Annotated in this window: 66 protein-coding genes and 1 pseudogene (1 of these 67 running past the window's edge); 35 read left to right on the top strand and 32 right to left on the bottom strand. The window is 68.2% G+C overall.

Features of this window, described 5'->3' with window-relative positions:
* Both AB0H36_RS31730 and AB0H36_RS31725 read right to left on the bottom strand, forming a co-directional pair.
* Nucleotides 1-95 carry the 5' end (the start) of a response regulator transcription factor gene (locus AB0H36_RS31730; protein WP_360531860.1) on the bottom strand. 598 nt of this gene lie to the left of the window's left edge, so the window shows 95 of its 693 coding nt (coding positions 1-95); the start codon lies at nucleotides 93-95; the stop codon falls past the left edge of the window.
* Nucleotides 92-1,273, bottom strand: a complete 1,182-nt coding sequence (locus AB0H36_RS31725; protein WP_360531857.1) for a histidine kinase — start codon at nucleotides 1,271-1,273, stop codon at nucleotides 92-94. Before AB0H36_RS31725 ends, AB0H36_RS31730 begins: the two co-directional genes overlap by 4 nt.
* A gap of 162 nt (nucleotides 1,274-1,435) precedes the next feature.
* Here AB0H36_RS31725 and AB0H36_RS31720 point away from each other — a divergent pair, with 162 nt between their 5' ends.
* From AB0H36_RS31720 to AB0H36_RS31705, 4 genes are all read left to right on the top strand, one after another.
* Complete coding sequence (locus tag AB0H36_RS31720; protein WP_360531854.1) at nucleotides 1,436-1,636, top strand: hypothetical protein; 201 nt, start codon at nucleotides 1,436-1,438, stop codon at nucleotides 1,634-1,636.
* Nucleotides 1,633-2,340, top strand: a complete 708-nt coding sequence (locus AB0H36_RS31715) for an ABC transporter ATP-binding protein (RefSeq protein WP_360531851.1) — start codon at nucleotides 1,633-1,635, stop codon at nucleotides 2,338-2,340. The genes AB0H36_RS31720 and AB0H36_RS31715 overlap by 4 nt, the downstream gene beginning before the upstream one ends.
* Nucleotides 2,337-4,769 (top strand): ABC transporter permease, encoded by a 2,433-nt coding sequence (locus AB0H36_RS31710; RefSeq protein WP_360531848.1) that lies wholly within the window; start codon nucleotides 2,337-2,339, stop codon nucleotides 4,767-4,769. Before AB0H36_RS31715 ends, AB0H36_RS31710 begins: the two co-directional genes overlap by 4 nt.
* Nucleotides 4,770-4,840: 71 nt before the next feature.
* A complete protein-coding gene (locus AB0H36_RS31705; protein WP_360531845.1) occupies nucleotides 4,841-5,452 on the top strand; it encodes a class I SAM-dependent methyltransferase in 612 nt (203 codons plus the stop codon).
* Nucleotides 5,453-5,506: 54 nt separating this feature from the next.
* Here AB0H36_RS31705 and AB0H36_RS31700 read toward each other — a convergent pair whose 3' ends face one another.
* From AB0H36_RS31700 to AB0H36_RS31680, 5 genes are all read right to left on the bottom strand, one after another.
* Complete coding sequence (locus tag AB0H36_RS31700) at nucleotides 5,507-6,421, bottom strand: cation diffusion facilitator family transporter (RefSeq protein WP_360531842.1); 915 nt, start codon at nucleotides 6,419-6,421, stop codon at nucleotides 5,507-5,509.
* A gap of 218 nt (nucleotides 6,422-6,639) precedes the next feature.
* Entirely contained in the window at nucleotides 6,640-7,260 is a 621-nt protein-coding gene (locus tag AB0H36_RS31695) for a DUF3618 domain-containing protein (RefSeq protein WP_360531839.1), read from the bottom strand.
* The gene (locus AB0H36_RS31690) at nucleotides 7,236-7,661 is read right to left on the bottom strand and encodes a phage holin family protein (RefSeq protein WP_360531836.1); all 426 of its coding nucleotides are present in this window, start codon (nucleotides 7,659-7,661) and stop codon (nucleotides 7,236-7,238) included. The genes AB0H36_RS31695 and AB0H36_RS31690 overlap by 25 nt, the downstream gene beginning before the upstream one ends.
* Nucleotide 7,662: 1 nt before the next feature.
* Complete coding sequence (locus AB0H36_RS31685; protein ID WP_360531833.1) at nucleotides 7,663-8,373, bottom strand: hypothetical protein; 711 nt, start codon at nucleotides 8,371-8,373, stop codon at nucleotides 7,663-7,665.
* Between the two features lie 724 nt (nucleotides 8,374-9,097).
* On the bottom strand, nucleotides 9,098-9,631 hold the full coding sequence (locus AB0H36_RS31680; protein ID WP_360531831.1) for a hypothetical protein: 534 nt from the start codon (nucleotides 9,629-9,631) through the stop codon (nucleotides 9,098-9,100).
* Nucleotides 9,632-9,799: 168 nt separating this feature from the next.
* Here AB0H36_RS31680 and AB0H36_RS31675 point away from each other — a divergent pair, with 168 nt between their 5' ends.
* The 6 genes and pseudogenes from AB0H36_RS31675 to AB0H36_RS31650 all read left to right on the top strand — a co-directional run bounded on the left by AB0H36_RS31675 (nucleotide 9,800) and on the right by AB0H36_RS31650 (nucleotide 13,012).
* On the top strand, nucleotides 9,800-10,126 hold the full coding sequence (locus tag AB0H36_RS31675; protein WP_360531828.1) for a metalloregulator ArsR/SmtB family transcription factor: 327 nt from the start codon (nucleotides 9,800-9,802) through the stop codon (nucleotides 10,124-10,126).
* A gap of 77 nt (nucleotides 10,127-10,203) precedes the next feature.
* A pseudogene (locus AB0H36_RS31670) lies at nucleotides 10,204-10,569 on the top strand (SRPBCC domain-containing protein); the annotation flags it as partial.
* Nucleotides 10,569-10,973, top strand: a complete 405-nt coding sequence (locus AB0H36_RS31665; RefSeq protein WP_360531825.1) for a DUF6855 family protein — start codon at nucleotides 10,569-10,571, stop codon at nucleotides 10,971-10,973. The pseudogene AB0H36_RS31670 and the gene AB0H36_RS31665, both read left to right, overlap by 1 nt.
* 296 nt (nucleotides 10,974-11,269) lie before the next feature.
* Entirely contained in the window at nucleotides 11,270-11,398 is a 129-nt protein-coding gene (locus tag AB0H36_RS31660; protein WP_360531822.1) for a hypothetical protein, read from the top strand.
* A gap of 96 nt (nucleotides 11,399-11,494) precedes the next feature.
* The gene (locus tag AB0H36_RS31655) at nucleotides 11,495-11,959 is read left to right on the top strand and encodes a hypothetical protein (RefSeq protein WP_360531819.1); all 465 of its coding nucleotides are present in this window, start codon (nucleotides 11,495-11,497) and stop codon (nucleotides 11,957-11,959) included.
* A gap of 318 nt (nucleotides 11,960-12,277) precedes the next feature.
* Complete coding sequence (locus AB0H36_RS31650; RefSeq protein WP_360531816.1) at nucleotides 12,278-13,012, top strand: SDR family oxidoreductase; 735 nt, start codon at nucleotides 12,278-12,280, stop codon at nucleotides 13,010-13,012.
* A 328-nt stretch (nucleotides 13,013-13,340) separates the two neighbouring features.
* Here the strand turns inward: AB0H36_RS31650 and AB0H36_RS31645 are convergent, their stop codons facing one another.
* Nucleotides 13,341-13,664, bottom strand: a complete 324-nt coding sequence (locus tag AB0H36_RS31645) for a hypothetical protein (RefSeq protein WP_360531813.1) — start codon at nucleotides 13,662-13,664, stop codon at nucleotides 13,341-13,343.
* A 26-nt stretch (nucleotides 13,665-13,690) separates the two neighbouring features.
* The gene (locus tag AB0H36_RS31640; RefSeq protein WP_360531810.1) at nucleotides 13,691-14,035 is read right to left on the bottom strand and encodes a hypothetical protein; all 345 of its coding nucleotides are present in this window, start codon (nucleotides 14,033-14,035) and stop codon (nucleotides 13,691-13,693) included.
* A gap of 286 nt (nucleotides 14,036-14,321) precedes the next feature.
* On the opposite strand from AB0H36_RS31640, the gene AB0H36_RS31635 reads away from it, so the two are divergent.
* The 3 genes from AB0H36_RS31635 to AB0H36_RS31625 are packed head-to-tail and all read left to right on the top strand — an operon-like array spanning nucleotide 14,322 to nucleotide 17,101.
* Nucleotides 14,322-15,707 carry a helix-turn-helix transcriptional regulator gene (locus AB0H36_RS31635; protein ID WP_360531807.1) on the top strand — a complete coding sequence of 462 codons (1,386 nt, stop codon included), beginning with the start codon at nucleotides 14,322-14,324 and terminating at the stop codon, nucleotides 15,705-15,707.
* Complete coding sequence (locus tag AB0H36_RS31630) at nucleotides 15,704-16,594, top strand: aminoglycoside phosphotransferase family protein (RefSeq protein ID WP_360531804.1); 891 nt, start codon at nucleotides 15,704-15,706, stop codon at nucleotides 16,592-16,594. Before AB0H36_RS31635 ends, AB0H36_RS31630 begins: the two co-directional genes overlap by 4 nt.
* Before the next feature lie 30 nt (nucleotides 16,595-16,624).
* On the top strand, nucleotides 16,625-17,101 hold the full coding sequence (locus AB0H36_RS31625; RefSeq protein WP_360531801.1) for a hypothetical protein: 477 nt from the start codon (nucleotides 16,625-16,627) through the stop codon (nucleotides 17,099-17,101).
* A 602-nt stretch (nucleotides 17,102-17,703) separates the two neighbouring features.
* Here AB0H36_RS31625 and AB0H36_RS31620 read toward each other — a convergent pair.
* Both AB0H36_RS31620 and AB0H36_RS31615 read right to left on the bottom strand, forming a co-directional pair.
* Nucleotides 17,704-17,901, bottom strand: a complete 198-nt coding sequence (locus AB0H36_RS31620; protein ID WP_360531798.1) for a hypothetical protein — start codon at nucleotides 17,899-17,901, stop codon at nucleotides 17,704-17,706.
* Nucleotides 17,902-17,973: 72 nt separating this feature from the next.
* A complete protein-coding gene (locus AB0H36_RS31615; protein ID WP_360531795.1) occupies nucleotides 17,974-19,275 on the bottom strand; it encodes an ABC transporter ATP-binding protein in 1,302 nt (433 codons plus the stop codon).
* Between the two features lie 388 nt (nucleotides 19,276-19,663).
* Between AB0H36_RS31615 and AB0H36_RS31610 the strand changes: the two genes are divergently transcribed.
* On the top strand, nucleotides 19,664-20,224 hold the full coding sequence (locus AB0H36_RS31610; protein ID WP_360531792.1) for a DJ-1/PfpI family protein: 561 nt from the start codon (nucleotides 19,664-19,666) through the stop codon (nucleotides 20,222-20,224).
* Between the two features lie 222 nt (nucleotides 20,225-20,446).
* Nucleotides 20,447-21,232 carry an arginase family protein gene (locus tag AB0H36_RS31605; protein WP_360531789.1) on the top strand — a complete coding sequence of 262 codons (786 nt, stop codon included), beginning with the start codon at nucleotides 20,447-20,449 and terminating at the stop codon, nucleotides 21,230-21,232.
* A gap of 42 nt (nucleotides 21,233-21,274) precedes the next feature.
* On the opposite strand, the gene AB0H36_RS31600 is transcribed toward AB0H36_RS31605, so the two are convergent.
* The 3 genes from AB0H36_RS31600 to AB0H36_RS31590 are packed head-to-tail and all read right to left on the bottom strand — an operon-like array spanning nucleotide 21,275 to nucleotide 23,974.
* Nucleotides 21,275-22,090 (bottom strand): DUF3152 domain-containing protein, encoded by an 816-nt coding sequence (locus AB0H36_RS31600; protein ID WP_360531786.1) that lies wholly within the window; start codon nucleotides 22,088-22,090, stop codon nucleotides 21,275-21,277.
* 9 nt (nucleotides 22,091-22,099) lie between these two features.
* The gene (locus AB0H36_RS31595) at nucleotides 22,100-22,498 is read right to left on the bottom strand and encodes a DUF6632 domain-containing protein (protein WP_360531783.1); all 399 of its coding nucleotides are present in this window, start codon (nucleotides 22,496-22,498) and stop codon (nucleotides 22,100-22,102) included.
* Between the two features lie 39 nt (nucleotides 22,499-22,537).
* A complete protein-coding gene (locus AB0H36_RS31590; protein ID WP_360531780.1) occupies nucleotides 22,538-23,974 on the bottom strand; it encodes an MFS transporter in 1,437 nt (478 codons plus the stop codon).
* A gap of 136 nt (nucleotides 23,975-24,110) precedes the next feature.
* Here AB0H36_RS31590 and AB0H36_RS31585 point away from each other — a divergent pair, with 136 nt between their 5' ends.
* Both AB0H36_RS31585 and AB0H36_RS31580 read left to right on the top strand, forming a co-directional pair.
* The gene (locus tag AB0H36_RS31585; protein ID WP_360531777.1) at nucleotides 24,111-24,662 is read left to right on the top strand and encodes a class I SAM-dependent methyltransferase; all 552 of its coding nucleotides are present in this window, start codon (nucleotides 24,111-24,113) and stop codon (nucleotides 24,660-24,662) included.
* A gap of 20 nt (nucleotides 24,663-24,682) precedes the next feature.
* The gene (locus AB0H36_RS31580) at nucleotides 24,683-25,894 is read left to right on the top strand and encodes an adenylate/guanylate cyclase domain-containing protein (protein WP_360531774.1); all 1,212 of its coding nucleotides are present in this window, start codon (nucleotides 24,683-24,685) and stop codon (nucleotides 25,892-25,894) included.
* Here the strand turns inward: AB0H36_RS31580 and smpB are convergent, their stop codons facing one another.
* A complete protein-coding gene (gene smpB, locus AB0H36_RS31575) occupies nucleotides 25,895-26,374 on the bottom strand; it encodes an SsrA-binding protein SmpB (RefSeq protein WP_360531771.1) in 480 nt (159 codons plus the stop codon). It lies immediately after the preceding gene.
* 117 nt (nucleotides 26,375-26,491) lie between these two features.
* Here smpB and AB0H36_RS31570 point away from each other — a divergent pair, with 117 nt between their 5' ends.
* Entirely contained in the window at nucleotides 26,492-27,613 is a 1,122-nt protein-coding gene (locus tag AB0H36_RS31570; protein ID WP_360531768.1) for a YbdK family carboxylate-amine ligase, read from the top strand.
* Nucleotides 27,610-28,251 carry a HemK2/MTQ2 family protein methyltransferase gene (locus AB0H36_RS31565; protein WP_360531765.1) on the top strand — a complete coding sequence of 214 codons (642 nt, stop codon included), beginning with the start codon at nucleotides 27,610-27,612 and terminating at the stop codon, nucleotides 28,249-28,251. Before AB0H36_RS31570 ends, AB0H36_RS31565 begins: the two co-directional genes overlap by 4 nt.
* Here the strand turns inward: AB0H36_RS31565 and AB0H36_RS31560 are convergent, their stop codons facing one another.
* Nucleotides 28,252-29,034, bottom strand: coding sequence for a LysR substrate-binding domain-containing protein (locus AB0H36_RS31560; RefSeq protein WP_360531762.1), 783 nt, complete (start codon nucleotides 29,032-29,034; stop codon nucleotides 28,252-28,254).
* Here AB0H36_RS31560 and AB0H36_RS31555 point away from each other — a divergent pair.
* Genes AB0H36_RS31555 through AB0H36_RS31545 form a run of 3 tightly spaced genes read left to right on the top strand, consistent with a single transcriptional unit; the run spans nucleotide 29,005 to nucleotide 31,283 of the window.
* Entirely contained in the window at nucleotides 29,005-29,583 is a 579-nt protein-coding gene (locus tag AB0H36_RS31555; protein WP_360531759.1) for an MFS transporter, read from the top strand. The genes AB0H36_RS31560 and AB0H36_RS31555 overlap by 30 nt on opposite strands.
* Before the next feature lie 21 nt (nucleotides 29,584-29,604).
* On the top strand, nucleotides 29,605-30,495 hold the full coding sequence (locus tag AB0H36_RS31550) for an alpha/beta hydrolase (protein ID WP_360531755.1): 891 nt from the start codon (nucleotides 29,605-29,607) through the stop codon (nucleotides 30,493-30,495).
* The gene (locus tag AB0H36_RS31545) at nucleotides 30,495-31,283 is read left to right on the top strand and encodes an endonuclease/exonuclease/phosphatase family protein (RefSeq protein WP_360531750.1); all 789 of its coding nucleotides are present in this window, start codon (nucleotides 30,495-30,497) and stop codon (nucleotides 31,281-31,283) included. The genes AB0H36_RS31550 and AB0H36_RS31545 overlap by 1 nt, the downstream gene beginning before the upstream one ends.
* 31 nt (nucleotides 31,284-31,314) lie before the next feature.
* Here the strand turns inward: AB0H36_RS31545 and AB0H36_RS31540 are convergent, their stop codons facing one another.
* Nucleotides 31,315-31,779, bottom strand: a complete 465-nt coding sequence (locus AB0H36_RS31540) for a hypothetical protein (RefSeq protein WP_360531747.1) — start codon at nucleotides 31,777-31,779, stop codon at nucleotides 31,315-31,317.
* Nucleotides 31,780-32,057: 278 nt separating this feature from the next.
* Between AB0H36_RS31540 and AB0H36_RS31535 the strand changes: the two genes are divergently transcribed.
* A complete protein-coding gene (locus AB0H36_RS31535; RefSeq protein ID WP_360531744.1) occupies nucleotides 32,058-32,645 on the top strand; it encodes a hypothetical protein in 588 nt (195 codons plus the stop codon).
* A gap of 45 nt (nucleotides 32,646-32,690) precedes the next feature.
* Here AB0H36_RS31535 and AB0H36_RS31530 read toward each other — a convergent pair whose 3' ends face one another.
* Together AB0H36_RS31530 and AB0H36_RS31525 are read right to left on the bottom strand one after the other, a co-directional pair.
* Nucleotides 32,691-32,990: a hypothetical protein gene (locus AB0H36_RS31530; protein WP_360531741.1), complete on the bottom strand. Its 300-nt coding sequence runs from the start codon at nucleotides 32,988-32,990 to the stop codon at nucleotides 32,691-32,693.
* A 938-nt stretch (nucleotides 32,991-33,928) separates the two neighbouring features.
* On the bottom strand, nucleotides 33,929-34,057 hold the full coding sequence (locus tag AB0H36_RS31525; RefSeq protein WP_360531738.1) for a hypothetical protein: 129 nt from the start codon (nucleotides 34,055-34,057) through the stop codon (nucleotides 33,929-33,931).
* A 132-nt stretch (nucleotides 34,058-34,189) separates the two neighbouring features.
* Between AB0H36_RS31525 and AB0H36_RS31520 the strand changes: the two genes are divergently transcribed.
* On the top strand, nucleotides 34,190-34,924 hold the full coding sequence (locus tag AB0H36_RS31520; protein ID WP_360531735.1) for a GAF and ANTAR domain-containing protein: 735 nt from the start codon (nucleotides 34,190-34,192) through the stop codon (nucleotides 34,922-34,924).
* Between the two features lie 50 nt (nucleotides 34,925-34,974).
* Here AB0H36_RS31520 and AB0H36_RS31515 read toward each other — a convergent pair whose 3' ends face one another.
* Nucleotides 34,975-35,763: an SDR family NAD(P)-dependent oxidoreductase gene (locus tag AB0H36_RS31515; RefSeq protein ID WP_360531732.1), complete on the bottom strand. Its 789-nt coding sequence runs from the start codon at nucleotides 35,761-35,763 to the stop codon at nucleotides 34,975-34,977.
* A 13-nt stretch (nucleotides 35,764-35,776) separates the two neighbouring features.
* A complete protein-coding gene (locus AB0H36_RS31510) occupies nucleotides 35,777-36,802 on the bottom strand; it encodes a Ppx/GppA phosphatase family protein (RefSeq protein ID WP_360531729.1) in 1,026 nt (341 codons plus the stop codon).
* 292 nt (nucleotides 36,803-37,094) lie between these two features.
* On the opposite strand from AB0H36_RS31510, the gene AB0H36_RS31505 reads away from it, so the two are divergent.
* Entirely contained in the window at nucleotides 37,095-37,376 is a 282-nt protein-coding gene (locus tag AB0H36_RS31505) for a hypothetical protein (protein ID WP_360531726.1), read from the top strand.
* On the opposite strand, the gene AB0H36_RS31500 is transcribed toward AB0H36_RS31505, so the two are convergent.
* Nucleotides 37,373-37,618, bottom strand: coding sequence for an ANTAR domain-containing protein (locus tag AB0H36_RS31500; RefSeq protein WP_360531723.1), 246 nt, complete (start codon nucleotides 37,616-37,618; stop codon nucleotides 37,373-37,375). The two genes, AB0H36_RS31505 and AB0H36_RS31500, sit on opposite strands and share 4 nt — an antisense overlap.
* Nucleotides 37,619-37,812: 194 nt before the next feature.
* On the opposite strand from AB0H36_RS31500, the gene AB0H36_RS31495 reads away from it, so the two are divergent.
* From AB0H36_RS31495 to AB0H36_RS31485, 3 genes are read left to right on the top strand one after another with little or no spacing between them, the layout of a single operon-like run.
* A complete protein-coding gene (locus AB0H36_RS31495) occupies nucleotides 37,813-38,085 on the top strand; it encodes a hypothetical protein (RefSeq protein WP_360531720.1) in 273 nt (90 codons plus the stop codon).
* Between the two features lie 30 nt (nucleotides 38,086-38,115).
* Entirely contained in the window at nucleotides 38,116-38,376 is a 261-nt protein-coding gene (locus tag AB0H36_RS31490; RefSeq protein WP_360531717.1) for a DUF6855 family protein, read from the top strand.
* A gap of 36 nt (nucleotides 38,377-38,412) precedes the next feature.
* Entirely contained in the window at nucleotides 38,413-39,042 is a 630-nt protein-coding gene (locus tag AB0H36_RS31485; RefSeq protein ID WP_360531714.1) for a DUF1684 domain-containing protein, read from the top strand.
* Between the two features lie 2 nt (nucleotides 39,043-39,044).
* On the opposite strand, the gene AB0H36_RS31480 is transcribed toward AB0H36_RS31485, so the two are convergent.
* The 4 genes from AB0H36_RS31480 to AB0H36_RS31465 all read right to left on the bottom strand — a co-directional run bounded on the left by AB0H36_RS31480 (nucleotide 39,045) and on the right by AB0H36_RS31465 (nucleotide 40,911).
* A complete protein-coding gene (locus tag AB0H36_RS31480) occupies nucleotides 39,045-39,578 on the bottom strand; it encodes a hypothetical protein (protein WP_360531711.1) in 534 nt (177 codons plus the stop codon).
* A gap of 86 nt (nucleotides 39,579-39,664) precedes the next feature.
* The gene (locus AB0H36_RS31475; RefSeq protein ID WP_360531708.1) at nucleotides 39,665-40,222 is read right to left on the bottom strand and encodes a hemerythrin domain-containing protein; all 558 of its coding nucleotides are present in this window, start codon (nucleotides 40,220-40,222) and stop codon (nucleotides 39,665-39,667) included.
* Between the two features lie 66 nt (nucleotides 40,223-40,288).
* A complete protein-coding gene (locus tag AB0H36_RS31470; RefSeq protein WP_360531705.1) occupies nucleotides 40,289-40,438 on the bottom strand; it encodes a hypothetical protein in 150 nt (49 codons plus the stop codon).
* A gap of 53 nt (nucleotides 40,439-40,491) precedes the next feature.
* The gene (locus AB0H36_RS31465) at nucleotides 40,492-40,911 is read right to left on the bottom strand and encodes a hypothetical protein (RefSeq protein ID WP_360531702.1); all 420 of its coding nucleotides are present in this window, start codon (nucleotides 40,909-40,911) and stop codon (nucleotides 40,492-40,494) included.
* A gap of 102 nt (nucleotides 40,912-41,013) precedes the next feature.
* On the opposite strand from AB0H36_RS31465, the gene AB0H36_RS31460 reads away from it, so the two are divergent.
* The gene (locus AB0H36_RS31460; RefSeq protein WP_360531699.1) at nucleotides 41,014-41,514 is read left to right on the top strand and encodes a DUF2231 domain-containing protein; all 501 of its coding nucleotides are present in this window, start codon (nucleotides 41,014-41,016) and stop codon (nucleotides 41,512-41,514) included.
* Nucleotides 41,515-41,959: 445 nt separating this feature from the next.
* On the top strand, nucleotides 41,960-43,621 hold the full coding sequence (locus AB0H36_RS31455; protein ID WP_360531696.1) for a hypothetical protein: 1,662 nt from the start codon (nucleotides 41,960-41,962) through the stop codon (nucleotides 43,619-43,621).
* Between the two features lie 459 nt (nucleotides 43,622-44,080).
* Here the strand turns inward: AB0H36_RS31455 and AB0H36_RS31450 are convergent, their stop codons facing one another.
* A complete protein-coding gene (locus AB0H36_RS31450) occupies nucleotides 44,081-44,446 on the bottom strand; it encodes a VOC family protein (protein ID WP_360531693.1) in 366 nt (121 codons plus the stop codon).
* A gap of 40 nt (nucleotides 44,447-44,486) precedes the next feature.
* A complete protein-coding gene (locus AB0H36_RS31445; protein ID WP_360531690.1) occupies nucleotides 44,487-45,002 on the bottom strand; it encodes a DinB family protein in 516 nt (171 codons plus the stop codon).
* 91 nt (nucleotides 45,003-45,093) lie between these two features.
* Here AB0H36_RS31445 and AB0H36_RS31440 point away from each other — a divergent pair, with 91 nt between their 5' ends.
* Nucleotides 45,094-45,480: a MerR family DNA-binding protein gene (locus AB0H36_RS31440; protein ID WP_360531687.1), complete on the top strand. Its 387-nt coding sequence runs from the start codon at nucleotides 45,094-45,096 to the stop codon at nucleotides 45,478-45,480.
* A complete protein-coding gene (locus AB0H36_RS31435) occupies nucleotides 45,477-46,418 on the top strand; it encodes an alkylmercury lyase family protein (RefSeq protein WP_360531684.1) in 942 nt (313 codons plus the stop codon). Before AB0H36_RS31440 ends, AB0H36_RS31435 begins: the two co-directional genes overlap by 4 nt.
* On the opposite strand, the gene AB0H36_RS31430 is transcribed toward AB0H36_RS31435, so the two are convergent.
* Complete coding sequence (locus AB0H36_RS31430) at nucleotides 46,404-46,973, bottom strand: sigma-70 family RNA polymerase sigma factor (RefSeq protein ID WP_360531681.1); 570 nt, start codon at nucleotides 46,971-46,973, stop codon at nucleotides 46,404-46,406. The genes AB0H36_RS31435 and AB0H36_RS31430 overlap by 15 nt on opposite strands.
* 139 nt (nucleotides 46,974-47,112) lie before the next feature.
* A complete protein-coding gene (locus tag AB0H36_RS31425; protein WP_360531678.1) occupies nucleotides 47,113-47,739 on the bottom strand; it encodes a hypothetical protein in 627 nt (208 codons plus the stop codon).
* 140 nt (nucleotides 47,740-47,879) lie between these two features.
* Here AB0H36_RS31425 and AB0H36_RS31420 point away from each other — a divergent pair, with 140 nt between their 5' ends.
* Nucleotides 47,880-49,307, top strand: a complete 1,428-nt coding sequence (locus tag AB0H36_RS31420; protein WP_360531675.1) for a PepSY domain-containing protein — start codon at nucleotides 47,880-47,882, stop codon at nucleotides 49,305-49,307.
* 55 nt (nucleotides 49,308-49,362) lie between these two features.
* A complete protein-coding gene (locus AB0H36_RS31415) occupies nucleotides 49,363-50,235 on the top strand; it encodes an alpha/beta hydrolase (RefSeq protein ID WP_360531672.1) in 873 nt (290 codons plus the stop codon).
* A gap of 10 nt (nucleotides 50,236-50,245) precedes the next feature.
* Here the strand turns inward: AB0H36_RS31415 and AB0H36_RS31410 are convergent, their stop codons facing one another.
* Nucleotides 50,246-51,460, bottom strand: coding sequence for a sigma-70 family RNA polymerase sigma factor (locus tag AB0H36_RS31410; RefSeq protein ID WP_360531669.1), 1,215 nt, complete (start codon nucleotides 51,458-51,460; stop codon nucleotides 50,246-50,248).
* A 12-nt stretch (nucleotides 51,461-51,472) separates the two neighbouring features.
* Nucleotides 51,473-51,853: a YciI family protein gene (locus tag AB0H36_RS31405; protein ID WP_360531667.1), complete on the bottom strand. Its 381-nt coding sequence runs from the start codon at nucleotides 51,851-51,853 to the stop codon at nucleotides 51,473-51,475.
* Nucleotides 51,854-52,030: 177 nt separating this feature from the next.
* On the opposite strand from AB0H36_RS31405, the gene AB0H36_RS31400 reads away from it, so the two are divergent.
* Nucleotides 52,031-52,291, top strand: a complete 261-nt coding sequence (locus AB0H36_RS31400; RefSeq protein WP_360531665.1) for a WhiB family transcriptional regulator — start codon at nucleotides 52,031-52,033, stop codon at nucleotides 52,289-52,291.
* Nucleotides 52,292-52,328 lie beyond the last annotated feature (37 nt).

The raw sequence follows: 52,328 nt of genomic DNA, 5'->3' as shown, positions 1-52,328 counted from the left end.
TGCCCGGCGATCTCGATGGCCGGGTCCGCGGTCAGCAGTTCGGCCAGGCCGGCGCGCATCAGGTCCTCGTCGTCGACGATGAGTACGCGTGTCATCCGGCCGGCAGCCTCGCGCGGAGCTCGAACGCTTCCGTCGTACGGCGAGTGACGACGCTCCCTCCGGCCAGGGCGGCCCGCTCCTGCATTCCGACGAGACCGTGCCCGCCGGTGGCGCCGGACGTTCCGGGCTCCGGGCCGATCGGGTTCGTGACGAGCAGTTCCACGACGTCGCCGTCGTACGTCACCAGCACGTCGGCCCGGCCTGCGCCGTACTTCGCCGCGTTCGTGAGTGCTTCCTGGACGATCCGGTACGCCGCCCGGTCTGTGGCCGCAGGCAACGGCCTGGGCTCACCGGTACGGCGCAGGGTCACCGGCCGGCCGGATCGGGCGTGCCGGGAGACGAGCAGTTCGAGTGTCGCCAGGCCGCCGGCCGGCTCGGTGTCGGTGGCCCCCGGCGTCCGGAGGGTTCGAACCGTGTCGTCGATCTCGGCGGCAGTCTGGCGGGCGAGGTCCTCGATGGCCTGGAGTGCGGCGAGGGAGCGATCGGGATCGGCGTGATGCCGTAACCGGGCCGCGCCGGCGCGGACCGCGATCAGGGTGATCGCGTGCCCGGCCGAGTCGTGCAGGTCACGCGCGATCCGGGCGCGCTCCTCGGCCACCGCGAGCAGGCGTTCCCGGGTGGCGTCCCGCTCGATCCGGTCGGCCCGGGCGCGGAGCTCGTCGAGCTGTTCGCGCCGGAGCCGGTGGCGGTCGCCCGCGAACCAGGCCGCGCCCCAGAGGAGACCGGCATGGAGCAGCTCGGTGACTGGTGGTCGCTGTTGCGAGATCCAGGCCGCGATCAAGTAGCTGAGCAGAAGTGCCACTGTGAGCGAGGTGGTCCGGCCGGTCCACGGAGCGGCGCGCGTCCGGGTCGTGGCGACCAGGTAGAGCGCGACGGCTGGTCCGGGGTTGAGCTCGATCGTCTGGCCCGCCGCGGCGAGCAGTGTGTTGAAGACGGCGGTCAGAACGAGCACCGCCACTGGCGAGCGCCGCCAGGCAACCAGAGGCAGGCACGAGCCGAGTGTCAGCGCGACCTGCACGGCTGTCACGTCCGGCGTCGGCTCGGGCTGTGAGCCGATGCTGTGCCAGAGCTGGACGAGGGCGGCGGCCGATGCGAGCAGGGTCACGGCGACGTCGAGCGCCCGCGGAACCGCAGGATTCGCGGGCGACCTGGGGTGCGCCGTGTGGCCGGACATGGTCTGCCGAGCGTATCGGCCGCCGTGCCGGGACTACGTCACCCAGCAGGGTGATCTTCGTGGACTCCGCGGGGACGTCGGAGATCGCCCTGGCGGGAGATTCGCGGGGTGCCGGTGCCGGGGGAGGCTGGGGCCGATGACCGGAGCTGGAAAGGAACAGAGATGGGACCTTGGCCGGAACGGGCCGGCGCAGAGCGTCTGCGCCGGTGGCTGACGATCGCGGCGGTCGCAGTACTGGTGCTGCTTCTGCTCGTCGTGGCGATGATGCTGGCCCGCGGGACCGGCGGGCACGGACCCTCGCGGCACGGGAGCGAGGCGCAGAGTCGTGCGACGGTGGTTCTGCTCGACGGGTTGACGCGATGAGTGGCCCGGACACGATCGCGCTGCAGGCTGTCGGCAAGACCTACCGGACGGCTGCCGGTGACTTCACCGCCTTACGGGGCATCGATCTTCACATCCGCAGCGGGGAGTTCGTCGCGGTGGTAGGCCGGTCCGGGAGCGGGAAGACGACGATGCTGAATCTGCTCGCCGGTATCGACCGGGCCACGTCGGGGACTGTGGAGGTCGCCGGGACCGATCTGGGCGGGCTGTCGGAGTCCGATCTGGCGGCTTGGCGCGGGCGGACAGTGGGCCTGGTCTTCCAGTTCTTCCAGCTGCTGCCGACGTTGACCGTCATCGAGAACGTGCTGCTGCCGATGGACTTCGCGAATCAAGTCGCACCGGGGGACCGGTACGGACGTGCTCGCGACCTCCTGGACCGGATCGGGATCGGCGATCAGGCGGACAAGCTGCCGATGGCGCTGTCCGGCGGTCAGCAGCAGCGCGCGGCGATCGCCCGCGCGCTGGCGAACGACCCGCCGCTGCTGTTGGCCGACGAGCCGACCGGCAACCTCGACTCGGCCACTGCCGACGCAGTCCTCGAGCTGTTCGCCGGCCTGAACGCCGAGGGCCGGACCATCGTCGTGGTCACTCATGAGACCGACATCCGCTCGCTGGTGAGTCGTGAGATCACGATCCAGGACGGCCTGATCCGCAGCGACCTCGATGCGGCCGGGGTCGTGCGATGAGTGGCCTGCTGCGCCGCAAACTGCGGCGGGACGTCCGCACGAACTGGTCTCGGTTCGCGCTGATGGTCGTCGCTCTCGTGGTGAGCCTGACGGTGTTCAGCGGCATGCTGTTCGCGTGGAGCTCGATCGGCCGCGAGACCAGCGCTGCGTACCTGAGGACCGAGCCCGCGTCGGCGACGATCGTGTTCGCGGAGGGGCTCGACGAGCCAGCGATGGCAGCCGCGGTGGCCACCGTGCGCGGCCTGCCGGGAGTGATCGCGGCGACCGGGCGGACCCAGTTCGACACCGAGGTGGAAGTCGCGGGAGCCTCCCGGCCCTATCCGTTGCAGGTCTTCGTGGCCGGCCCGGACGATCCGATGCGGCTGGCGAAGTTCGACCTGACCGGACCGGCCTGGCCACCTGCGGACGGCGAGATCCGGCTCGGAGGTGACTCGCTCGAGCTGGTCGGCGTCGCCGTCGGCGACTCGATCCGGCTGCGCTTGCCGACTGGGCGCACCGTGAGCCTGCGGGTGGGTGGAACGGTGTACGACCCCAGCCTGGCGCCGTCGCCGCAAGAGCAACGCGGTCGCGGATATGTGTCGTCCGGCGCTGTCGGACCGGTGCGCTTCGACCAGCTCAAGTTGCAGGTGGCGGATCCGGGCGGCACGGTCGCGAGCGACGATCGCGACCGGATCGTTGCCGTTGCCAACGAGGTCGGTGAGGCGCTGCAGCAGCGGTACGGCGTACGGGTGGCCGAGATCCAGGTTCCCGAGCCGTATGCGCATCCGCATCAGTGGCAGGCCGACGTACTGCTGCTCACGCTCCTGGTCGGCGCCGGGGCCGCCTTACTGCTGAGCACGATGCTGGTCGCCACAATGCTGAACAACCTGTTCACCCAGCAGATCCCGCAGATCGGCATCCTGAAGGCCGTCGGTGCCCGAGCGGGGGTCATCGGCCGGGGCTACTTGGCGTTGACGGTCGCCGTCTCGTCGGTCGCCACACTGCTCGCCTTCGGGCCGGCGGTGTTGATCGGGCGATCCTTCCTGCGGATGCTGCTGGACATGCTGGGCGTCGTACCGGTCAGTCTCGCCGCGCCCGCCTGGGCGATCGTGGTCGCGGTGGCTGTCGGCGTCGCGCTGCCTCCGCTGGTTGCGTCGGTTCCGCTGGTGAAGGCGAGCAGGACCACGGTCCGTGCCGCGATCGACCACCGTGGCACCGGTCGTGGAGCGGGGCGGGCTTCGGGGATCGTGGCGACATTGAGCCGGAGCCGGAGGATCAACCGAGCGCTGCTGCTGGCGTTGCGGAACACCGTGCGACGCCCGGCGAGGTTCTGGCTGTCGGCGGGCCTCTTGGCCTCTGCGGGCGCGGTCTTCGTCAGCGGCATGTCGTTGACGGCAGGGACCGAGGCGGCTACGCAAGAGCAGGTCGCGCAGCGCGATTGGGATGTCGATGTGCGGCTTGTCCAGCCGGTCGCGACCGATCGGCTGACCGAGCTGATGCGTTCGTTGCCCGGTGTCGCTGGCGTCACGGGAGCGGACGTCGTACAGACCGCGGTCGCGCGTCCAGGTCGCCTTCCGGTGACGCGCACGTATCCCGACCAGGGTCACGGCAGCATCCGGCTGGTCACCGTCCCTGGTGGCGGCGGGGCCGCGCGGAAGCTGCTGGCTGGCCGGTGGCTTCAGCCGGGGGAGAAGGGCGCGGTGGTGCTGAGCCAAGTCACCCTGAAGAACACGGTCCCGGATCTTGCGGTCGGCGACTCGCTGGACCTGGTGACCGAGACCAGGACATCCACCTGGCGGGTCGTCGGGATCGTCGAGGAACGAGGAGATGGCGCGGTGTACGCGACGAGCGAGGGATTCGCGGCGGCCAACGGGCGTCCGGTCGAGGCGAACGAGTTGCGCGTCGTCACCGACGCACACGACGAAGCGTCGCGTACGGCGACCGCGGACGCGATCGGTAAGACACTGACGGCCGCGGGTATCCAGGTCGCCTCGTCCGCGTCCGTCAGCCGCAGCGAAGCCATCAGCGCCGGGCACACAGATCCCATCGTGCTGGTGCTCGTCGGGGTGGCGCTGCCGCTGGGCATCATCGGGATGATCGGCCTCGCCAGTACGACGTCTGCGAACGTGCTCGACCGCACTCGCGAGTTCGGCGTCCTGCAGGCGATCGGGGCGCGGCCGCGGTCGGTCCGGCGGATCGTCCAGACCGAGTCTGTCCTGCTCGCCCTCGCCAGCTGTGTGATCGCGATCGGGCCGGCGCTCGCACTCGTCGCCGTACTCGGGAACGGGTTGGGGAACCTGTTCATGTCGGCTCCGTTGCCGTTCCGGGTGTCGCTGCCGGCAGTCGCACTGTGGACCGCGCTGGCCGTGCTCGGTTCCGTCCTGGCCACTGAGGCGGCCGCGACCCGCTCGTCCCGGATCACGGTCCGGGAGGCCCTCGCCTATCTGTGACACCCACGATCGAGGAGAAGAACACATGGGACTCGGACAGCGATTCCTCGGCAGCCGCCACGGCCACGGCGATGACGGCAGTGGGGGGACACATCGAGCACGCGCGCCGCTACGAGCTCGCCGCCGCGATCGGCTTCGCCGGTCAGCGCGCCCGGGTGTACGACGGACTGGTCCGGCTCGCCGATGTCCGGGCCGGCGACCAGGTCCTCGACATCGGTTGTGGAACCGGATACCTGACCCGCCGGGCTGCCATGGCTGCCGGACCGTCGGGCCGAGTCGTCGGCATCGATCCGTCACCCGATGTCGTTGCCTATGCCAACGAGCATGCGCCCACGAACACGTCGTTCCAGCTGGCCGGCGCGGAGCGGCTGCCGCTCGGGGAGGCGACCTTCGACGTGGTGGTCACGAGCCTGGCGATCCACCACATCCCGCCTGCGGATCGGGGGTCGGCCTTCGCCGAGATGTTCCGCGTGCTGAAGCCGGGCGGGCGGCTGCTCGTCGCGGATTTCCGCCCGCCGCGCGGCCGGGTGCTGAACCATCTGATCGGCGCCCTGAGCGGGCACGCCATGCAACACAACCCGATCGACGAACTTCCCGCCCTGATCACCTCAGCCGGCTTCGACGTCGCCGAAACAGGCGACCGACGCCCGTTCCTCCGCTTCGTCCGAGCCAACCGGCCGTGACCGCCGGAGCCGTGGGCGCGGGCGGCTGAGCCGAGGCCCAGCCGCCCGCGGTGTTCAGCGGTGGTGTGAGACGAGGTCGTGGGCGGGGGTGGAGTCGGGGGCGAGGGGCTCGGCGTGGATGGTGGCGGACGTAAGGCGCCGTACGCCGTGAACCAGCTCTTGCTCGACCTGGTGGCTGAGGTGATGGGCTTCGACGAGTGAGGTGCCGGAGTCGACCGCGATGCGGGCCTCGGCGCGGAGGCTGTGGCCGAGCCAGCGCAGCCGGATGTCGTTGACGTCGATGACCCCGGGGGTGGAGCGGATGACCTGCTCCGTCTGGTCCACCAGTGCGGGATCGACTGCGTCCATCAAGCGGCGGTAGACCTCGCGGGCGGCGTCGCGGAGGACGAACAGGATCGCGATCGTGATCAGCAGGCCGATGATCGGGTCCGCGAGGGAGAAGCCGAGCCAGGCGCCGGCGGCGCTGAGGACGACGGCGAGGCTGGTGAAGCCGTCGGTGCGGGCGTGCAGACCGTCGGCGACCAGGGCGGCCGAGCCGATCTTGCGGCCGGTGCGGATCCGGTACTGCGCGACGATCTCGTTGCCGAGGAACCCGACCACGCCGGCGACCGCGAGGACGCCGAGGTGCTTGACCTCGCCGGGATTGATGAACCGCATGACCGCCTCGTAGCCGGCGTACGCGGCGGAGGCGGCGATCAGCACCACCACGACGATTCCGGCGAGGTCCTCGGCCCGCCCGTACCCGTAGGTGTAGCTACGGGTCGCGAGCCGGCGGCCGACGATGAAGGCGATCGCCAACGGGATCGCGGTGAGCGCGTCGGCGTAGTTGTGCAGGGTGTCGCCGAGCAGCGCGACGGAGTTGGTGAAGTAGACGACCACGGTCTGGATGAGCGCGGTGACGATGAGGCCGGCGAAGCTGATCTTCAGGCAGCGCATCCCTTCCCGGCTGGCCTCCAGCGCAGAGTCCACCTTGTCGGCGCTGTCGTGCGAGTGCGGGACGAAGATCTCCTTGAGCTTGCCCAGAAGACCGTCGTGGTGGTCGTGCCCATGACCATCTCCGTGGCCATGTCCGTGACCATGCCCGTGGCCGTGACCAGCCTGCGCCGGTGCCGCGTGCTTCTTGCAGTTTCCGTGCGTAGATGGCGTCTGGGACGGCCGGGTTCCGGGAACCCGGCCGTCTCGACCTATCAGCCGGGCGAACCGGCTTGCCGGACGTGGTTCGCCGACTGCTTCGCGTCTCCGGCTACGTGCTGGGCGGCCGACTTGCTCTCGTCCGCTAGCTCGCCGGCCGCCTGGGAGGCGGACTGCTTGACCTGCTCGACCGCTTCTTGGGCGGGCTCCTGCAGATGGTCCTTGACCTCCTGCGCCACTTGAGCTGCCTGTTCCTTCACCGGGCCGGCCGCGTCCATCGCCTTGTCCTTGGCCTCCTGCGCGAACTCACGTTCCTTGGTGGACGCCGGCAGTGCGGCGGCCACGACCCAGCCGGCCGCGAAGGCGATGACTCCGGCGGCCAACGGCGTACCCCGTGTTCGTGCCCGGCCGATGTCCGGTGCCGAACCAACCGCGTCGCCGATCTTGGCGCCGGCATCCCGTACCGTCGATGTCACCGAACCGGCCGTGTCGCCGACGGAGTCCACCGACCCCATCACCTGCTCCTTCAGTCGATGTACGCCGGAGCGAGCCCGGTCCACCCGCCGTCCGACGACCCGGCCGGGGCTGACCTTCTCGGTCAAGGCGTCGACGTCGCGGCCGACGTTACGCCGCGTCTCCTCGATGTCTCGCTTCAGCTGTTCCGGGTCTTCAGCCATTTCGCGTCCTCCTTGAGTGATTCGACCGTCTGGTCGGGTTTCGGGTTGACCTCCTGCAGTTCCTTGCGTCCCGTCGACGCCAGTACGGCGGCGACGATCGCCCAGACCGCCGCGACGATCAGCGCCGACCAGACAAGGTGTATGACCTCGCCCAGCGCCCACATCACGCCCAGGGAGACGAACAGCCCGACCATCCAGCCGGCGAAAGCCGCGCCCCCGAGCATGCCCGCTCCCTTGCCGGCCTTCTTCGCTTCCACCTGGAGCTCGGACTTCGCCAGCGCCAGCTCCTGGCGGGTCAGCTGCCCCAGGTCGGTGGTCAGCTGGGACACGAGCTGACCGACCGAGTCGTCCATCGACAGCCGGTTCGGACCGCTGTCGGGTGGTGATCCGCCGACAGTCATTTCACTGGCCCGATCCGGGGCTGAACCTGGGTGTCACCGGCGCCCCGGGATCCGGGTCGGGTGCCACCGGTGTGGGCGCGGGCGGCGGCGCCGAGGTAGGAGCCACTGGAGGGAAGGTCGTCGATGCGGGTGGGACGGGATAGTCGTCACCGACGGAGTTGATTGCCCCGTTGCCGGTAGCCATCGAGTCCGGCGTGGACGCCGTACTGCCGCCCGCCGCGAGGGCGCGGGTCAGCCGGCCGGCGACGATACCGGCTGCTGCGGCGGCCAGCAGGAACGTGCCCGGCTTGCGCCGTGCATATCCGCGGACCTGCTCGAGCAGGTCGCCGGGCTCGTGATTCTGCAGGAATTCCGCCGCCTGATCCGTGAACTCGGCGCCGCGCTGCGCCAGTTGAGCACCCAGGCCGGACTGGCCGTGCTCGGCCATCCCGCGCAGCTCGTCACCGATCGAGCGCAGGCTCTGCGTGGCCCGTTCCTTCTGCTGACTCGTCTGCTGGACGAGCTCGTCGCGTGTCTGACCGGCCATCCGCCGGGCCTCGTGGCCGAGACCCGACTTCACCTCCGATGCCTTGTCCTTGACGGTCCCGGCAACCTGGCGAGCCGCCTCGGTCGAGGTTTCCTTCAGTTGCCCGGCCTCGTCCCGGGCTGTACCCGCCACACCTTCCGCGGGTGGACTGGAGACATCCAGCCGGTGGTTTGTCGTGGGCGTCATGTGACTGCTCCTTCCAGAAGCATGAATGGGTGTTTGGGCAAACGCGCGCGACTGATCCGCCGACGGCGCCGGCGACAGTCGTTGAGTGATGGAGGCGCGGGATCCTTACCGCGCATCAAGGAAGCTCGGCGGCACACTGTCGTACCGCCGCTGAACTGGCCGACCTGTACCCAGGCCCGAACCCACTACCCCTGAACACACCAACAAGTGCTCAACGTCGGCTGGGGATGACTGCCGCCGCAGCATCTGGTCATGTGATAGGTACGGCTGCCTTGCGCCAGGGTCGTGGCATCACCTGGTCCGGTCAGGAACTTCGCGGTCCTCGGGGCGGCCATGGCGGAGGCCAGAGTGACCTCGTAGCGCCCTCCGGAGGCGCCACTGCACCATCACGTCCAATTCTCGTCCCGCCAGGCGCGGAGATCGCGGCGCCTAACTGAGCGTCCTTAGGGCAGGAAGCGGTCGATGGCGCGTAGGAGGCGGCCGACGACGGGCCGGTCGTGCCAGCCGCGGCCAATCACGGCTTCGCGGGTCTGCCGGATGCCGGATCTCAGTCGGCCTGCCCAGGAGGGGTTGAGTAGGTCGTGTCGTTCGGCGGCTCGCACTTGCAGGTCGCGTGCACAGCCAAGACAGATGCCGACCTCAGGCCGTGACCTGAGGCGCACCAGATTCTGTTCGTCGTACTCCGAGTCGCAGCACCAGCACAGCGACCCCTCCGGTACAGCAGTCATGACGGGGTCCTCGATCCTGTCTTGCGGTGGTGGTGCCTGCGTTCCAGGGCGTCGACGGGGGCGAACACCAGGCAACCGATCTGGTCGTCGCGACCGAGCACCAGGTTCGAGACGGCCAACACCTCACAGCTGGCGTAGCGGCGGGCCGCGGCAATCAGCATCGACGCCCCGTAAAAGATCATCGCTGCGTCGCTCGTGGCCGACAACGCCGGCAGGTACCACGGCGTCAGGTACAAGGCGGCGACCACCGCCAGGTTCACCACGCTCGCCACCGGGCCGGTCGCGTGTACCGGTGCCGGATGGCGTCGCGTCCACCACCGTTGCCACGCCAGCAACAGCGCCGGGAACCCGACCAGGCCGAGCACCTCCGAGCCGCCGAAATCGATCGGGTACGGCGGTCCCAGGACCGCCCACAACAAGTACCCGCCGAGCAACAGTCGCGCCGCAACTCCCCACGGCCCGATCTGACTACAAGATCCGCCGGCACCTGCCGTAACGCCATGCCCTGCCGAAGCATCCACAGTGCCCATCACACGCCTCCAGACATCGCTAGCTGACCTGCAGCGTGCAGGCCGTACCCAAGTCCAGGGTCAAGGTGTCGACGCGCCGGTCAGGCCAGGATCAGGGCACGTTCAGGGTTCGATGAGCCGTCTGTAACACGATGGTTACCGTAACTGATGGGTTACGCTTGCGGAGTGATGGCTGAGGCCGAGCGGGATCCGTTTGCGGCGTTGGGGGATCCGACGCGGCGGCGGATTCTCGAGTTGCTGGCTGACGAGCCGCGGTCGGTCGGGGAGTTGGCCGGGGAGTTGCCGGTCAGCCGGCCGGCGGTGTCGCGGCATCTGCGGCTGCTCAAGGAAGCCGGGCTGGTCGAGGAGGTGCCCGAGGGCACCAGACGGATCTATCACCTGCACGAGTCCGGCGCTGAGATCGTGCAGGCGTACCTGCTGCAGGTGTGGGGCGAGGCGGTCGGGCGGCTCAAGTTGCTGGCCGAGAACACGCGGCCGTCCGGGGGAGCGGAATGATCGAGCCGCTGCGCGTCGAGGTCGAGCTGGACTGCTCGGTCGAGCACGCGTTTGCGACGTAGACGGAGCGGTTCTCGTCGTGGTGGCCTCGGGGGCACTCGGTCAGCGGCGACCCGGCCGCGGTGACGTTGGAGCCCAAGGTCGGCGGGCGCATCTACGAACTGACCCGCGATGGCAAGCAGATCGACTGGGGCGAGATCACGGCGTGGGATCCCCCGCACCGACTGAGCTACCGGTGGCACATCCGCCGGCCGGCTGACGAGGCCACGGACGTTGACGTTCGCTTCGTCGCCGTACCGGGAGGCCGAAGCAAGTTGGACATCGTCCACAGCGGTTGGGAGCGACTGGGTGCCGATGCCGAGCGCTGGCGGGATGCGAACGCCGACGGCTGGCGCGGGCTGCTCCGGTACTTCGTTTCCGCGACAACCGAAGGAGGAGACTGATGAGCGACTCTGGAACCAAAGAGGACCCCTGGGTTCTCAAGACGCCACCTGGTACGTCCGAGTACTCCATGTACCGCGACGACACCGCCGACCCGGCCGAGATCGTCTGCCAGGTCGGCTCGACGAAGCTGCGGTACCTGGCGCGCTGTCTCGACGACGTACCCGCGATGCTGAAGGCGCACGGGGACTGGATGGAGTTGGGCAGCGCGGACGAGGGCAAGCCGGCGAAGGACGGGACGCTGGAGGCGTGGGCTCGTGCGGATGAGAACCCGGTCGGCGGGTGGTACGGCCTCCGCAAGGGCTACCGCGGCCGCTTCGCCATGTACGTGCCCCCGCTCCTGGAGCACCTCGGTCTCGTCGAACTGGAGCACAACCCCCGCAACAACCGTCTCCGGGTGCGGTAGCAATCCGGACCAGGTGCATGCAGGTGCGGTCCGGCTGAAAGGACTTGCGGTCGCGGATGATGTGGCGGCGCCCGGGTGCGCTTTCTCGAGGTTGCCGGAGGCCCCGTTCTCGACTTCTGCGTCGTACCGGGCGTGTCGTGAAGGGCAGAAGCGGACCGGCGTCACGACCGAGCGGCGTCGCCTTCGTCATCTGAGTCTGTGGAGCGACCTGAAGCGGCTGCGTTGCCTGCCTCGTGGATGACGGTTGGGAGTTGTTGCCGGGAGGGCATGCCCAGCTTGGTGAAGACCTTGCGGAGGTGCCACGTCGGCGTGCGTCGATTCGCGAGAACCCGTACCAGGGCGAGGATTCCGGCCGTGCCGACCACCTCGACCAGGCTGCCGATCGCCTGAGAGCCGCCCGCCAGAAGCTCGACTCCCTGCAATGACCACCAGGTGATGGACCAGGGACTTTCCCTGGGGTGACGCGTCTGCCACTGACCAACAGTGGAGACAGCGGAAACCCTCCAAGGATTGGAAGACCCATGACCACGATTCACCTCACCGAGGTGACCACCTCGACGCCCGAGCAGTTCATCGCCGGGCTCACGGACTTCGGGCCGGGGCGCTCGAAGATCTTCGGGAACAGCCATGACGACTACCTCGAGGTGCACGACCAGGGGGCGGGCTGGGCCGATGTCACCGAGGGCTCGCCCGGCGTCTGGGAGCGCCTGCGGTACGACTGGTCCGACTCCGACCACGTCGTCCTCACGACGACCGACTCCAACGTCTGGGGCGGAAGGTCCGGCCACACGTACACGTTCAAGCGACGGGCCGACCGTGCGACGGAGATCGACGTCGTCATCGTGCGCGAAGGCAAGAACTTCAAGGGTCACCTGATCGGAGGTGTCTTCGCACTCTTCGGCAAGCAGGTCCTGGGCAAGGCCTTCGACGCGTCCGTCCGGGCCATCGAAGCGCGCAACACCCCCACGACCCGAGTGCAGGGGTGATCATCAGTCATCGTCGAGGCCGATCCGGCCGGAGCATTCACGCTCCGGCCGGCTCGCCTGGTGTCGTCACGCGGAGCGGGCCAGGGCGCTGCGGAGCCGGCGGCGAGAGGTGATGCCGAGTTGGAGAAGGTCTTGCGGAGGACCTCGTTGCGGGCGACTGCCACCCGCGAAAGAGCTTCATCGATTGCCTCCTTGGTCCCCCCACGGTCCCGTCGCCCGCCGCTGGTCACGGGCACTGGTGAATCTCCCTGGTGCGAGACGGTCGACTGAGGGTGAATGTGGATGGTGACACCGCGAGTCGGCACGAGGAGTGGAGGCATGATGACGTCAGCGGACGGCCGTGGGCTGAGCGGGCAGACAGTGGTTGTGATCGGCGGGAGCCAGGGGATCGGCCTCGCTACGGCTCGCCTCGCGCGGGCGGAGGGTGCATCCGTGATCATCACGGCGCGAAACGAGGAACGCCTGCAGCGGGTGGGCAAGGAGCTCGGTGCCGACACGGCGGCGTTCGACGCGACCGACTTCGACATGCTCTGGATGTTCTTCGAGTCGCTGCCGACGCCGATCGATCACGTCCTGGTCACCGGACCGGGGCCGTACTACGCGCCGCTGCAGGATTTCGACTTCGACGAGGCACGCCGCGATATCGAGTCACATCTCTTTCTGCCGCTGCACCTTGCCCGGCTCGCGATCGGCAGGATCCGCCCGGGCGGGTCGCTGACCTTCATCGGTGGCACCGGCGGTCGGCGTACGGCTCCTGGCCTGGTCCTGATCGGCGCGCTCACGGCAGCGATGCCGGCGATGACGCGAAACCTTGCGGTCGAGCTCGCGCCGATCCGGGCGAATCTGATTGCCGCCGGCTTCGTCGACACACCCCTCTCAGCCAGACTGCTGGGCGACCAACTGGAGGCCCGCCGCGAGGAACTCCGTACGACGCTCCCGATCGGCCGCGTTGTCGGACCCGACGACATCGCCACGCTGGCCCTCCACCTGATGACCAACACAGCCATCACCGGCGCCACCCTCGACATCGACGGCGGCCAACAACTCGTCTGAGACCCTCAACGCCTGACTACGGGCGCTAGCCATCAGGTAGTTCTTCCCACGCGCGCTACGCGGGCGCTCATCGTCGCTACGCTCCTCGACGCACCTGCTACGCCCACTCCCACCCACCCTCCGGCTTGCCGCCGGCATTCCTGCTGGCCGCCGCCGGCGGTTGCGGGCTGCCGCCCGCCCTCGACCGCCCCGTGGTCGCGGCCAACCGGAGTCAGTGAGCAGTCACGCGCGCGGTCGCGGAGTGCGCTGGCTGACAAGTCCTCCCGATGGTGGAGCGGCGGAACGGACGTGGGGTGCAGGGGACTTGAGGAGAACGAGGGATGTCCCCTCAGCACGTCCGCTCCGCCGGCTTGGTGGCGATCAGAACCTCGTGGGTGCAGTGGCGGAGGTGGTGTCTGATCTTGGCTGGGTGCCCGAGTACGGCGAGGTGGTGCAAAGTCGGTACGACGAGAGGTTGTCCGTCGGATCGCAGGAGTGATTCGAGGAGGTCGAGGGCCGCGCTGGGTGGTCCGGGCTCCTCGACGTACACCTTGGTCAGCTGAAGTCCGTGTGCGCTCGCGAACGCCTGCAACTGTCGTTGGACAGCGAGCAGCTGGCCTGTGTTCCCTACGAAATGCATCGAGATGAACCCGAGGGCTGGGGTGACGGACATCTGTGCCGCTCCTACGTCCGCCGTGCCTAGCCGCTGACCACGATCGTGATGCCGTTCGACTCGAGGCGCTGCCTTACCGACGATGGGTCGCCGGCAACCCCGAGGTGCTGGATGCCGGGCGTGATGATCATTCGCTCTGCTTCCTGCATCACGACCGCGAGCAAGTCGTGGAACGCCTCAGGCGCTGTCTCGATCTCCTCGACATGAATCGCCACCAGGTGAGTCCCACGACTGTGAGCGGCTTCGACGACGAGCTTTCGAGCGCTCGCCAGCTCGTTCTCGCTCATGAGGAAGTGCTTCCGGATGTAGCCGTAAGCCCGCATGGCGTTGCCCCGCTCGTGGTGATCTGCACCGGCAAGTTTGCTGATCATCTGTCTTGCCGCCATGTCATTCGTTGCGGCCGGACAGATCTCGGAACAGATCGGTGACCATTGCGAGTGTCAGGCCCGCAGCCAGGCAGAACGCGATCAACAGTGGCGTCGTCATGGTGGGCGTCCTTCGTTCGGTGTCGTAACACTCTGTATTCACACCATGGCGCTGGGAGGAGTCTTCTCACTACAGGCTGTGCTCATCGAGGCGACCTATCGGCGGTGCCGATAGACACGCCGGATGCGCTCCGACTAACTTCGCAGAGCCGCCTAGGGACAAGGAGTGACGATGACACCACCGCAGCCGCTGCTCGACTCGTCCTGGTGGGATCGCGCGGAGCTGCGACCGGTGCTCGCGTCACGTGACGTGGCAGGTATCTTCCGCTGGTTGCAGCGGCATGGCTGGAGCCAGACGCAGATTGGCGCCCGCACCTACCCGTCGCAGGGCGAAGTCTCGGAGATCCTCAACGGGCGCCAGGTCAAGGCGTACGACGTCCTTGAACGCATCGCCGACGCGTTCGAGATCCCGCGCGGACAGATGGGGCTCGCATACGCCTCAACCGGCGATGGACAGAGCGACGGCTCGCATGAGCTGACCAGCGACGATCGCCGCAACTTCGCCGGCGCGGTGGCGAGCGTGGCGTTCGGTTCGGTGAATGACCAGGCTCGGAAGTGGTTGCCCGAGCTGCCCACCAGCGTTGCCGCAGTACCGTCGGTGATCACCGGATCTGATGTGGAACAAGTGGCGTCGATGACCGCCGAGTTCCGGAAGCTCGATCAGCAGTACGGCGGGGGAGCAGCGGTCGACGCGGCCCGCGGTTTCTACGGATACGCGCGGCGGATGATCCACTCCACCGCCGACCACCGCACGCACCGCGACCTCAAGGTGTCGCTTGCGGACTTCAGCAGCATGCTCGGCTGGTCGTTCCATGACATCGGCGACCAAGCAGCGGCCCGACGCTTCCTGATGAACGCTCTCGTTCTCGCAAAGGATGCCGATGAGCCCTCGCTCGCTGCCTCGATCCTGTACCGGCTCGGCCGGGTCAGCATGCAAGAAGCCCAACCGGTTGAGGCGCTGAAGATGCTGCAACTCGGCCAACTCGCTGCACAGGACGCGGGCGATCCCGCCGAGGTGGCACGACTGCACGCCAACGAAGCTCTCGCCTACGCGATGCTCGGTAAGCACGATCACGTCCTCGACGCGCTGGCTCGGGCCGAACACGAGATGGGCCGTGCCGATAAGCGCCGGGTCTCACCGTGGACGACGCTGTATTTCACGCCGGGCGACTACACCGGCCACCAGGCGCTCGTCTACAACTCGTTGTCGGGCTACGCAAAAGACGTTGCACAGGCCCGGGAGTACGCCGTACGCGCTGTCGCATTCGCACAGCAGGCGATCAACGAGTCCGGGCCTGACAGGTCGCGTCGAAGCCGGACGTTCGATCGGATAATCCTGTCGACGAACCTGTTGCGTACGAATGAATTGGACCTCGGCATCGACGTGGCTCGTGATGTGATCAACGAAGCTCAACACCTCCGAAGCGGTCGCGGGCTTGGCCGCCTCGCGGAGATCGGCACCGCGGCGTCACAACACTCCGACAACTCCGACGCCGTGGACCTGCTGCATCAGCTCGAGTCCGTCCGCACGACCGCGCCGAAGGCACTCACCGCATGACCAACCTGTCCGCAGAGCTCGACCAGAGGCTCAAGCACGCTCTCAAGGGCATCTGCCAAGAAGCCGGGCTCCTCCCGGACGAAGCCGAGCTCATCAAGTACACGAACAACGCCGTTTTCCGACTTCCAGGCCAAGGCGTTGTCGTCAGGTTCGGTGCCGGCGACTTAGCCAGCCAGCGTGCCGACCACGTCGCGCGTATTGCCACTTGGCTGGGCGAACACGACGCTCCCGCCGTACGGCTCGCTCCGGCGCTCGATCAGCCGGTCCTGTTCGAGAACTACTCGGCGACCATCTGGCAGCTCCTGGAGGGCGGAAATCCCGAGTGGACCGGTGCCGAGCTGGCAGCCCCATTGCTCGGCTGGCACAAACTCGAACCGATGGCCGCCCTGAAGCCCTGGGACCCCTTCAGCAATGCCCGCAGTCGCCTAGCGATGGCCGACGGCATCACACCGGATGATCACGCCTGGCTCACACAGCAATGGGCCAAGATCGAGGCCGACTACCGAGCCCTCACGCCCGATCTCAAGATGGGCTTACTGCACGGCGACGCCTACATCGGCAACCTTTTGCGAGAACGCTCCGGCCGCTTCGTCCTCTGCGACTTCGACGGCACGAGCATCGGCCCTCTCGCCTACGACCTGGTGGTCGCTGCCGTCAGCGCCCGCCGCTTCGGCGCTACCCAGGACCACGAAGCGCTAGCCGCCACCTATGGCCTAGACGTCACCGCCTTGTCCTCCTGGCCGACTCTCAGCCGCATCCGAGAACTGGTCCTGGTCACCAGCGTCATCACCGACCTCCGCAATCGCCCCGGCATCGCCAAGGTCCACGCCCACCGCCTATCCACCCTCAGATCCGGCGCCAACGAACTCTGGCACCGCTACAAATAGTTGGTCGCGCGTGGAGGGGGAGGGGTAGTCGTGTATCTCGCAGTCTCGGGTCATCGTGGCCTGTCTGAAGAGGTGAAGGCTTGGACCGCGGCTGAGCTACGGCACGCGATCGAGTCCAAAGGGGTGACCGAGCTTGTCGGGATCTCGTGTCTGGCTGATGGTGCCGATGCGCTGTTCGCCCAAACAGTCCTCGACCTAGGCGGCCGGCTTATCGCGGTCATCCCAGCGACCACCTACCGCGACGGCCTCCCGGTGTCGCACCACCAGACCTACGACACTTTGCTGTCCAAGGCTTCGGAAGCAGTCGCCCTCGATCGAGAAGTCTCCGACGCGGATGCCCACATGGACGCCAGCCTCCGCATGCTCGACCGCGCCGACGAGCTGATCGCCATCTGGGACGGCCAACCCGCCCGCGGCCCCGGCGGAACCGCCGACGTCGTCCAAGCAGCACGCGACCGGGACCTGCCGGTGACGGTCATCTGGCCGGCCGGCGTCACGCGGGACTGAGTCGCAGTCCTGTCGTTCGATTTGCGCCTGTTATGCGCGCGGCGTCACCGGGGCGCGGCGGGTGCTTTGGGGCGGGGGAGCTCACCAGGGCGTGGGGAGCGCTCCAGGGAGGGTGTGCTGAGGTCATCCGGGTTGGGGGAGGAGGGGGTGGCGGGGGTGCCGTACGGTCGGCGGGTTGGGGGTGGTGTGGGTGATTGGGCATGCGCTGGTTTCTTTGCCGCGGCCGGTGGATCGGGTGGGGTGGGATCGGGCTATTGGCGTGGGGTTTGCGGTGGGGTCGGTGTGCTTCTTTGTGGGGCCGTTTCCTGGGTTTGTGCAGGTGGTGGGGGCGGCGGTGGACGGGGTGGTGTTTTTTGTTGGGTCCGTGTTCTTCACGATTGCTGCCGCTATGGAGTTGCGGGAGGGGACTGTTCGGCGCGGGCAGCGGTGGGGGCGTGATCTGTCGTGGTGGAGTGCTGCGGTTCAGTTCGCTGGGACTCTGCTGTTCAACCTCAGTACGTTTGCCGCGATGCAGGAGAGTCTGTCGACGCAGCAGGAGAATCGGCTGATTTGGGCGCCGGTATGTTCGGCTCGGCGTGCTTTCTCGCATCCGGTGTGCTGGCCTACTGGGTCGCGGCTGGGCGGAGCATCCGCCCGGCGCGGATGGACAGGGCGGCCACGATGGCTGCTGTGAATCTGCTCGGATGCGTGCTGTTCGGCATCTCGGCCGTCGCCTCGTTCGTCGTGCCGGCCACTGGCTCGATACTCAACCTGGCCGCCTCGAACTGGTGCACCTCACTCGGCGCACTGTGCTTCTTCATCGGTGCCCTGCTGGGTTTGCCTCACTCGTCTGACGCCCGCCCGGCTACCGCGAGCTAGGCGTGCCCGAAGGATCAGCGTACGACGCGGTCTATGCGTTGGCCGTGGTTGTCGAAGAGGTGGAGGTGGGCGGGGTCGACGGTCAGGTGGACGTTTGATCCGGACTGGAGGCCGCTGCCGGGGTCGATCTCGAGGACCAGGTCGGCTCGGCGGTGGGTGGGGGAGGCGGCCGGCTCGGGGGCGGGTGGTGGGGCGGACTTGCGGAGTACCGAGCGGGCCATGGTTGTCAGGGTCGACATGCGTGGGGCTGCGTGGCGGTGGTGCGAGTGGCCGTCGGAAGGCTTCGACTTTGGGTGCGGGGCATGCGATCGGACGACGTCGGGGTTGAGCATCTCGATGCCGCACTGGACGAAGGCGATCCACTGGTTGCCGTGGAACTCGAGTGCGCGCAGTGATCCAGAGAGCTGGTTGTTCTGACCGCCGCCGGCGGCCAGCGTGAACGCATCCGAGCGGGCGCCGACGATGACCTGGATGCCGTCGTGCTGGCTGAGGATCATCGATCGGCGGTCGGTCGGTGGCAGGTGGAGGGATTGGCCGCCGAAGTCCAGGCTCACGCGATGATGAGCGGTGACTCGGACGGTGGCGGACATGAGGTTGATGCGTGGCGTTCCGAGGAAGCCGGCAGCGAAGGCTGTGGCGGGGTTGTTGAAGACCTGTTCGGGAGTCCCCACGTCTTCGATCCGGCCGTCGCGCATGATGGCGATCCGGTCGGCCAGGGTGAGAGCCTCGACCTGGTCGTGGGTCACGTAGACCGTTGTCACGTTGATGTCGCGGACCATGGCGCCGATCTCCTGCCGCAACTCGGTGCGCATGGTCGCGTCCAGGTTCGACAACGGCTCGTCCATCAGGAAGATCCGCGGCTGTCTGACGATCGCCCGGCCGATGGCGACGCGCTGCCGCTGGCCGCCGGACAGCGTTCGTGGCAGCCGATCGAGTGCTGCGTCGATGCCGAGAATCCTGGCCAGGCCGGCGGCCTTCGAGCTGGCCTCCTCGGCGTCCTCACCGGCGATCCGCAACGGGAACATGATGTTCTGGCGGGCGGTGCGATTCGGGTACAGGGCGCCGTTCTGGAAGACCAGCGCGACGCCGCGATCCTTGGGCGGGAGGTCCGTTGCGTGGGTGCGTCCTAGCCAGACCTTGCCCGCGGTGAGTTCCTCCAGGCCGGCGATCATCCGGAGCAAGGTGGTCTTGCCGCAGCCGGAGGGCCCGAGCAGCACCATGACCTCGCCGGCCGCGATGTCCAGCGTCACGTTGTCGACGGCAAGGTACCGGCCGCCGTACACCTTGGACACCGAGTCCAGCTTGATTGCGGTCATCAGCACCTCCTCCAGACGAACGAGCCTGAGTACAGCGGCCCGCCGTACACCTTGTCCATAGCTCGCGTCGCAGTCTTCGGGAATCGGCTGGTGCTTGCCTCTGGCAAGCAGACTCGTCGAGGACCGAGGCACGTTCAGATGCCAACTACACTCGGTATACGTTCGGCTACGCGGCCGGGAGCAGGGGGTCCGGATGGTGGGATTTGGACCAGGAACAAGCGTTTCTGGAGGACGCAGGTGAACGAGGAGAGGAAGGCGAAGCCTGGCGGGGCCTGGAGCGGATGAGCTGCTGCGATCGTGCCACGCCCGCTAGTACGAGCTTGACCCGGTTCTGTCGGCGGCGGAGGCTGGCGGGTAAGACGGCGGGTGTGTGAAGGGGATGGCGAACATGGCGAAGGTGCTGATTCTTACCGGGGACGCGGCGGAGGATCTGGAGGTGTTCTACCCGTACCAGAGACTCCTCGAGGAGGGGTACGACGTCGACATCGCGGCGCCGGCGGTGAAGAAGTTGCAGTTCGTGGTGCACGACTTCGTGGACGGCTTCGACACGTACACGGAGAAGCCGGGGCACACCTGGCAGGCAGACGTGGCGTTCGCCGATGTGGACCCGTCCGACTACGTTGCGCTGGTGATTCCGGGTGGGCGGGCTCCGGAGTACATCCGCAACGATGCTGACTGTCAGCGAATCGTTCAGCACTTCTACGGCGAGTCGAAACCCGTGGCCCAGCTCTGTCACGGACCGCTTGTCGCCGCGGCGGCCGGCGTACTGAACGGGCGCAAGACCTCGGCCTACCCGGCGCTGGCCCTCGACATCACGGCCGGGGGAGCGGAGTGGGTCGACGGCGACGCGGTCGTCGACGGCAACGTGGTCTCCGGCCGCGCCTGGCCGGACCACCCGACCTGGATGCGCGCCTTCATGACAATCCTGAAGGAGCACGCCCCGGCCTAGTTACAGCAGCCACAGCGCACGCAGAAGCACCTTGTACAGTCGGCGCTGTGATGTGTACGCGCGGCTCCTCGCGGTTGAGTGATGTGCTCAGCTGTCGGGTTGACGTGCCCGTGCACACGCTCGAGCTGTGGCGCTTGCTCCGGCAGAACCGAGCGGGATGGACCGACCTGACGTCGTACTGACCCAGTCCCGGAAAACATCTACCTGCTCGGAGAAACAGTCATGACGACAGTGCTTTGTGTGCCGCAATGGCAGGGATCAGCCTCGGACAGGGCGCCGCTGCTGGCTGAGGGGGCGCATCGGACCGCTGACCTGCTGCACGCGGACGCCGTGGTGTCGGTGCCGGTTGGCGACGGCGGCGACGACATCACGGACGGGGTTCGCGCCCGCGCGGTCCTGGTCGAGAACCTGAAGCTGATCGGCGAGGCGCTCGCCGAGATCGATGACTTTGTGATCACCGTGGGCGGTGACTGCGGCGTCGACCTCGCGCCGATTGCCGCAGCTCGCCGCCAGTACGGCGACGAGTTAGCCGTGCTGTGGATCGACGCACATCCGGACGTCTACGGGCCGGGCGAGCTCCCGTCCGGGGCGTTCCACGGCATGGTCGTGCGTACGCTGCTGGGTGACGGGCCTGCGCTGCTGACACCGGCACATACCTTGGCGCCGGAGCAGGTGATTCTCGCCGGCGTCAGGGCCGGAGGTGACAGCGAACACGAGTATGTCCGCAGAACCGGCCTTCGTGTGTACGGCGTCGACCAGCTGGAGAGCGCGTTCGACGGGCTGTCCGGTCCGACGTACGTCCATGTCGATCTGGACGTGCTCGAGCCCACCGAATTCGGTTCGGTCTGCTATCCCGAACCAGCCGGCGTCCGGTCATCCGACCTGGTCGAGCTGATCTCACGACTGGACAACGTCGTCGGCGCGGCGATCACCGAACACGCCCCGGCCTACGACAATCCCGCCGAAGCCGACATCCTCCGGCGACTCGGCGCCGCGCTCCGCCGCTGAGCGTCCGGCGGCCTCGACACCCGGGCCGGACGGGGGTTGGTCTCACTTGATGCGGACGCTCGGCCAGGGGTTCGGCAGGCAGGAGGCGAGGCCCTTGGTTTGCTGCATCATGATTGGGGCCGGAGCGCCTGGGGTCTGGCAGGTTGCGTGCTGGTAGCCGAGGGCGTGGCCGACCTCGTGGTTCGCCAGGTACGCGCGGTAGGCGTCCAGCTGGCCGCGGTAGCCGGGAGTTCCTTCGGCCCAGCGTTTCGCGTTCAGTACGACGCGATCGCGCACTCGGCACGAGACCTGCCCGCCGGTGTCGAGCGGTCGGCAGAGCTGATCGGTGGTCGCGGGGGAGGCGACGATGATCCGCAGCTCGGCCGTCTGGTCGATGCGCTGGAACGCGACCTGGCGAATCGGCTGCCAGCCGCGGCTGTCGGTCAGCATCCGGTGGATGGTCGCGGCTACCTGGGCGGGATCGAACGGCATTCCTTGCTCGATCTCGACGCGGTAGGTCAGTCGCCGACCGGGGCTGGTTGCCTGCTCCTCGCCCGGCACGATCCGCAGCCGTCCGCTCCCGGCGGACGGCACGCCAACGTACGGCGTCCGCTCGCCACCGCGGGACGCCCTGGACGGAACAGCGGACGCGGGCGGTCGTGCCGTTCCGGCCACGGTCGCCGGCGCGGAGACCGTCGTACTGGGCGACCTGCCGAAGGAAGCCGCTCGACCACCGTCCGGCCCCGAGTTGTGCGTTGCCGTGACGGCCAGAGTCAGGAGGCCGACCCCGACCGTCGTCGTCGCGATCGTGACAGACCGGCCGCGACCCGAGGACGTGCGACGACCGGCCGCTAGTCGATGTCGTCCGCTCCCGGTCACCCCGACACTCTAGGGGGCCCGTCCTGCCTGCTGGCGGGGGGTGAGTGCGGTGAGGACGCCGGCGGCGATCAGGAGGGCGGGGATGTCGCCGATCAGGTGGACCCACTCGGTCGGACTCATCGCGACGTGGACGGTCATCACGGCGGCATGCGCCAGGCTCGACCACACGGTGAACCAGATCAGGGACAGGTGGTCCAGTGGTGCCCGCGAGGCGCGGATCAGGAACACGCCGAGTACGACGTAAAGGACCGCGATCATCTGTTCGTACTCGTGCTGCTCCGGCTGCCAGGCGAAGCCGGCAGGCCAGAGCAGCATGAGCGGGTACACCGCGACGACGAAGACGCTCCCGATGACGACGAGCGCTATCCGCAGCCGCCGTACGCCGGCGATGCTCAGCTCGGTGCGCATAGGGGGAGTCTCGTCAGGTTCCTTGACGGAAGCAACAGCTCACCGGGTCGTCGAGACGTCCACGACTTGGGGGTCCGACTGCGAGGCAGCAGCTGGGATCCGCAAGGTGACCGCGGCCAGGACTGCGCCGACGGCAGCGATGACCGCGGCGCCGATGAAGGCCGCCGAGTAGCCGTCCGTCAGGGCGCCGGCGTCACCGAGCAGGTCGGCGCCGTTCGCGGCGGCCACCGCGGTCATCGCGGCCAGGCCGAGCGCGGAGCCGATCTGGTAGCTGGTGTTCACGATCCCGGACGCCAGACCGCCCTCCTCGGGACGAGCTGACGACAGCGCGATCCCGAGACTGGGGATGAACGCCAGCGACATCCCGGCGGCCGCGATGAGCGAGGCGGGCAGTACGTCGACCCAGAAGGAGCCGTCCGAGCGGATCAGCGACAGCCCGGCCAGGCCGACGGTGAGGATCGCCATGCCGCCGACCAGCGTCTTCTTCGGGCCGGCGGTCGCGATCAGCTTGGGCGCGACCAGGATCATCCCGAGCATGATGAATGTTGTCATCGGCAACAGAGCGGAGCCGCTCGGGAATGCGCTCAGCCCGAGGACCTGCTGCAGGTACAGGTTGAGGAAGAACCACATCGGCACCCACGCGGCGCCCAGCAGCAGTTGGGCCACGTTCGCGGCAGCCAGGTTCGGCGCCGCGAAGATCCCGAGCCGCATCAACGGCTCCCGCCGCTTGGCCTGTACCGCGACGAACACTCCCAGCAGTACGACGGCCGACGCGCCGACCAGGAGCGTCGACCCCGCCGACCAACCGACCTCGGGCGCGCGGACGATCGCGTAGACACCGGCACCGAGACCCGCAGTCACAGTCAGCGCCCCCAGCAGGTCCACCGAGCCACGACGTACAGCGGAATTCGGCATCAATGCCGGGGTTGCGATGAGGGCGATCAGAGCGATCGGCACGTTGAGGAAGAAGACCCACGGCCAGGACAGGTACTCGGTGATCACGCCGCCGAGGAAGACGCCCGCCGTACCTCCCGCCGGAGCGGCCGCGCCGTACAGGGCGATCGCCTTGGTCAGTTCCTTCGGATTGCTGCCGAACAACATCATCAACAGGGTCAAGGCTGCCGGTGCAATCAGCGCAGCGCCAACACCCTGGACGGCGCGGCCGGTGAGCTCCGCGCCGACACCGGTCGCGAAGCCGGCCAGCAACGAACCGGCCAGCAGCACCGCCCAGCCGGCCGCGAAGACTCGGCGGGCGCCGAGCAGGTCCGACAGCCGCCCGCCGAGCAGCAACAGGCCGCCGAACGCGACGACGTACGCGTTGAACACCCAGGACAGGTTGCCCGGACTGAATCCGAGCTCTGCCTGCATCTTCGGCAGCGCGACGCCGATGATCGAGGTGTCCATGATCACCATGAACTGCGCCGCGGCGATCAAGCCGAGCGCCCACCAGCGCCGCGACGACTCCGACTCACTCATCATATACTCCTTACCCGTAGGGGGTATCGCTAAAAGACGATGGAGTTACCCTAGGGGGGTATAGACGAGATGCGCAAGTGCTTTCACCGGATGCGGCGCGAGGGTCCTGGCGTACGCTCGCGTCTAGGAGTTCCACATGCTGCGCAGAAACCGATCCGACCGTGACCGACGCCGCCGGCTAGACCGTAGCTCGGGGTACGGCTGCGAGTGGCTGACGATCCGGAACAGCCGTGAGTGGGTGTGTCGCCGGGCCAGCGGGCGAACCCTGGAGCTGGGGGCCGGCACGGGGCTCAACCTCCGGTGGTACCCGGGCGACGTCGACCTGGTCGTCGTGGATGTCGACCGCGAGCGTATCGAGGTCGCGGAGGAGCGCGTCCGTGAGCAGGGTGAGGCGGTTCGCGTAGCTGTCGCCGACGGTCAGCAGCTCCCGTTCGATCACGACTCGTTCGACACCGTGGTCTGCACCTTGGCCATCTGTGACATGGAAGACCGTGCGGCGGCCCTGGCTGAGGCCTATCGCGTGGTTCGGCCGGGTGGATCGCTGGTGCTGCTTGACCACTTCGAGAAGCGCTGGCGACACGGACGACCGGCGACGCTCGGCGAACGGGCCGGCTTCACGATGGTCGAGCGTCAGCGCCTGTGGGCCGGCTACTTCGAACGCGTCCGCTTACAAAAGCCCGTTGAATGAGGCCGCGATCCGCACCGCTGGTGCGACTGGCAGATCTCGGCGCTCGGGCCGAGGACACCCACGACGAGCGGCTCCGGCAGGGCACGCTCATCTTCTCTGCGCTGCTGGTCACGGCGATGTCCACGATCTGGGTGATCACTTACCTCGCGTACGGCGATCCGGTCTCGGCGGCGATCCCCGCGTCCTACCAGGTGATCACCATCATCGGGCTTGCCGTCCTGGCTCGGACACGTCGTTTCGCGACGTTCCGCACCACGCAACTGCTGGCGATCTTGGTGCTGCCAGGTCTGCTGCAGTTGTCGCTCGGCGGCTTCGTCGCCTCGAGCGCGATGATTCTCTGGGCGATGCTCGCACCACTCGCGGCGCTGGCGTTGCTCGGTATCCGGCGTTCCGTGCCGTGGCTGGTGGCGTTCTTCGCCGAACTGGTCGCGCTCGCCCTGGTGGACTCCCGGCTCGCACCGTCCCTGCCGGCGCTGCCCACCGGCTTCGTGGTCACCTTCCTGGTGCTGAACGTCGGCGGAGTCATCGTGAGCGCCTACGTGATGCTCGGCTATTTCGTGGAGCAGCGGGAGCGCGCCCATCGAGACCTGCAGGCCGAGCGGGAGCGTTCGGAGCGGCTCCTGCTCAACGTGCTGCCGGAGCCCATCGCCGAGCGCCTCAAGGCGGAGCCGGGAGTGATCGCGGAACACTACGACGCGGTGAGCGTGCTCTTCGCCGACATCGTCGGCTTCACGGCGCGATCGGCGGTGATGGCGGCGGCGGACGTGGTGAAGCTGCTGGACCAGGTGTTCTCCGCGTTCGACCGGATCGCCGACGCCGAGGGCGTCGAGAAGATCAAGACGATCGGGGACGCCTACATGCTGGTGGGCGGTCTGCCGAACCCGCGGCCCGACCACCTCACAGCGGTCGCCCGTACGGCGCTCGCACTGCGCGACGAGGTCGCCCGGATCGCGGCACGGCCCGGGCAGGACTGGCTCGCCGTCCGGATCGGAATCGACTGCGGACCGGTGGTGGCCGGCGTGATCGGCCGTCGCAAGTTCATCTATGACCTCTGGGGCGACACCGTGAACACCGCGAGCCGGATGGAGTCGCACGGGCGACCCGGCGAGATTCAGGTCACCGAACGGGTGGCGGCGGCCCTCGGCCCGGAGTTCGCCGTACGGCCACGCGGCGTCATCGAGGTCAAGGGAAAGGGCCCGATGCGGACCTTCCTCCTCGATGCGCAGCGGTGATCAGTTCGGGTGGCCCTTGCGGCGGCGGTTGAGGGCGCGTTCGGTCTCGCGCGTTGCCTCGCGTTCGGCGAGGGCGTGGCGTTTGTCCCAGGTCTTCTTGCCGCGGCCCAAGGCGATCTCCACCTTCGCGCGACCGTCTTTGAAGTAGAGGGTCACCGGGACGATCGTCAGTCCGCTCTCGTTGACCTTGCGCTCGATCTTGTCGATCTGGGCGCGATGCAGCAGCAGCTTGCGCTTGCGGCGTGAGCCGTCGTTGAACCAGCGGGCCTGGGAGTACTGCGGGATGTGTACGGCGTGCAGCCAGATCTCCCGGTTCTCGACCATGGCGAAGCCGCCGACCAGCGACGCCCGCCCGGCACGGAGCGCCTTCACCTCCGGACCCTGCAGCACGATCCCCGCCTCCCAGGACTCGCCCAACTGGTAGTCGTGGGCAGCCTTCCGGTTGCGCGCAACCACAGGGTTCGCCTCGGGCTTCTTCACACCGCAATTCTGCCCCACAGCCCTACAAGGCCGAGGATTGACTTTGGTGTGAGGGGTAACCGGGGGTGCTCGGGTTCAGGGGTGAGCCTCAAGTGTCAGTGTGAGCAGGAGGCTCGCGTGGCTGTCTCTCTTGCGGGTATGCCTGGTGGTTGGGCTGATGCGCATCTCGATGCTGCGCGGCTTCGAGCGGTGTTCGACGGGACCGTGGCCGGGACGGTGGGGTTCGAGGAGGAACTCCTGGTGGTACGGCGGGGGAGTTGGCTGCCCGTGGATGCCGCCGCCGTGGTGGCGGGTGTCGGCGATCCGCGGGTGAAGCCGGAGCTGCCGGCCTGCCAGCTCGAGATCGCGACCTCGGTCCATGAGGATGTGGCGGACGCCGTCGAGGAGCTGCGCTCATGCCGAGCCATGGTCGCCGCTGCCTGCGGGCAGGAGGTTGCCGCGGTCGCCGCGCCCGTTCATCCCGTGCTCGACGGGCCGACCGTACTCGCGCGCACCGAGCGAGCCGCAGAGCTTGGGGCGCGCTACCGCGAGGTCATCAACCGACAGTTGGTCTCCTCGTTGCAGATCCACCTGGGCTTTGGTGACGCCGACTGCACGCTGGGCGTCTACCACGCGCTACGGGACTTGCTGCCGGAGTTGGCCGCGTTGGCCGGGGCTGCGCCGTTCGCCGGCGGACGGGACACCGGTCTGTGCTCGGTGCGTCCGGTGATCGCCTCCGAGCTGCCCCGCCAGGGCGTGCCTCCGGTCATCCCGTCCTGGGACCAGTACGCCGTGGACCTCGCGTGGATGGTTCGCGGGGGCGCTGTCGACGCGTCGGAGTGGTGGTGGGAGCTCCGACCTCACGTTCGGTACGGGACGCTGGAGTTGCGGGTCCTCGACGTACAGGCGACGGTGTCACAGGCCAGCGCGCTCGCGCGGCTCGTGCATGCGCTCGCCGCCAGGCTGGCCGACCTGCACTATCTCGGTGAGCTTCTACCGCCGGCGCCGACGTGGAGGATCGCCGAGAACCGTTGGGCGGCGCTCCGCGACGGCGTTCGGGGTGAGCTCCTCGACCTCCGCACCGGCGAGGCCCACTCCACTCGCCGTCGGCTGCACAACCTGATCGACTCTGCCGAGCCCTACGCGTCGGCCGACCTGGACGACGTACGCGCGATGGTGGAGCACCCACCGGTGGACCACCTCCGAGCACTCGGCCCCGAACGCGTCGTCCCCTGGCTCGCGGAGGTCTTCGCCGCATGAAACTGCTGACCCTGCCCGGCGTGTTCGCGCCGATTTCCGACTCCTGGATGCTGGCCGACGCGATCCGTCAAGAGGCCATCGGTTCCGGATCGCAGGCGCTGGACGTCTGCACGGGAAGCGGCGTCCTTGCCCTGACCGCGGCGGCGCGCGGCGCGACGACGACCGCGATCGACGTCTCCCGGCGAGCGTTGCTCACGGTGCGGCTCAACGCGATCCGGTACGGCGCCTGCGTCCGGACGCTTCGGGGCCGGACCTTCGCGCCCGTCGTGGGTGAGCGCTTCGACCTGATCGTGAGCAACCCGCCGTACGTGCCCTCGCCGAGGTCCGACGTACCTCGTCATGGCGCGAGCCGGGCCTGGGAGGCGGGCCGTGACGGACGGATCATCCTCGACGCGCTGTGCGACGCCGCCCCCATCCACCTGCGCCCCGGCGGGGTGCTGCTGCTGGTGCAGTCGTCCCTGATCGGAATCGACACGACCTTGCAGCGCCTGGTTCGCGCCGGACTGGTGGACGTTGAGGTACGAGCCTCGGTCCGGGGTCCGCTAGGCCCGCTGATGCGGGCGCAGCAGGCCGCGGGACTGATCCCCTCCGACGTCGACGAGGAGGAGGTGGCGATCATCCGGGCGACCGCCCGCTGATCAGGTTGTCCTCGTGCTGCCTACTTCGCGGAGCGCATCGACGACTGCCCGGGCGGTTGGGCTGCGCTGTTCGCGCATGATGGCTGCCTGGATGTGGCGGGCCGGGGCGCCGAGTAGGGGTACGGCGGCGATCTTGGCGGGGTCGAGGATGACGTCGAGTTGGTGCGCGACCGTGACGCCTCGGCCGGCGGCGATGAAGGCTTGTGCTTCGACTGGTTCGTCGCCATGGCCGGCGTGCAGGATCGGCGGTTGCAGTTGCGCGTGGGCGAGTACGTGGTCGACGAGGTCGGCGGCGGACCCCTGGTGGGCGCGTATCCAGGGATCGTCGGCGAGGTCGTCCGGCGTGACGGACTTCGCCCGGGCCCGCGGGTGGCCGGACGGCATGAGCGCCCGTGGCGGGTCGTCGAACAGAGGGATGAGCTCGATGTCCGACGGCGCCGGACTCGGCTGGAACGCGTGCTCGAAGACGATCGCGACGTCCAGCTCGTTGGAGGCGAGTCGCCGGAAGGCGGTCGCTCGGTCGACCAGCTGGTCTTCGATGACGTCGTACTGGAGCCGGTACAGGTCGGGATGCCGTTCCTCGAGGACTGCGGCGACCTCCGCTGAGAGGTAGACGAGCGCGGTGAAGAACGAGCCGAGACGGACATGCCCGCATCGCAGGCCGGCCAGGTCCGCGACTTGTGCCTCGGCGAGTGAGAGCCGGCCGAGGATCGCCTCGGCGTGGTCGGCGAGGAGCCGTCCGGCCTCGGTCGCGTGGACTCCGCGTTGAGTACGGCGTACCAACTGCGCCCCGACCTGTCGTTGTTGGGGATGATTGCGTTCTGCGCGTTCCTGCTCGACGGGGCTGCGTACAACTGGAGCGCCGTACATCTGGAGAGTGCGCGTGATGCCTCCGCCGGTCTGGCCGCGGCCGCGTTCACGATGTTTTCGCTGACGCTCGCTCTGGGGCGACTGTTCGGTGATCGGCTGGTGGCGCGGTTCGGTCGGGTGCGGGTTGTGCAGGGCTGTGGCGCTGTCGCGGCGGCGGGCAGTCTCCTCGCGATCGTCGCGCCGACAGCCGGTACGGCGTTGGCCGGCTGGGCGCTGTTCGGGTTGGGACTCGCCGCGCTGGCGCCAACCGTCCTCGGCGCCGCGCCGAGCGTCGCCGGGGTCCCGCCGGGCGTCGCGATCGCTGCAGTCACGACGATCGGCTACCTTGGCTCGTTCACCGGCCCGCCGGCCATCGGCGTACTCGCGGAACTCAGCAACCTCTCCGTCGCCCTCACCATGCTCGTCGTCGCCAGCACCCTCCTGGTCGTGCCCGCCCGACTCGGCCTCCGCGAGCGCTCCTGAGATGTGGGTACAGCGGGGGACATGTTTGACCGGTTCGCTCTGGATGAGGTTGATGTCGCGGGGATCCGGCTGCGGGTGCGGCACGGTGGTTCGGGTCCGGCGGTGGTGTTGCTGCATGGTCATCCACGGACGCACACGACGTGGTACGCCGTCGCGCCTCGGCTGGTGGATGCCGGTTTCACCGTGGTGTGTCCGGACCTGCGTGGGTACGGCCGGTCGGCGAAACCGGTGACGGATGCGGACCACACGCCGTACTCGAAGAGAGCGATGGCTGGTGACGTCGTTGGCCTGATGGATCTCCTGGGGCATCAGCGGTTCGCCGTCGTGGGGCACGATCGCGGCTCGTACGTCGCCTATCGTTCCGCGCTGGATCATCCTGAGCGGGTGGCCCGGCTGGCCGTGCTGGACAGTGTGCCCATAGTCGAGGCGTTGGAGCAGTGTGGGGCCGAGTTCGCCGCCGCGTGGTGGCACTGGTGGTTCTTCGCGCAGTCCGAGAAGCCGGCCGAGCAGGTGATCTGCTCCGATCCGGAGAGCTGGTACGGCGCTTGGACGACGAACACACCGCAGGCGCTCGGGCCCGAGAACCACGCTGACTTCCTGGCTGCGATCCGTGATCCGGCAACGGTTCACGCGATGCTGGAGGACTATCGCGCCGGCCTCGGAGTCGATCGTAGGAACGACGCCGCGGACCGGGCAGCCGGCCGCCGGATCGAGTGCCCGACGCTGGTCCTGTGGTCGACCGACGACGACATGGAACAGCTCTACGGCGACCCGGTCGACGTCTGGCGACCTTGGTGCCGCGACGTCACAGGGCATGGCATCAAGTCGACCCATCACATCGCGGAGCAGGCACCCGACGAGCTGACCCGAAGCCTGACGCACTTCCTCGGCATGACAGACGAAGGCCGCTGATGGTGGGTACCGGGGTCGGCATGAGGGTCATGACGTGGAACGTCTGGGGGCGGTTCGGGACGAGGTGGCAGCGCCGGCACAGGACGATCGCGGAAACGATCAAAGCGCAGGGACCCACGTTGGTGGCTCTTCAGGAGAGCTGGGCGGTGGGGAAGCTGAGGCAGGCCGACGTACTGGGTGCTGAACTGAGGATGTCGTCGGCGTTCGCGGTGACCCGGATGCCGCGTGATCCGGATCCCGAGGTCGAGTTGGGCGTGGCGATCCTGAGCCGGTATCCGCTGCTGCGGGCCGAGCAGCATGCGTTGTCGGACGAGACGGTGGCGTTGCGGGCGGAGATTCGGCTCGGTGATCGCAGTCTGCACTTTTTGACCACCTGCTTCGACTGGGAGGAGGACCGCGAACGGTTGGAGCAGGCGGACAGGCTGGCCGCGCTCGCGTCGAGTCTGTCGGCCTCCGGTGATCCCGTCGTCGTGGCAGGCGATCTCAACGCCCCACCCGACCGACCCGAGATCAAGCGGCTGCTCGCCGTACTGAGTGACTGCCGGCCGGAGCCTGATCCCTGCGCGGGGCACACCTACAGCTCACGGAATCCCCACCTGGGCACAGGGGAGTGGCTCGAGGACCAGCGCATCGACTACATCCTGAGTACGACGCCCCCGCCGAGCGAACCGCTCGCGCCTCGCTCATGGCTGGCAGGCCTCGCCGAAAACGGCGACCACCCACCGTCCGACCACTACGCGGTGCTCGCCGACGTCCCACTCATCACTCCGCACCGATTCTCTGACTGATCAGGCCCGAGTTCGTTTGCTGGGACCGCTGTCAGCCGAAGTCGTCAGGGATGATGCGGAGTTTCTGTGCGATCCGGACGAGGGCCTTCTGGTCGGGCGTGTTGAGCGAGTCGAGCACGATACGGCGTACGGCGCGCACGTGTGTGGGCGCTGCCAGCTGTACGAGGTCGAAGCCGACGTCGGCGAGTTCGGCGAGGAAGGCGAGCTCTCCCATCCGCAACTTGCGCTGCGGGGCCTCGGAGAGGTGGCTGAGTACGAGGTACTCGAACAGGGTGAGGCCGTGCTCTTGCCGCAGCGGCGACTCCAGCTTGGCGGCTGTGGTACGGCGGGGGAGCGGGCGCGGCTCTGGACCCTTGACCCAGGCGGCCAGTCCCGGCACGGCCTCCGCTTCGATCCACAGCCACTTGACGAACTTCTTCGCCGCGTCGACGTCCGGATACGAGCAGAGTTGCAGTTGCCGAGTTGATGCCGGTAGTTGCCTCCAGCCACGATGCATCAATGTTGTTAGATGCAACGATGTTCTGACGCCGGAAACGGGCTCCCTGGAGCTGCGCACCTCGTACTGGTCGAGGGCATCGGGTTTAGCAGCCGAACCGCGGAAGCCACACGGGTACCCATGACGTTCAGCTGCCACGGCCCGATGACAGAGCTGGACAGGAGACCGGCATGACAGGTCCTGGGTGCAGAGCAACCAGTCGGTCGCCCGACCCGCCGGCAGGCCGGGCCGCGCGAGTCGCGATCGGGTGCCGTGCGCGGTGCCGTAGGGTTCGGGCCGTGTCTGAAACCGACTCGCTCGTCCTGCGGCCGGCTGCGGGCCCGCGCCGCCAGGTCCTCACGATCGCCGCCGTCATCGCCGTCGTCCTCGTTGTCGCCGGCGTCATGGCCGGAGGCCGGCCCGCCCTGATCACCTGCATCAGCCTCGTCCTGCTGCTGGCCGCCACCATTGCCGTCTATCTGTCGCGCTCCCGCATCGTCGTCACCCCGGCCGAGATCTCGGCGCGCGGCCTGACCTTCCACCGCCGTCGCGACCGCGCGCTCGCAGCCTCGGTGATCCGGGCCAAGGTGATCCAGCCTGGGGCTGTCTCTGAGACCATCGTCGTCCTCGGCACCGGCGGACACGCCCTGCTGAGTATCAACGGCGCCCTCTACGCGCCCGCCGATCTCGACCGGCTGGTCGACCACCTCGGATTGCCCACCGGCGGGCCGTCCGGGCCGGTCACGACGGCGCAGCTGGCCCGCGAGCGGGCCGGCACCGTTGGCTGGGCCGGACGGCACCCGGTCGCGTTCGCACTCCTCTGCGCCCTCGGCTTCGCCGTCGGCGCGGTGGTTCTCGGAACCGTGGTCGCGGCCCTGACGGGCTGACCCGCCCGCCCCCAGAGTTGATCAGCCCAGCGGCCCGGACAAGTACTACGGCAGTCCAAGCTCGGCGTCCAGGCGTCGGGCCCAGTCCTGGTTGCCCAGATCGGCTGCCAGGAGCAGGTCACGCCAGTCTTGGAGAGCCAGATCCCTCATGTGGCGTACTCGAGCAAGATCGCCGCTTCCGCCGATCACGATTGCCGCTTGGATCCGCTCAATGGCAGTAGGCGGCCAGTCAGCCAACGGCAGCGACTCCACGGCACTGGCCACCAGATCCGCGATACCCTCGGCGCTGCCGGGCTCAGGGAAGTCCCGCGCGATGCGCCGACGGAGCCGCGGAGACAAGTCCATGCGGCAATTGTGACCCGGAGGTGGTGGCACATCCGCTGCCCAACGCCCGGATCTGCCGCATCAGCGACGGCAGTCCTGGTCCCGGGACAACGCTGCGCCGGCTCGGCGCACCTGGTCGCGGCGGGCCGCAGGGCGGATCATCCTGGCCACGCGCGTCTCTGAGCCCAACAAGGCAGGTTCGGACAACGCCTACTCCCAGCGCTACGCGAGGATTTGCGCCCGCAGGATCTCCCAGCGTCTTCCGCTGGTAGTTGGGCGAGAGGTACGACGTCCCGGCGTCGTACCGTCTCCGTGCAAGGGTGCTCGACTGCTTGGTTGCCTTCTTTATGGGCTTTCGGGTGGCGGATTGGGCCTTGGACTTCACGGTCCCTCAGGTCCTGGGCGGTTGAGTGGGTGCCGAACAGGGCCGGGTCGGTGCCGGGGAGGAGGCTGGGTCGCCGAGGGGGCCAGGGTCGGTCAGGTACTCCAGCGGATCGTCGCCCTCGGTCCAGCGGTTTGTGGGCCCGTCGGTGCGGTCGGACAGTTGCCAGCTCGAGTGGTTGCGGTCCTGGGCTACTTCGTCGAACAAGGCGTTGGCGCGATAGGAGTCTCCCCGCCGCCGGCTTCCAGCTCCTCGATCGCCTTCAGCCACTGTCTGGTGCACGGTTTCGCGGGTCGGGTTGAACTGCAGCGTTGCTCTGACACCGGGGTCGTCGGCCGTGTTCTAGAGGCGTGTCATCTGCAGCGAGCCGTGAGCTTCAGCGGGCCGCATTCGACCGGAAGACTGTCAGCAGGTTGCCGATCGCAACGATGTCACCGCCGTTCCAGTGCACCCCCTGCGAGTTCGCCGGCAGCGCGCCGCCGCGCGGCGATGATCGCCTGCTGCGGATCTATGCCGCCAATGACCGCCGCCGTCACCGCGTCCTTGACGCCTCGGCCGTCACCGGGTCCTTGACCGCCTAGGCCGTCACCGGGTCCTTGACCGCCTCGGCCGTCACCGTCGCGGGTGCGCCTTTGAGAAGCCTGGCGACGATGGTGGCCAGCATCTCGATGGGACCGACCTTTGTCGGCCTCAGCGCACCGGTCATAAGCGGCTTCCCAGTGGATCCCCGCCCGACCCGCCGCCAGGTTCTGGGCTGTACACGCCGGCGTCTTCGCGGCGTTCGGCGTACGTCGTGCTGGATATACCGGATGGTGGGTTGGGGGTGGATGATGGCGGTATGCCTCATTCGGAGGTTCCGAATGGATTTGCTGCCGCAGCGGATGGTGGTTCGGGCGGTGGTGCGAGTGCTGACGCGTTCGGCCGGTTGGCGATGGAGCTGCACGACGTCGACGGGGTGGAGGAGACCGTTGAGGCGGTCGTGCAGTTCGCGTTGCACGCGCTTGGCTGCACCTACGCAGGGGTGGTGCTGGTCGCCCGTGGCCGGCGCCCCGAGGTGCTGGCGCTGACCGATCCGCTGGTCGCCACGCTGTACGAGCTGCAGATCGAGGCGGGCGACGGACCGATGATCACTGCGATCCAGGAGGAGCGGGTGGTTCTGGTCGCCGATGTGGAGGCAGAGACGCGGTGGTCGAGGGCGTGGATCACCCAGGTTCGTGCCGCGGAGATCCGCACCATCGTCCATCTGCCGCTGCTGGCCCACGGCCGCGCAGAGGCGGTGCTGAGTCTGTACGACAAAGCGCCGAACGCGTTCGACGACGACGACCTCGCGATCGCGCACATCCTGGCCCGGCACGCGTCGGTGGCGATCGCGAACGCGCGCGAGGAGGAGTCGCTGGCCGAGGCGATCGACGCCCGCAAGTTGATCGGGCAGGCGATGGGGATTCTGATGGAGCGTTACGGCCTGGACGGCGACCGGGCGTTCGAGGTGCTGAAGCGCTACTCCCAGCAGTACAACCGCAAGTTGCGCGATGTCGCGCAGGAGTTGATCGACACCCGGCGCCTGCCGCACTGATCAGTGCGGCTGGCAGTTGAGCCGGTTGGCTGTCCGGTCAGCTCTTGGTTTTAGTCTTGCTTGGGTTCGGCCATCTTGCGGTGGGCGGCTGCCTTGAGGGTGTCCGGGATGACCTTGCCGGCCAGTTCCTGCGCCCTGCTCATGAGTGACTCGGCGACGACTCGGTTCTTGCCGGCCATCATCGCCTCGAAGCCTTGCCTCGCGACCTCGGCCGGATCGTCCTTGCTCGACTGCCCGACCCGGGTGTCGTCCATGCCGGCGCGGTGAAAGATGTTGGTCTCCGTCGGCCCCGGCATCAGCGAGGTGACGGTGACTGCGGAGTGCCGGAGCTCGTCCTGCAGCGCCTCGGCGAAGGACTGCAGGAAGGACTTGGTGGCGTTGTAGACGGCATGGTACGAACCCGGCATCGTGGCCGCGATCGAGGACGTGATCAGCAGCCGGCCTTGGTCTCGAGCCACCATGTCGCGCACCAGGGACTTGGCCAGGATAACGGTCGACTTCACGTTGAGATCGATCATGCGGACCTCGGTGCCGAGGTCGGTGTCGATGAACTGGCCGCCCGAGCCGATGCCGGCGTTGAGTGCGGCGGCCGCGATCGGCCGGTCGCCGAGAGCGGTGGAGAGCCGTTGCACGCCCTCGGGCGTCGCCAGGTCGACCTGGACGGCCTCGACCTGAACGGTCTTGGCCCTGGCGACTCGTAGTTGAGGTGCCACCGTCTGGATCGCGTCGTCCTCGGCGGCGATGACGAGGTCGAAGCCGTGCTGAGCGAACTGCCGTGCGAGCTCGAGCCCGATCCCGCTGGACGCGCCGGTGACCACTGCGAGTTCGTCCTGTGTCATCGACGTACCCGGGTTAGGAGGTGGGCATCACGGTGACGTTGCTGGGCGGGGCGGCAGCTGGTTCGAAGACCTGGGCGGGTTGGAGGGCGTCGAGAGCGAGTGGAGGTTCTTGATTCATTACCGTTTCGAGGTAGTGCAGGATGACGCCCTCGCGGAGCGCCCACGGTGAGATGTCGAGTCGCTTGATGTCGAGCGCGTCCATCGTTGCCTTGGCGATGAGCGCGCCGGCTACGAGCTGTTTGGCGCGGCACTCGGACACACCGCGCAGCTGCGCTCGTTCCCGGGCGGGCATGCGAGACAGGCGATGGACCGCGGTGGCGAGATCGTCTCGGAACAACGTCCGTCGTACGAAGGGACCTGTGCGTTGGGGCGGCGCGCCGCACATTCTCGCGAGCTGCTTGAACGTCTTGGAACTGGCGATCACCCGCTTCGGGTCGCCCTCCCAGCGCAGCCGGTCGGAGACCTCGCGCAGCGTCGCCCGCGCATGCCGGCGCAGCTCGCGGAGCTCGTCGCGCTTCGGTGGATCGTCGCGCAGGAACGCCCTGGTCAACCGTCCCGCGCCCAAGGGGAGGGAGACCGCGAAGTCGGGTCGCGCGTCCCGGCCGAGCGCGATCTCCGTCGACCCGCCACCGATGTCCAGGACCAGCAGTCGCCCGGCCGACCAGCCGTACCAGCGCCTCACGGCCAGGTAGGTCAGCCGCGCCTCCTCCTCACCCGTCAGGAACCGCGGTTGGATGCCGGCCTCGCGAGCGAGGCGGTCGGCGATCTCGGCGCAGTTGCTGGCGTCGCGTACGGCGGAGGTGGCGAACGCGAAGAGCTTGTCGACCTGCAACGAGCGAGCCGCTCTGACCGCGCTCTCGACAGCCTCGATCACCCTTTCGACGCCGTCGGAGGTGATCGAGCCGTCGGGCTGAATCTCCTCACTCAGCCGCGTCGCGTGTTTGACCGCGTGCGTCGGTAGTGGGGGCGCCCCGGGGGAGGCTTCGACCACTTGCAGCTGAGCCGAGTTCGACCCAATATCCAGCACACCGATCTTCACAAGTGCACCGGTGCCCCCGCACAAACCGTCTCGGTGTTGAGCGGACCCAGGTCCGCGCCAAGGTCGCGCGGTGAGCGCGGATGGTCGCTCCGGGTACTGCCCGGAACGGCTCACGACGAGACCCCGCGGCCGGAGGCGCCGGCCAAGCACTACGCGCCCGACTACGCGAACGTCTCGCCGCCCGGTCACAAGCAGGCCAGGGAGTGGACGACGGGGTACGACGGGAGCGCGTCGCCGAGGTGTTCCGGGGGAACGTGCGATCAACCTGGTCCGGTCGGAACGTGCGATCAACGTGGGACTGTCGGACCACCGCCGGGTCCTCGCGCAGTTCATCTTCGGCGACGGCCGGGAGCGGGCGGACCGGCTTGTGTCGGCATTGGCGGACCTCGCTCGGACCACGTTGTCGTCGCCGGCGAGCGTCGTACTGCCGGAGCCTCGGGAGCTCGAGCCCGAGCACGTGATGCTGCCGCGGGAGGCGTTGTTCGCGGAGCACGACGACGTACCTGTGCAGGAGTCGTTCGTAGGAACCGCCGGTGGCGTCGGCGCCCTCGTCGACCAGCGTGATCTTGACTAGGTTTGGCTGGCTGGGCCGGGGAGGCGTCGGAGTTGCTCCTCTACGGCGCGTGCCAGTCGACGATCGCTCGGCGGCTCGTCACCCCGCCATACCTGATGGACGAGGACGTGGGCGACGGTCACCACCGAGCTGTGATGGTCCGCCGACCACGCGCGCAGGATTGATTCCGCTTCCGCGGCGTCGATGCCGAAGCATTCCATCAGGACGCTGACGGCCTCGTCGACGCAGACGGCCCTCTTCATCACAGCCTCACCTCACGCCGCGCACCGAGCCACTCCCAGGGGCTGATCCTTCAACCCGTCGTGGCAATACACGATCCGGTTGCTCCCGGTTCCCATCCGCCGGGCCGTGTATGCCTGCGTCTCCAAGGACGGACTGGCTGGTTTCGGTCGTCGTTCGACGGTTACCGAGGCGACCGAGCGGAGGAGGGCCTCAGATGATCTCCACGAAGAAGCGGCGTACGGGTGGTGTGGCAAAGCGATGGGCCGTCGCCGGCGCCGTAGGTGCCGGAGCGGTGGGGTATCGGTTGTTGCGGCGGAAGCTGTCCAGATCGGCCAACGCGATGTTCGCACAGGCCCCGGTGCCGGGCAGCGTGGTCGAGACCGGGGATCCCGCGACGAGCGGGGAGCAGGCGCCGGCCAACGAGCGCGGCGACGGCGCACAAAGGACCGGCGACGACCGCTTGGTCCATCCTATTGACACTCCGTAACGGGATGGTGACCGAAATCGACGGATTACGTTGAGGGGTGGTGGGCCAAGCCGGGGCGGCGGAGTCGCATCATCTGCGTCTGCTGAAGGAATCCGGCCTGGTCGAGGCAGAGGGAGCGCACCCAACACCCGCGCGAGTGCAGCGCCGACGTCGGCGCGTTGTCTCGACGACGTGCCTGCCATGCTGGCGTCGTACGGCGGCTGGATGGAGTTGGGCAGTGCGGACGAGGGGAAGCCGGTGAAGGACGGCACGCTCGAAGCTTGGGCGCAACACCGCATCCGCGTTCGCTGACGACGAGCCGGATCACCGGAGAGCAAAGGGCACAGTGTGAATCAGCAGGCTGGCGGATCGGCGTTGGACACCGCGGACTGGCGTCGCAAGGTGTTCGCCTTGTACGGCGACGTACGGGCGACTGCCGATCCCGTCGAGGGACACGCGATCTGGCAAGCAGGACGGGCGGAGTTGCTCGCGACGCATCCAGCATCGCCGGTGCCCGTCGACGAACGCGAGGACTTGCAGGTCGAGATCGGCGACTACCAGCCGCAGCTGCGCTTCGACGTTGAGGTCGACACGGAGGTGGAGCCGCGTCGGTGGGAGGTGCCTTCGGCAACTGATGGCGTGATTCCGTTCACCCGCGCCGGCGTGCTGCATCTCCCGCAGGTCGGGGACCTTGACGTGTGGTGGCTCGAGTCGTACGGCGGCGGCGTGTTCGTGCCCATCAAGGACGCCCTTGCCGGCAGCCGCACGTACGGCGGCGGCCGCTACCTCCTGGACACGGTCAAGGGAGCGGATCTGGGCGGCGACCTCCGCGAGGGCCGGCTCGTCGTCGACCTGAACTTCGCCTACAACCCGTCCTGCGCGTACAACTCACTCTGGAGCTGCCCGCTCGCCCCCGCAGGCAACACTCTGACAACGGCCGTAGCCGCCGGCGAGCTGACCGACGCCCAAGCCAAATGAGGTCAGCGATCGGGCTCCAGCGGGCTGTCCTGATGCTGTTCGAGCAGATGGAGCACCGGTACGCCGAGGTGTCGACGAGCCTTGGCAGACCAGTCGATGTGAAGCAGCTCGGCCACGACGTGAGGGCGGGTCAGTACGACGACCTCTTGGCCGTCGACGCGCTTGATCTGCTCGACGAGTTCGTCCACCGGGTGCCGGTGGGTGATCGAACCTTCCGCGGCCTGGCCGAGTGACCGCAGCCGGTCGAGGCTGCGGTCCACCGCGGCCGTGGCGTGGGCGTCGATGTCGCGTTGCGCGTTCTCCTGGGCCTTGCGCGCCTCCTCGTCCGACTCGATCGAGAGCCGGGCGGTCGTGATGCCGTAGTACTCCGTCCCGGCGAGGCTCGCCAGCGAGGCCTCGATTCTGCCCTGTGCATCTTCGCAGGGGATGATCACATGGAACCTGAGCGGGTCCGGCGCACTCGCGTAGAGCTCGACCAAGCGCTGCGCATCCGGCACACTCAGCTCTTCCTCAACCAGCAGGACGACGTCGTACATCAAGACCACCTACCCTCGACGCGATCCGGGTCTACCTACCAGTACCCATCTCAGTCATCATCGATCGGGAAGCGCTCTCAGGTCGACTACTCGCTGGACTCGCTCTGCAGCTTTTCCTGGAGCTTGTCCTTGGAGAGGCCGGAGGTCCCGGAGATGTCGGCGTTCCTGGCCTGTTGGGCGAGTTGGTCGCGGGTCATGTCGCCGGGCTGTTCGCCGAGGTGTTGTTTGCGGCTGGCAACGAAGGCCTCGCCGAGTTGGGCGCGGCGTTCGTCGGAGAGGTTGGAGCGCATGCCGGGCAGGACCTTGGTCTCCTCTTCCTCGACGTGGTGCGAGACCGCGTCGACGAGGTTCTGCAGCACGGTTTCGAACTCGGGGGAGGAGGGATCGGTCTCCGCGAGCTTCGCGAGCAATTGGTCGGCCTCGATGTGTTCCTGCTGGCTGTGCGAGACCTCTTCCTTCTCGCCTGCCTCGCTGGCGGCGACCGGGTAGACCTCGGCCTCTTCGGCGCGGCTGTGCGCGGTCAGCAGCGTGGTCAGCACCGGAAGCAAGTTGGGCCGCTTCTCCGGACTCTCCTTGAGCTCGTCGAACAGCCGCTCGACCTCGCGGTGGTCCTGCATGATCAGGTCGACTACGTCCGCCGTCATACCCCTGCCCCTTTCGTGGTTGCGTGAATCGCCCTGTACCCCGTGCCACACCTGGTCCGCACCGGCTCAGTCCGGCGGTTCCACCGGGTCGCCTTGCTCGCCGCTCGTCACGTCCTGCGCTTGCGGCCGACGTCGTACGGCGTCGTCCTCCGGCGGCTCGTTCGGTTCGGTGTCTGTGACCTGCTTGTCGTCCGGTTCGGGACGGTCGACACTCATCGTCGCCTCCTTGGGTTGCCGGCCACCCCGGTTCCCGCGGGCCGGTGCGTGAATCAGAAGCCGTGGCCGGGCTCGCCAGGCGTCGTACGGCGTTCCTTCATCTCGGCCTCACGCTGGTGGGGCCGGCCGTCGACGAGGTGGTCGCGGACCTGGCGATGCCGCTCGACGAACGGTTCGTAGTACGTCCGCTCGTAGTCCTCGACGATCTGGAACGTCCACCGCCGGTCGTTCACGTTGCGGCCTTTGATCTCCCGCTCGACCTCGTCGGCCACGTCGTCATGCCCGGCGCTGCGCAACATGCCGACGGCTCTGATCACCTCGTTGTCGGCCTTGCCGGTCAACTGGTGGAACTCGTACAGGGCGCCCCGCGCCCGGATCACGGTCTCCATCGCCAGCGTCAAGGCCCCGACAGCCTCGACAGTCTGGGCGTCGACGCCTTCGGGACGCTCGAACCTCTCCGGCAACTCAGTCATGCCAGCGCGGTACCCACCGCTGCAACGTCGGGTGGTTTCTATCGACAGTGGGTACTGGCGATAGAGGCGACGTACTCGCGCCGCGCGATCTGGAGAACCACGATGGATGAGCTCGAGCGGGCGAAACGCCCGAAGTCCAAGCTGGCCGGGCCGTACGGTCATCCGTTCCATCCGGTGCTGGTCGCCGTACCGATCGGCACCTGGGTGGCGAGCGTTGTCTTCGACCTCGTCGCCGTGATCAATGCCGACGAAGCGCCGGTCTTCGCCAAGGGCGCCTACTGGTTGATCGGCATCGGCATCATCGGCGCCCTGCTCGCCGCCGTCTTCGGGTTGATGGATCTGCTGGCCATCCCGCGTGGGACCAAGGTGTTCCGGACCGGCCTGACGCACATGACGCTGAACCTGACCGTTGTGGCGCTCTTCGTCATCAGCTTCGCGATCCGCGCCGGTGCGGGCTACGACGAGGTGAGCGTGGCGGGCTTCGTGCTGAGCCTGTTCGCGGTCGGGCTCCTCGGTGCGTCCGGCTGGCTGGGCGGCCAGCTCGCCTACCACTACGGCGTCCGCGTCGCCGGCGAAGCCACCCAACGAGAGGGCTACCACTGACGTCACCGAGATCTGAGCTCTACCTCGCCCGCGCAGAGCACAGCACTCCACACGCCTTCGCCACGGTTGAAGCCCTCCAGCTCGCCATCATCGCCCTGCTCGCCATCGGCACCGCCGCACTCCCACGCTTCACCAGCTCGGCCGCGGCCGCACCCGTCGTCGACGTGTGACCGGACGTAGGCGCCGTCGTCGGGTTCGGCCTGGCCGGCGGCTACCGCGGTTCACCACGGCCGGGCCGTGGTCGGGTTCGGCTTGGCCGGGCGGTCGCGCCGTGGTCGGGTTCGGCCTGGTCGGCGCATTGCTGGGGTGGATCGGGGTACTGGATGCGGTGCAGCGGAAGTGTCGTTCGACGATGACGAGGGGCCGGCTCATCCAGGTCGTGTGACCGCGACGAGCCAGGTGACAGACCACCGTCGGGGACTGGCGGGCTGGTCAGGGAGTCACCATGATGCGTCGACGCGACGCGGCCCACGGGAACAGAAAGCCCAAGGCCATCGAAGTAACCCTGGACGAGCTCCTAGGTGCCACCGCCGACGCCCAAGCCAACCCTGCCCCGGCCAACGAGCCCCACCGCGACAAGCGCGACCAGGACGAGGAGCCGTACCGTGAGGACGCGCCGCAGCGGGAGGACGCGCCGTACCGGGACGAGAAGCCGTACCAAGACGGGCCGTATCGGGGCGAGGCGCCGTATCGGGAGGACGAGCGGTTCCGGGGCGAGCAACGGTATGGGGGCGAGGTGCCGGACCGGCAGGACGAGCGGTTCCGGGCCGAGGAGTCGTATCGGAGCGAGGAGCCGCATCGGGGCCAGGTGTCGTACCAGCAGGAGGAGCCGCACCGCGATGAGGAGCCGGACCGGCGTGGGGTGCCGTACCGGGATGAGGAGCCGTTCCGGGAGGGCGAGCGATTCCGGGGCGAGGAGTCGTACCGGGGCGACCTGCCGTACAGGCAGGACGAGCCGTATCGGGAGGACGCGCCGTACCGGGACGAGCTCTACCGGGACGACGAGCCGTACCAGCAGGACGATCCGTACCGGGGCGAGAAGCCGTACCAGCAGGACGAGCCGTATCGGGGCGAGAAGCCGTACCGCGACAAGCTCTATCGGAACGAGGAGCCGTACCGGAACGAGCCGTATCGGGGCGAGGTGCCGTACCGGCAGGACGAGCCGTTCCGAGGACAGGTGCCGTACCGACAGGACGAGGCGTACCGGGATGAGGAGCCGTACCGGGATGAGGAGCCGTACCGGGGTCAGGAGTCACTCCGGGGTGAGGTGCCGTTCCGGGAGGACGAGCGGTTCCGGGGTGAGGAGTCGTACCGGCAGGACGAGCCGTACCGGGACAAGGTGCCGTATCGGGGCGAGGTGCCGTTCCGGGAGGAGGAGCGGTTCCGGGGCGAGGAGCGGTATCCGGGCGAGGTGCCGTACCGGCAGGACGAGCCGTTCCGGGATGAGGAGCCGTTCCAGGGCGAGGAGTCGTATCGGGGCGAGGAGCGGTTCCGGGGTGAGGAGTCGTACTGGGAGGACGAGCGGTTCCGCGGCGGGGTGCTGGGGCGGGGAGACGAGGCCTACTCGGAGGGCGAGGCTCGGGGGGGGGGGGCGTCGGTTGGGGTGGCGTTTTTTGGGTGGTTGGTTGCTTGTGGGACCGGCGTACTTCTGATGGTGCTGGTTGGTGGTGTCTGCACGGTGATCGGGTGGGACAGGCTTGCTGCCTGGGCGGGGGACGAGGGGAGCACCGGGCGGCTCTATTTTGGCGCTTGGATTGTTTTGGTTCTGTTGATGGGGGTTGCGGCGTTCTCGGGCGGGTACGTCGGTGGGCGGATGGTGCCGTCGCGTGGCGATCGCCAGGGCTTTGGTGTGTGGCTCTTTGGCTGGGGGGCTGTCGGGCTCATGGTTGGTCTGGGGTACTTGGTGGACCGCGAGTACGACGTTGTGGCGAGAGTCGACTGGCCGTCCTTGCCGATCGCGGAAGGCGACCGTCCGTTGGCCGCGTTGGCTGCAGTCGTTGCGATATTGCTCGTCACGTTGCTCGGGTCAGTCCTGGGAGGTTCCGCCGGGAACAAGTGGTACGGGAGATTGCGTCGCCCCGACGCCGACGACAACGCCCGACGGTGAGCGCTAGTCCGATCAACGGTGAGCCCTCGTCCGATCAACGCTGAACTCTAGGCCGATCGCGCTCGCCATGGGCGCAGTGTGCGAGAGCGGGACCATGTGGGTCTGGGAATGCGTGCCGCTGTGCCCGCCGCGTCGCCGACACCGGCGGGACACCTTCAGGGACGAGCGGCTGGGCGCAGAGCGGGAGGGCGCCGGTCGGCCGGGAGGTGACCGGCACCAAGCCCGAGTTGCACGGACGTTGAGGCCCAGTTGTCCAGCCGCGGCTCGAATCGGTCCGGTTGTCTGGCCGCGGCTCGTGTCGACCCGGTGGTCGGGGCGCGGTCCAGTTGTGGAGCCGTGGTTCGGGTCGGTCCGTTTGTGGAGCTGTGGTTCGTGTTGGGTCGGTTGGCGGGTGGTGGGTCGGGGCGGGTTGGTTGGCGGGGCGTGGGTTGGGCGGTGGGGCGAGGGGGAGTGGGGGTGTTAGGTGGCGGGTTCGAGTAGGCCTAGTTGGTTGCCGTCGGGGTCGGGGCAGGTGATTAGGCGTTGGCGGCCGCTGGACACGATGACGGGGTCGGTTGTGGTGATTCCGTGGGCGGTTAGGGCGGTGACTCGGTCGTCCAGGTCGTTGATGGAGAAGTTGACCGTCGTGCGGCCGGACTTGGCGGGGTCTTGGAAGATCTGGACGACGCCGCCGTCGGCGAGGTGCCATTCGGCCAGGGAGTCCATCGGGCGCTGGTCCGGAGGTCGTCCGAAGAAGGAGGTGTACCAGGCGCACGCGTCCTCGATCTCCGCGACCGGGATCACTGCCAGTACTGCGTTGATCGCCATGGTGTCGCCGGTACCCACGATCGACACCCGGCGCGCGCCCCGCCGTACCCGACAACACTCAGTCGTCGAGGGTGAGCTGCTGTCGGTGGAAGTCGAAGTGCTGCGTCGGGAAGTGGTAGACGTCGGCCAGCGTCATGTAGTCCTGGAAGAACGGATCCCACCGCGTCGGGTAGTGCATGCCGCGCTCCAGTGCCGCGTCGCTCTCGGCGTCCAATCGTCGGTGGAGTTTGTCGATGACGTGGTCGAACATCGTCGCCATACGGTCCGGGCTCAAGGTGCTGCCGCCGGCGTACGACCCGAGATAGTTCACGAAGTCGAACGGCTTCGTCCCGGCGTTCAGCACGCGTGCGAACGTTCGGCTGAAGCCGCCTGGCAGGCGCCCGAAGACGCGAACCAACCTCAGCAACGCCCGGATGATCAGGTAGCCAAGCAGCATGTGAAACAGCAGTTGCCGGTTGTTCCACCGGGTCCCGTTCGACGGTCGACGGAGGGCATCATCGTCGGCAAGTTCGATGAGCTCGTGGAACTCACGGCGCGCCCGCTCCAACTCCGCGTGCACCAAACTCCGTTCCATGACTCATGGTCTGTCGCCAACACGCCCGCGCCAAGCCCGCCGATCGCGTCCGGCTTGACTCTGTAGTCAGGTCCAGGGTTCACGATGAGGTATGCGCACGAGTGAGTTGGCTGGTCGGGCTGGGGTGAATGCCGAGACGTTGCGGTACTACGAGCGTCGGGGCCTGTTGGAGGAACCGCCTCGGACGTTGGGTGGGTATCGGGACTACCCGGCGTCGGCCGTGGGACTGCTTCGATTTGTGAAGCGGGCGCAGGAGTTGGGGTTCACGCTGGACGAGGTGGAGGAGTTGCTGCACCTCGACGGTGGTGGGCCGGACAGTTGTGATGCCGCGCGGGCGCTGGCCGAACGTCGGCGCGACGATCTGGCCGCCCGGATCGCCGATCTACAGCGGATGCACGATTCGCTATCGGGGTTGGTAGAGACGTGCGATCTGCCGCGCGCGGATCGTCGATGCGCGTTGCTGGAGGCGATCAAGTGAGGCTCGAGGTGTTGCATGTCCCGGACTGTCCGAATCTGCTGCCGCTGCTCGAACACCTAGCGGAGGTGACGGACCTGCCCGTGGTGACGCGGGTGGTCGAGACCGAGGCGGACGCCGCGAGGCTCGGTATGGCGGGTTCCCCGACGTTGCTGGTCGACGGCAAAGATCCGTTCGCGGCGGACGGGGACTGCGGGCGTGGTCTGGCCTGTCGTCTGTATCGCGACGACGACGGCCGGATCGTGTCTGCTCCGTCAGCGGACCAACTGCGCGCCGCGCTTGCGGGTGTTGCCCCGCCGACCGAGATCCTGAGCGCGTGGCGTACTCGCGCGGTGCCGTTGAATGCGAAGGAGCGAGCCGCGCATCAGGCGATTCTGCGTGCCTTCGCCGCCGCAGGACGTCCGTCGGCGCAGGATCCCGCCGTACTGCGAGCCTTGCACGACGCCGATGCGATCCGGCTGACGTCGTACGGCGAGATCGCGGTGGCGTACCCGTTCTCCGCGACGCCGACCAGGCACCGAGTACGGATCGGCGACCGCGTCGACGTCTACGCGATGTGTGCGGTCGACGCGCTCGGCATCGCCCCGATGGTCGGTGAGGACACCGTCATCTCCTCGGTGGACGTGACCACGGGCCGGCCGATCACGGTCGTCACACGCGATGGTCGCAGTACCTGGTCACCGGACACGGCCGTGGTGTTCGTCGGCGCCGACGCAGGCGGTGGACCGTCGGCTGACTGCTGCTGCGACTACCTGAACTTCTTCGCCGACCGGTCGGCCGGGGATCGGTGGATGGCCGCCCACCCCGGCGTACCAGGCCAGCTCATCAGCCACCACGAGGCCGAGGAGCTAGGCGCCCGCCTTTTCGGCCACTTGCTCGACGGCGGGGCTCGCCTCCCGGCACACCCAGGAGGCGAGCCCCGCAGGTCAGGCGGCGAGTAGTTCGGCGAGGGTCGTCCGGGCGCGGGCTACGCGTGAGCGGACGGTGCCGATCGGGCAGCCGAGGTGTTCGGCGGCCTGCGCGTACGGAACGCCGGCCAGTTGGGTGAGGACGAAGACCTCGCGCCGGTCGCCGGGAATCCCCGCGAGCAGTTCGGCCAGTGCGATCCCGTCCTCGAAGCCTGGCAGGTTTCGTGGTTGGGCTCGTTCGGCCGCGAGTTGCCAGTCGTGCTCGGAGATTCTCGGGCGGGATGCCTTGGTGCGGAGGTCGTCGGCGACGGTACGGCGGGCGATGGACAGCAACCACGTGCGTGCCGACGAGCGGGCCTCGAAGCGGTGCAGGCTGCCCAACGCCCGCAGGAAGGTCTCCTGGGTGAGGTCGTCGGCCGATTGTGGATCCGCGCTGAGGTGGGTGACGTAGCGCCGTACGTCGCGGTGCAGGGCGCGGACGAAGCGGTCGAGGGCGTCGAGATCGCCCGCGCGCGCCGCGATCGCCAGCTGGGTCGGGGTTCGGTCCGGATGCGCGTCACCCGGTGCCTGGAACAGGTCAGAAGCCATAGTTCGATTCCTTCTGAGATCCAAAGGTCCGGCAGCGCAGGACAGAGCGCACTGCCGGTGAGCGGAGAGAACCTGCCGAATGGCATGGCTCGACCCGGGCGAGGTGCCGAAGCCGGTCGCGCCCGGGTGATTCGTGCTGTCAGGAAACAGCGGTTCCGCGGGGTGGACCCCTGGAGACGATGGCGTGAGCGAGCAGCCAGTTGCGCAAGGGGGTGGGGGAGTAGCTGTGCCGGATGCGTGGCAGGTGCTCCGTCAGCCGTGGACGGGCGGGCAGCCGCAGCGACAGCCGGAGTTGGCCGGCGACGAACCGCAGGATGGCGAACGCGGCCCGCTCTCCGTAGGCCAGCCACAAGCCGCACAGGAGTGCGGCGAGCAGGTGAGCGACCAGCATGCCGATCGAGCCAGCGCCGGTCAGGTGATGGGCAGCCGGATCGGTCGCTGCCGCCATCGGCATCGCGTCATGTGCCATCGGGTGCAGGTCCGAAGGCAGTCCGGCGGGCTCCGGACGGACGAGTGACTGCGTCATCGAGAACACCGTGTGCAGAGCGGCCTGGATCACGAGAGTTCCGAGAACGACGAACGGTACGCCGCGCTCGCGGTCGGCCACGATCCAGGCAGTGAGCCCGATCCATCCGAAGCACATGGCCAGCGCCCACCACGGAATCGCCGCACCGGACATGAGCACGTGACCGAGCGCCGCGAGCAGCACAGACGTAGCCGCGAACATCCCGGCTCGTGCGACTCGAAATCCCCAGCTCTGCTGCATGGCCGAACCATGGTCGCATCCGCCACCTGTGCCGCACTGAACAGGCTCCATCAGCTCTGTGGTCCACCTCACATCTACCGGCTGGAACTGATTGCCGTCCCCGACCGACTCCTGCTCTGGATCGTGCAGAAGGAGTGGGCGTGAGCAGAGTAGAAAGCGCTGAGGGCGCAACGGTTGTCGAGGTGGAGGCTCGGCCCGACGGCGGTGCGCGCGGCCGCGGAGCCGGGTTGTTCCGCGCGTTCTGGCGGTGGCACTTCTACGCCGCGTTCCTGGTGATCCCGGTCCTGCTGATTCTGGCGGCGACCGGACTGATCTACCTGCTCCGGTTCCAACTCGAGCCGATGCTGCATGCCGACGTGATGAAGGTCGAGCAGCCCGCCGGGCTGGTCGCTCAGCCGTACTCGGCCCAGCTCGACGCGGTGCGCAGCGCCCTTCCGGACGCGACCGTGGTCTCGATGACCGAACCGTCCGGGCCGGACCGCTCGACGGTGTTCTCCGTCGCCACCGCGGCCGGGCCCAGGGATGTGTTCGTCGACCCGTACGAAGGCAAGGTGCTCGGGTCGCTGAACCCCGACACGACGCTGTCCGGCGGCGCGATCCTGCTGCACGGCGAGTTGATGGCGGGCCGCTGGGGCGACTACGTGATCGAGATCGCCGCCTGCTGGGCCATTGTGATGGCGCTGACCGGCTACTACCTGTTCGTCCGCGGACGGGTGGCGCGAGCACGTCGCAGAGCCGCCGGAGCAGCAGGCGCGGTACTTCGATCACGCCACGGCCGGACCGGGGCAGTCCTCGGGATCGGCTTGTTGTTTCTGATCGTGTCGGGGCTGCCGTGGACCGGGTTCTGGGGCGCGAAGACCCAAGAGATCGCGTCCAGCCAAGGTACGTCGTTCTGGGGCGAGGATCCCGGTGCGCTGTCGAACCCGACCTCGACCCTGGACGAGTCCCTGGCGCACAGCCACTCGGTGCCCTGGGGCCTGGGCAAGACCGAGGTGCCGCGCTCGAATCCGTCGGACCGGACCGAGTCGGTGGCCACGATCGACACCGCGATCGAGGTCGGCCGGCGCAACGGGTTGCTGCGTCCGATGACGATCGCACTGCCCGCCGACGACGAGGGTGTGTTCTCGGCGATCGGCTACGCCTTCAACGACCCCGGCAAGGAACGCACGCTCCATGTCGACCAGTACGGCGGCCGCATGGTGTCGACGTACGGCTACAGCGACTACCCGGCCCTGGCCAAGGTGGTCTCGCAGGGGATCGCCCTGCACGAAGGCAGGCGGCAGGGCACCCTCAACTTCTGGTTGACCGCGATCTTCTGCCTCGGCGTGATCTTCATGTGTGTCAGTGGCCCGTTTATGTGGTGGCGCCGGCGCCCGAAGGGTACGTCGCTCGGTGCGCCCCGTGGCCGGCTTCCGCTCCGCGCAACTCCCGCGCTGGCTGTCCTCGTCATTGCCCTGGCGCTCTTCCTGCCGCTGTTCGGGATCACGCTGCTGGCCGTTCTCGTGCTCGACCAGCTCCTGCTCCGCCGGATCGCAGGCCTGCGAGCATGGTTCAACGTTGCCGGATAGCGACCCACGGAAAGGACAGCCTGGAGAGTGAGGACTTCCGGCGTACCGTTGAGTTGTGGGCGTGGACGAGGTGCTTGCGGCGCATCGTGGCGCTGGGCGGGAGTTCAGCGCCACCGGGGTGCGGAGCTTCGTGCTCGACCACGGATCTGCTGACTCGGAGGCAGTTGTCTGCCTGCACGGCGTACCGGCATCGTCGTTTGTCTACCGGTCGGTGCTGCCCGAGTTGGCCGGCCGCGGGTTCCGGGGGATCGCGTTCGACCTGCCCGGACTGGGCCTGGCTGAGCGGCCGCGCGACTTCGACTACTCCTGGACCGGGCTCGGGCGCTGGGCGGCCGCGGCCCTGGACGAGCTCGGGCTGGACAGGGTCCACCTGATCGTCCATGACATCGGTGGACCGGTCGGCTTCGAGATCGCTGCCGCCGCACCGGATCGCGTTCGCTCGTTGCTGCTGCTCAACACACTCGTTGCCGTCGACACCTTCCGACGGCCGTGGGTGATGGAGCCGTTCGCTCATCACCTCCTCGGCCGGGCATGGCTTACGACCGCGCAGGCGCCGCTGGTGTTCCGCAGCTTGATGAGGAACATCGGAGTCGGTCCTGATGTGCCGACGGAGGTCATCGACGCGTACCTGCGGCTGCTCGTCGGCGATGACTCCGGCCGTGCGTTCCTCCGGATCATGGGTTCGTTCGAGCGGACGCCGGAGAAGCGGCGGCGTTACGAAGGCGTCGTCGGCTCCGACGCGTACCCGGTGGGAGTGCTATGGGGCAGCAAGGACCCGGCGCTTCCACTGCGCACGTACGGCGTCCAGGCCCGTCTCGCCGCCCGCCTCGGTGACATCAAGACGGTCCCGGGCAAGCATTTCTTCCAGGAGGACTTCCCAGCAGAGGTCGCCGCAGCGGCTGCCGCCTTGGCCGAGCGCGCTTCGTAGAAGTGCTGCGTCATCCGGGAGCGTCGCCCTCCTGGCTGATGGTCCGACTCTGCCGGCTGAGGAACTGGACTTCCGACGAGGTCCTGGCGAGCGTCGCCGCGCGGGCGTAGGCCGCTGCGGCCTCCGATCGTCGCCCGAGGCGGTGCAGCATGGAGCCGCGTGCGGCGTGCAGGAGGTGGTAGCCGGCCAACTCGTCGCAAAGCTCGTCGAGCAGGGAAAGTCCGACGGCAGGCCCGTCCCGCTCGGCGACGGCGACGGCACGGTTCAGAGCAACTACGGGTGTTGGCGTCACCGCGAGCAGCCGGTCGTAGAACCGGACGATCGCCGCCCAGTCGGTCTCGTCGTACCGGGGACTCGCGCAGTGCAGCGCCTGAATCGCGGCCTGGAGCTGGTACGGACCCAACTGACGGCGACGTATACACGACAGCACGAGCGCCTGACCCTCCGCGATCATCGAACTGTCCCACAGCGACCGGTCCTGGTCCTTGAGGAGAATCAGTTCTGCGGAGCCGCCGCGCGCCGGCACTCGCGCCTCGTTCAAGAGCATCAGGGCCAGCAGGCCCAGCACCTCGGGATCATCAGGCATCAGCTTCACCATCAGCCGGGTGAGCCGGATCGCCTCGGCGCGCAGGTCGGACCTCGCAGGGTCGTCGGCGCCGGCGTTGTAGATCAGGTACAGCACCGAGAGTACGGCGCGCAGCCGGCCGGGGAGCTCGGTGTCGCCGGGCACCCGGTACGGGATGCGTGCCGCCTTGATCTTGTACTTCGCCCGAACGAGCCGCTTCGCCATGGCCTCCTCGCTCACCAGGAACGCCGAAGCCACCTCGGCGACCGTGAGTCCCGCGATCAGACGAAGGGTGAGCGCCACCTGGTGCTCCGGCCGGAGGGCCGGGTGGCAGCAGGTGAAGATGAGGCGCAACTGGTCGTCGCGCGGTGGGTCCGTGTCGGAGCCGGAGAGATCCCGGAGCAGGCCGGCCGCGAGCTCTTCGGCGAGCTCGCGGCCCCGGCGGTTTCGCCGTACGACGTCGAGGGCCCGGTGGCGCGCGGTGGTGACGATCCAGCCGGCGGGGTTACGCGGTACGCCGTCGTGCGGCCACCGATCCATCGCGGTCACGAACGCGTCCTGTACCGCGTCCTCGGCGAGCGAGAGGTCACCGAAGAGTCGGGTCAGCGTGGCCACGGCCTGGCCGTGCGCCTCCCGGAAGGCGCGCTCGACGTCGTCCATCGACAGGGCCGGTCAGTGGCCGGCCTGCACCCGGCCGGTCGCCCGGAACGGCCGGACCTCGATCGAGCGATTCGTGGCCTCGACGACCTTCTCTGCCCAGGCCAGAGCCGCGTCGAGGTCCTCGGCGTTGATGATGTAGAAGCCGCCGATGTGCTCCTTGGTCTCGACGAACGGCCCGTCGGTGGTCACCTTGTCGAGGCCGGTGCCGCCGCTCACCACCGTGGCGGCGTCGGGGCCGTGCAGTGCGCCGCCGAACACGAATGCGCCCGCGCTGTCCAGCTCCTCCTCCAGCGCGATCACCCGGCCCATGAAGGCCTGCATCTCCTCCGGCGACGACGGCGCCGGCGCGGCTTGCCCGTCCACCTCGTAGACCGACAGCAGGTACTGATTCATCCGGACTCCTTCGATCAGGCGGGACGGTCCCGCTCGACCTGATGACGAACGGCTGGTCCCCGATCAGGACACCTCAGCCAAGAATCTCAGCAATCTCCGCGCCTGGACGCCCGGTGGCGTCACAAACCGAGCTATCGGTCGGTCTAGGTTTCGAGAGATCGAAGGAGATCCGACGTCATGAATTGGCTGTTCAGGGCAGCGTGCCGGAGCGAAGATCCGGAGCTGTTCTTTCCGATCGGGACGACCGGGCCCGCCGTACAGCAGGTGGAGGCCGCGAAGACGGTGTGCCGGCGGTGTGAAGTGATCGACAGCTGCCTGGAGTGGGCGCTGCGGACCGGGCAGGACGCCGGGGTCTGGGGCGGGCTGTCCGAGCTCGAGCGCCGGGACCTGAAGCGCCGGCGTCGCGAGATGGACCCTTCGGACTCGTTGCCCCGGTAGGCGGCAGAGCAAAGCCCGCTTGCCGGCCGGCAAGCGG

It is taken from the genome of Kribbella sp. NPDC050820, assembly GCF_040653975.1.
Taxonomy (GTDB): Bacteria; Actinomycetota; Actinomycetes; order Propionibacteriales; family Kribbellaceae; genus Kribbella.
Note: the sequence above shows the minus strand (reverse complement) of the source record. Positions and strands in the feature narration are given on the sequence as shown.

Bases quoted from the DNA above. Each gene is read 5' to 3' on its own strand.
- AB0H36_RS31520 (WP_360531735.1), top strand. From the start codon at position 34,190: ATGCCTCATTCGGAGGTTCCGAATGGATTTGCTGCCGCAGCGGATGGT.
- AB0H36_RS31695 (WP_360531839.1), bottom strand. From the start codon at position 7,260: ATGGCTGAAGACCCGGAACAGCTGAAGCGAGACATCGAGGAGACGCGG.
- AB0H36_RS31720 (WP_360531854.1), top strand. From the start codon at position 1,436: ATGGGACCTTGGCCGGAACGGGCCGGCGCAGAGCGTCTGCGCCGGTGG.
- AB0H36_RS31635 (WP_360531807.1), top strand. From the start codon at position 14,322: ATGACACCACCGCAGCCGCTGCTCGACTCGTCCTGGTGGGATCGCGCG.
- AB0H36_RS31590 (WP_360531780.1), bottom strand. From the start codon at position 23,974: ATGAGTGAGTCGGAGTCGTCGCGGCGCTGGTGGGCGCTCGGCTTGATC.
- AB0H36_RS31475 (WP_360531708.1), bottom strand. From the start codon at position 40,222: ATGACGGCGGACGTAGTCGACCTGATCATGCAGGACCACCGCGAGGTC.
- AB0H36_RS31640 (WP_360531810.1), bottom strand. From the start codon at position 14,035: ATGATCAGCAAACTTGCCGGTGCAGATCACCACGAGCGGGGCAACGCC.
- AB0H36_RS31525 (WP_360531738.1), bottom strand. From the start codon at position 34,057: ATGACCGGTGCGCTGAGGCCGACAAAGGTCGGTCCCATCGAGATGCTG.
- AB0H36_RS31540 (WP_360531747.1), bottom strand. From the start codon at position 31,779: ATGCATCGTGGCTGGAGGCAACTACCGGCATCAACTCGGCAACTGCAA.
- AB0H36_RS31440 (WP_360531687.1), top strand. From the start codon at position 45,094: ATGCGCACGAGTGAGTTGGCTGGTCGGGCTGGGGTGAATGCCGAGACG.
- AB0H36_RS31530 (WP_360531741.1), bottom strand. From the start codon at position 32,990: ATGGACTTGTCTCCGCGGCTCCGTCGGCGCATCGCGCGGGACTTCCCT.
- AB0H36_RS31515 (WP_360531732.1), bottom strand. From the start codon at position 35,763: ATGACACAGGACGAACTCGCAGTGGTCACCGGCGCGTCCAGCGGGATC.
- AB0H36_RS31465 (WP_360531702.1), bottom strand. From the start codon at position 40,911: ATGACTGAGTTGCCGGAGAGGTTCGAGCGTCCCGAAGGCGTCGACGCC.
- AB0H36_RS31565 (WP_360531765.1), top strand. From the start codon at position 27,610: ATGAAACTGCTGACCCTGCCCGGCGTGTTCGCGCCGATTTCCGACTCC.
- AB0H36_RS31410 (WP_360531669.1), bottom strand. From the start codon at position 51,460: ATGGACGACGTCGAGCGCGCCTTCCGGGAGGCGCACGGCCAGGCCGTG.
- AB0H36_RS31460 (WP_360531699.1), top strand. From the start codon at position 41,014: ATGGATGAGCTCGAGCGGGCGAAACGCCCGAAGTCCAAGCTGGCCGGG.
- AB0H36_RS31470 (WP_360531705.1), bottom strand. From the start codon at position 40,438: ATGAGTGTCGACCGTCCCGAACCGGACGACAAGCAGGTCACAGACACC.
- AB0H36_RS31675 (WP_360531828.1), top strand. From the start codon at position 9,800: ATGGCTGAGGCCGAGCGGGATCCGTTTGCGGCGTTGGGGGATCCGACG.
- AB0H36_RS31445 (WP_360531690.1), bottom strand. From the start codon at position 45,002: ATGGAACGGAGTTTGGTGCACGCGGAGTTGGAGCGGGCGCGCCGTGAG.
- AB0H36_RS31405 (WP_360531667.1), bottom strand. From the start codon at position 51,853: ATGAATCAGTACCTGCTGTCGGTCTACGAGGTGGACGGGCAAGCCGCG.
- AB0H36_RS31480 (WP_360531711.1), bottom strand. From the start codon at position 39,578: ATGTACGACGTCGTCCTGCTGGTTGAGGAAGAGCTGAGTGTGCCGGAT.
- AB0H36_RS31455 (WP_360531696.1), top strand. From the start codon at position 41,960: ATGATGCGTCGACGCGACGCGGCCCACGGGAACAGAAAGCCCAAGGCC.
- AB0H36_RS31495 (WP_360531720.1), top strand. From the start codon at position 37,813: ATGATCTCCACGAAGAAGCGGCGTACGGGTGGTGTGGCAAAGCGATGG.
- AB0H36_RS31685 (WP_360531833.1), bottom strand. From the start codon at position 8,373: ATGACGCCCACGACAAACCACCGGCTGGATGTCTCCAGTCCACCCGCG.
- AB0H36_RS31585 (WP_360531777.1), top strand. From the start codon at position 24,111: ATGCTGCGCAGAAACCGATCCGACCGTGACCGACGCCGCCGGCTAGAC.
- AB0H36_RS31690 (WP_360531836.1), bottom strand. From the start codon at position 7,661: ATGACTGTCGGCGGATCACCACCCGACAGCGGTCCGAACCGGCTGTCG.
- AB0H36_RS31500 (WP_360531723.1), bottom strand. From the start codon at position 37,618: ATGAAGAGGGCCGTCTGCGTCGACGAGGCCGTCAGCGTCCTGATGGAA.
- AB0H36_RS31425 (WP_360531678.1), bottom strand. From the start codon at position 47,739: ATGCAGCAGAGCTGGGGATTTCGAGTCGCACGAGCCGGGATGTTCGCG.
- AB0H36_RS31400 (WP_360531665.1), top strand. From the start codon at position 52,031: ATGAATTGGCTGTTCAGGGCAGCGTGCCGGAGCGAAGATCCGGAGCTG.
- AB0H36_RS31545 (WP_360531750.1), top strand. From the start codon at position 30,495: ATGGTGGGTACCGGGGTCGGCATGAGGGTCATGACGTGGAACGTCTGG.
- AB0H36_RS31715 (WP_360531851.1), top strand. From the start codon at position 1,633: ATGAGTGGCCCGGACACGATCGCGCTGCAGGCTGTCGGCAAGACCTAC.
- AB0H36_RS31725 (WP_360531857.1), bottom strand. From the start codon at position 1,273: ATGTCCGGCCACACGGCGCACCCCAGGTCGCCCGCGAATCCTGCGGTT.
- AB0H36_RS31615 (WP_360531795.1), bottom strand. From the start codon at position 19,275: ATGACCGCAATCAAGCTGGACTCGGTGTCCAAGGTGTACGGCGGCCGG.
- AB0H36_RS31665 (WP_360531825.1), top strand. From the start codon at position 10,569: ATGAGCGACTCTGGAACCAAAGAGGACCCCTGGGTTCTCAAGACGCCA.
- AB0H36_RS31620 (WP_360531798.1), bottom strand. From the start codon at position 17,901: ATGAAGAAGCACAGTGCGCCGAGTGAGGTGCACCAGTTCGAGGCGGCC.
- AB0H36_RS31430 (WP_360531681.1), bottom strand. From the start codon at position 46,973: ATGGCTTCTGACCTGTTCCAGGCACCGGGTGACGCGCATCCGGACCGA.
- AB0H36_RS31550 (WP_360531755.1), top strand. From the start codon at position 29,605: ATGTTTGACCGGTTCGCTCTGGATGAGGTTGATGTCGCGGGGATCCGG.
- AB0H36_RS31680 (WP_360531831.1), bottom strand. From the start codon at position 9,631: ATGGGCACTGTGGATGCTTCGGCAGGGCATGGCGTTACGGCAGGTGCC.
- AB0H36_RS31630 (WP_360531804.1), top strand. From the start codon at position 15,704: ATGACCAACCTGTCCGCAGAGCTCGACCAGAGGCTCAAGCACGCTCTC.
- AB0H36_RS31645 (WP_360531813.1), bottom strand. From the start codon at position 13,664: ATGTCCGTCACCCCAGCCCTCGGGTTCATCTCGATGCATTTCGTAGGG.
- AB0H36_RS31655 (WP_360531819.1), top strand. From the start codon at position 11,495: ATGACCACGATTCACCTCACCGAGGTGACCACCTCGACGCCCGAGCAG.
- AB0H36_RS31605 (WP_360531789.1), top strand. From the start codon at position 20,447: ATGACGACAGTGCTTTGTGTGCCGCAATGGCAGGGATCAGCCTCGGAC.
- AB0H36_RS31710 (WP_360531848.1), top strand. From the start codon at position 2,337: ATGAGTGGCCTGCTGCGCCGCAAACTGCGGCGGGACGTCCGCACGAAC.
- AB0H36_RS31595 (WP_360531783.1), bottom strand. From the start codon at position 22,498: ATGCGCACCGAGCTGAGCATCGCCGGCGTACGGCGGCTGCGGATAGCG.
- AB0H36_RS31705 (WP_360531845.1), top strand. From the start codon at position 4,841: ATGACGGCAGTGGGGGGACACATCGAGCACGCGCGCCGCTACGAGCTC.
- AB0H36_RS31650 (WP_360531816.1), top strand. From the start codon at position 12,278: ATGATGACGTCAGCGGACGGCCGTGGGCTGAGCGGGCAGACAGTGGTT.
- AB0H36_RS31610 (WP_360531792.1), top strand. From the start codon at position 19,664: ATGGCGAAGGTGCTGATTCTTACCGGGGACGCGGCGGAGGATCTGGAG.